This is a genomic window from Candidatus Thiodiazotropha sp. AKIB8 (genome assembly GCF_058244675.1).
Genome location: NZ_JBSYOO010000053.1, coordinates 1 through 57671, shown reverse-complemented (window position 1 = coordinate 57671; position 57671 = coordinate 1). Strand labels below are relative to the sequence as shown.

The following is a 57671-nucleotide window of genomic DNA, read 5'->3' as shown; positions in this document are numbered from 1 at the left end:
CTCTCTAGGTACGCCGGATTTAGCAGGCTCTCTTGTCGGACCTGAATCCCCGGTCTCGCTGGATCAACCGCTACGGCAGGCCAGAGAGGAGTTTGAAAAGGTCTATCTGGAGTATCAGTTGAAGCAGCATGAGGGGAATATATCCCGCATGGCCAAAGAGGTGGGTATGGAGCGTACCCATCTCTATCGTAAGCTCAAGTCGCTGGAGATTGAGTTTAAGGATAAGCGCTAATGCACTGTTTCTATTCTTGGTTTACCGCTCCCTTACCTTTGATAATGGGCACCTCTATTAACTGCTTGTGCCCTTATGTCAATGATAGAGTTCTAACGTCGGTGGTGAAGTTGACTCCCGAGACTTGAAATAGAGTCCATTCGCATTTGATGAGCTGAAGACCAGGGTGACGATCTCTCCCATGCGGGCGTGAATAAAGTCGCTTAGATCGATAGAAAGATCTCCGCTATGGGAGCCGTTAACAGTTGCTATTAAATCTGCAACACCGGGCTGATTACTAAACGTCAGGCCGGTTTCACTCCACTGATTTCCATTGGCTTCATGCAGCAGCTGTAAGCCACTCGATGGGTCAGTTACATCAACCCGCAGAATCGCTGCACCTACCTCGGTTACACCTCGAAGATCAAATTGTATATAGGTGGTTTTCTCCGATTGTCCATCCACCTGCAGGGTGTCACGTAAGCCATAGTTTGAGTTTGGATAGTTCGCCTTTACTGTTGCATCCTGAGTTGGAGTCAAAACCAATGATGGTTGTTTCTCAGGTTCGCTCAGAATCTCGTTTGCACCTGCCTGAACCATCCCATTGGCGCTGTGTCCGACACCCTCAACCTCGACCAATTTCCAGTTGAAAGTCAGACCACGGTTGAGTGCGTCCTTACGGGCATACTCATAGAAGAAGCGGCCACGGTCATAACGGTTTGAACCCTGCATCTCAGCACAACTGCCATGATTCAGCAAAGGGGCATTGGGATCATTGTCTTCGGTACCCAGGGTGATTACCAGATTCCTGGCATAGGCATTTTCTAAATCTATTGCGTGTTTAGAGAAGTTGGCAATTCCGCAGGGATAGTGGTCATTTCTATCGGGTAACAGATACCATCCTGGATTAGCCGTGACCGCAGTCTGAATTCTGAAATTGTCAGTTAGCAAGGCCATGCGCTGTACAAACTGGCCACCTGCGGAATGCCCTTGAATACTGTAGCGTTTTGGCGCTCCGGGAATCAGCCTGATGACCTGATCGAAGATCTCTTCAATGGAAGCATATGTCCAATCAGAAAATGGCTGTAGGTCACCGTTTGAATTCAGCACTTTACCGCGGTTATAGTCAGCTGCCTTGGGATAGTGGAGGCGACTGAATTCCGGAGCAATGATCAAGGCACCATACTGATCTGCAAAGGGCTGCCAGCGTGCTATGGCATTGGTCGCGTCGCGATTCGCACCGTGCATGGCAAATATGACCTGATGTGAACCGGTGGAGTAATTTTCAGGGTAGTAGTACCAGACTCGAACCGGTCGACCACTATTTTCGCCCATATCATGATGTATCCAGCATCCATGGCCTGAAACGAAATTCACATCGTCAGAGAGACAACCTTGATCATCATGCTCAAGGGCTTGAATCGGCGAGAGCGTTAAAAGTGAAAAACCAAAAACGTAAACCATCCAAGACAACAGTGACATCGCTTTGCTATCCATAAATCTCTCCCTTTTCCTTGTTATATCAGTATGGTCATCACTGCTTTAAAGATGTGTAGAGATTGAATGCAGTAACGAATTGCGGACTTCACCCCATGCAACTACCGATTCTGGGTTTAACGTATATAACCATACTTGTTTGCAAGGGGAGGTTTTGCCATAGAGATCAAAAAATTTTGATGTCAGTTTCATCTATAAGCAATTCTGTGATCCATGTTCGAAGCTGTGGAGTGCTCACAGGCCGCTAAATTTCTATGACCACTGATCATCAAGTTGCTATGATGCGGCCTTTTTATGATGTTTTGCAGGAGTTTTCCAGTGTCCCAGGCAGATAATAGTAAGGCCACTGACCGCTATATCAGTTTTGAAGGCATAGATTGCGACGGCAATGCCAAAGCAGTCATGAGTTGCATCGAACGAATAATTGAAATGCCGGGATACAGTAACGCTTTCTGGGACTATTTCATGAAAAAGCGGGCTGGCGGCTCAGGTCCCAAGCCTGATGAGCTGTTTCTTATCCACTCCAATATCAATCAGGTGCGAGAACTGTTTGAGAGCAGTCAGGATGAAGAGGCCATGAATCTGCTGCTGATGCTTGAAGAGGAGTGCTGCTAAACAGTCTATCGGCACACTATTCTGTGTATATCCGCTACCGTCTGGAATAGACTCAAACGTAGGCTGCCGGCCCTGCCGCATCATGCCCTGCTCAACAATTGCCTCTACCCGTCTTCTTTCTGTTCTGCTTCATCCGCTGAGTTCAGGCTCAACCACTGTTCGAACTCATCCGGTAGAGGGGCTGTTTCAACATAGTCTGCATTGGCAGACAACTGCTTACTGAAATCACGAATATTCTGGATGCGATTTTCAGAGAGTGGGTGGGTGCTGAAGAATTCCGGCATGCCCAATGAGCCTTCTGATGCCTGCAGGACTTCGAAAAGCTGATCAGCGCCAGATACGTTGCCATAGATAGAGATTAAGGTCTCAAGTGCAGTCTCATCAGATTTGCGCTCCTGCTCCCGGCTGAAGGTCAGTGCAGTTAGCATGCCGGTGTTACCGACAATCTGGTCAACCATCATATCCCCTAATGAGTTGTTCACCATGGACAGGGCCAACCCGATGGTTATGCCGCGACCCAGGCTGCGGATGGGATGACGGTGTTTGATATGGGCTATCTCATGAGCCAAAACCATAACCAGAGAATTTTCATTAGGTAGCTTTTCAATCAATCCTCGATAGATGAAGATATGGCCGCCCAGGGTAGCAAAAGCGTTCACCGTTTCCTCATCCAGGTAGTGCACGGTAATCGACATTTCGGAAGAAAGATCTTGTGCAGTGATGATCTTCTCTGCAAGGCTTGCAAGATAGTCCTGCATGGGGCCTGGTTCGGAATCTTCTATGAGATCGCTTGAAGCAATCTTTTGCTCCATCTCAAATGGAATATGATGAGCCAGGCGGTCTGCGAACAGGCCCAACACCAGGACTGCAATTGCAATCAAGCCGATAACGCCGCCGGTGAGTAGTATGAACTCTTTTATAGGATGCTGCTTGCTGGTGTTGATCCCTTCCGGAATTTTTGGGTTACTGTATTTCATCCTGAAATCCGCTGTTGGAGAAGTATTTGTGGGTTACCCAATGGACGAGGGTGAAATTCAATAATTGACGCAGCATACTACCTACCTTACGTAAGATGCTGGTGGTCAATTGTGGAGTCTGGGGTCACCATCCGAACCTTAGTTGCGCTTGGTTAGCGCGGTACCATAAGCGAGAACTTCAACAGATCCGATACCGTTTTTTCTGCCTTTGTGAATACTGGAAGTTTCTAATTTTACATTGAAAATAATGTTTGCATTGATACCCTTTGCTTCGGTTTTCATGCGTAATATCGCCTCGCGTCTGGCTCGGTCCACCAGACTCTCATAGGAGGTGACCCGTCCACCTACAAGATTTCTCAGGGCGGAAAGAAAACGTTTGAAATAGTCGACTGATATTACAACACTGCCGCTGACAAGTGCGGCATCGGTAAGGGATTTATTGACTGGGGGAAACCTGGAGGTGATCACTGGAATGCCGCGTAGTTCGTTTTCCCTGGTGATAATCGACTTGTAATGTCTCTTTTCTGCGTAGGTGCCGAAACCATAGCCAACTGCCAATAGGGTGACCAGGATTATCAGATCGATCATGTTGCTACTCCAGGATTACGGCTGTTCCATAGGCAAACAACTCTGCGGCACCGGCAGCCACGCTGGAGGTAGAAAAACGCACGTTAAGAATGGCGTTGGCTCCCACCGCTTCCGCCTGCTCAATCATTCTCTCCATAGCTTCAGTGCGGGACTCCTGAAGTAGCTCCGTATAGCCTTTCAGTTCACCACCGAATATATTTTTCAGACCAGCCATGATGTCCCGTCCCACATGCTTGGCGCGGACTGAGCTACCCTGAACCAGCCCAAGATGTTCCACAATCCGCTTGTCAGGAAGAATCTCAATATTTGTAACGATCATAACCGCTCCTTATTTTATCGATAGGGCATGATGCTCAATGTGATCCAATTGTGCAACCCATACATGTCGGCCTATGTTGAAAGAGCTATAGAGCGCGGGTGAGTGTGATTAATACTGGTTTTTGATTGACGCTTCCTGTTTCTAAAACAGTAAGCCTTCAGTTTCGTAACGGGTGCCCGTATTCATATCAACCATTTGCTCTCTTTCGTGAATAGAGTCGATGTATGAGCTATGGGAGCGATCAGATGCTGCACTGTTATTCATATAGTTGCTATGGGCTCTATCAGATGCCGCACTTCTCTCCATATAGCTATTGTGGCTGCGGTCAAGCGCATCCATATTCGACTGATGTAAGCGTTGCTGATTGGCCATAAAGGCATTGTTTTTGGCTGTCTGGTTATTTAGAAACTGAAGATGCTGTGCATTGGCTGACTGCACCCAGCCACGATCGAATTGATAGGAGCGGGCAAAGCGGATCATCTCACTACGTACACTATTAAAGTCGGAAGAACCGGACATGGAGGCAGTAAAACCAATGATGTCCACATTGGTTACAGGTGCGCCGTTATTGGGGAGAGAGCTGATCACAAAGACAGCTGAGCTTTTTTGATTGGTCTCATTATCTATGAGATCTAATCCGTAAGTAACAACTTGTTCTCCGTTTTTATAGATCAGTTGTGTATCACGGTTCGCCATGTGTTGAGTGATTTCGGGGACTCTGTATTTATTGACGATCTTTGATTCTGGGTTTTCAGTGATAAGTTGCTCCAGAATTGAGGTGAAATATTGTTGCGGATCTACCTGGTGTTGCAGAAAGGCGCCGCTAAGGTGGTAAATGCGGTCTCCGCTGCCGGCGCAGAATGCCGTGGGTAAATCAGGTATCTTTATATTGCATCTGATATCCGCAGGTACTATTCCTCAAAAGTGCTGAGCAGCGACTGCCAGGTTTCGAGCCTGGACGAAATACCAACTGACTGCAGGTAGTCGTGATTCAGTAGTGTGGTTGAGCGGATCTCTCCACCATGTTCATGAACCAGTGCATTGGCAACATGCACCACGCTGAGGGCACTGAATACCTTCTCCGCCTGTATTGCGGGCTGGTTGTGAAGTGCTACTGCCTCAACCACTGGTTCCGGTAATCCCCATAGTCCCAATAGATAGGCGCCCACTGCACCGTGAGTGGCGCCGAAAATATCAATTTCCTTAGCTATTCTGCTCTCCTGGTCAGCTGCCAGCTCCGCTTCAAATTTGTTGTAAGCGTCAGGTAGGTTGAGCGCCAGAATCAATTTGCCGATGTCATGCAGCATGCCTGCAAGCAGGCACTCTTCGATGGAGGTTGACGACATCTTCTCCTCTTTTGCGATCAGTTTGGCAACCGTTCCAACCTGCATGCTGTGAGACCAGAGGGAGTCGAGTGTGAACTCATCTATAGTCAGCGTATCCTTTTCAAACTGCTGGAATATACCAATAGACAAGACCAGGGGAGTTAGAATTTCCATGCCGAGTAGCGAAGCTGCATCCACTGGATTGGAGATTTTGCGACCCAATCCGAAAAAGGCCGAGTTGACCAGTTGAAGTATTTTAACGGTCATCGCCGGGTCTTTGGCTATCAACCTGCCCACCTCAGTTACAGTAGTATTGCTGTCTTGGATAAGTGTGATCAATTCGTTATAGATTGTTGGCAGGCTAGGCAGAGAGCGCATACCGGAGACCAATGATTTAAGCTTACTCCCCGCCAATATATCGCGTAGAGAAAAAGCGCGAATCAAGGCGCCTTTCAGCGTGTCAATTTCACAGGGCTTGCTCAGGTACTGGTGGGCTGGGCCAACACTCTTCATCACCGTCTCCTGGTCAGATTGACCGGAGAGTACGATGCGTACAGCGTGAGGATGACGTTCTGCAATACGATCCAATAGTTGCGCGCCATCCATACCTGGCATACGCATGTCTGTTACTACTGCATCGAAATGCGCTTCATCTGCTTGGGTAAGGGCATCCTGACCATTGCTGGCAAACGTCATCTCCCACACTTTACGTTGTGTGCGCAGACTGCGTTTAAGTCCGGAAAGAATGTTCGGTTCGTCGTCGACAAAAAGAATATGTTTTTTTTCAGCTGGATTGGTCAACTCTGTTCTCCACCGAAAGGTAGTTTGATGATAAAGGTGGTGCCGATCCCTATTTCAGTCTCAAAGTTCAGCTCACCATCGTGCTGGTCAACGATGATCTTATGACTTAATGACAGACCCTGCCCGGTTCCTTTGCCAACCTCTTTGGTGGTAAAGAATGGATCAAAAACATGATTCCTTGCATCTTCCGCAATACCCGAGCCGCTATCCCTGATCCGTATCACAGCCCAGAGGTCTGTGGTTTGAGTGGTAATGGTGATACTGCCCAACTTACCACTCTCGCCAACTTTGTCGGCAATAGCATGAGCGGCATTGATGATGATATTCAGCAACACCTCATTGATTGGTCCAGGAATACAACGAATCTGGGGTAGTTCAGGGTCGAGCTCAAGAGAGACTTCTGCATGATATTTCCAGACATTTCTGGCGACGGTTACAGTACTCTCAATCGCCCTGTTGATGTCGGTCAGGCTCTTCCCTTCAGTGCCGGGATGGGAGAACTCTTTCATCGCCCTGACAATAGTGGCAACTCGATCCACACCATCGAGGGTCTGTTTTATCGACTTGGGTATCTCCTCCTGAAGATACTTCAGATCCACGTCATCGATTTTTTCATCCAGTTGCTCAAGCTGCTCCAGTGCAACGCTATTACTTCTTGCCTGCTCAATGATTTTTTGTTGATCATTAACGATCTCAGAGATCTCCTCAAATGCATCGAACAGGAAGCGGACATTATCACCGACATACTGGATTGGGGTATTGATCTCGTGAGCGATGCCGGCAGCCAGTTGACCTATCGATTGTAATTTCTGTGCCTGCTGCATCTCCGACTCTAGTTGCCGCTTTTCGGTGACATCCTCAGCGATTATAAGATAGTTGCCAGTTTGGCCATTCTTGTCGTTGAATTGTGTGGCATAGAGAGAGAGTAGGCGATGCGAACCACTTGGTTGTCTGAGTCGTGCTTCGATTTGATTTGATTTAAGCGTATCGGTCAGGCTGTCGGTGATTTTGTTCGAGATTTCCTGCCAATCCCAATCGATCGGGCAGTCAGCAATTGGTTGTCCCTGTACCTGATCCGAAGTCAGCTGGAATGTTTCTGATGCTTTGCTGTTCCAGTGGCTGATGCGGCCCTTGTTATCCACGCGGATAAGAATGGTCGTTAAAGAGGAGAGCAATCGACTGTTTTGCTGGTGAACTAGTGCCAGCTGTTCATTGGTATTTGCCCGTTCGATGATACCGGCCAATGTGTCGGCAACACCATGCAGGAATATAATTTCATCTTCACTCTTTTGATGTCCGGCCCTGAGGTAGAGTGCCAGAACACCAAGTGCTTTGCCTTTGGATATGATCGGCACATTGTAGTGACCATGTGGTGGTAATCCTTCCACCCTGTTTTCCCGACACCCCTCGACACAGTCTGAAAACTGTATCTCACCAGTCTCGATGGCACGGCCACAAAGGCATTGACCGAACTCGACTCGTTTACACAATTCAACGATTTTTGGATCGAGATTGGAATGCGCCATCATCTGCAGCTGATGACCGTTTTTGGCCGCCACCAGAATCGCACCCTGGTGCATCATGTCGGTGAGAGGTGCCGAGAGAATAACCTCGAGGCATTCATTCAGCAGCTGATCAAAAGGCACCTCTTTGAGAGAATGGCTGAGCAGGGTGTTTAGTACATGGTGGGTACGGCTCTGTTGATGCAGTTTACTGTAGGTGAGGTATCGCTTGATTGCGTACTCTACCACCCGTTTCAGGGAGGACTCGTCAATATCGCCAATGAACAGGCACTCATCTGCACCCTCTCCAACCCACATCGCGGCCAGTTCTGGATCCTCGTACTTCATGGTTGCAATGATCGGAGCGTAGGAGAAGGCATCCCGCAAGGCACGTATGGCAGATGGTGTGGGCATATCAGCAAGCCCTGTATCGAGTAAAATCAGGTCATAATGGAATTGACTGATTTCGCTAAGGGCATCGGACAATAGCTCGACAGTATTGTGCTCGATCTCCTGTTGAACATCCATTCGTTGCAGCAGCTGAGCAGTCTCTTCTGCATTGTCGGGGTCATCATCCACCAACAGTACGCGAATGTCGTTTTTCTCTCTCTGCTGCGAGATATCGTGGGGCATAGAGATAGATACTCCTGTGCACCGCCACAATATCCGATGTGGCTAAATTTAAATTGTCAGGTACAAGACCGGACAATCATCCCAAGTAAAAACAAATTATTGGTTAATTATCTGACTGGTATTTAGTTTATCGGCTGGTTATCACAACATCTTTAGCTGACTAACCAAGCTCGACTATGTAGCAGAAATGGCACTTAATTAACTATGTTGCGCGTGTGGTAATTTGGTAACTCTCAAATCCCTGCTACTGAGCCAGGGATAGGCGTGCTTGTTTGTGAAAGGTATGGCCTGAAGTATGGATTCTAGAATCGTCAATTAGTATGACGCACCACACAAGATGCGGCAGGGCCGCACCTTGTGGCTTATGTGGCTTGCTGTTACCAGGCCAGTCGCATCTCCCAATGGTACTGGTACTCTTCCGGCAGCACTGGAGCGGTCTGGGGATCTACTTCACTGTAAACATTCACTGCTGGTGTGACATTTGCATCACGACCATGTATGAAATCCTGATCCCGCACAATCACCATATAGGCCTTGTTCAAGGTTAATGCACGTTCCGGGCTTGGGGTGATCAGTTCATAGACATCGGCAGCCGTGACCTTTTGCTCATTGACACTGCCATCCTCGTTGAACCATTTTTCGATAATTTCACCATTCTCCCTGAATTCATTACCCCCACCGGCAAGCTTCAGGTAGTTGAGAATCTCCCCTTCCGTTCCGCCCACATTCGGCGCATCTGCCATGCCTTGCAGGTTGACGTATCCCCAACCAGCAGCGCCAGTGACCTTTCTGGGAAAGGCAAATGTCTGATCGATGGTGCTGCCGATGCTGGTGTGGCAACCCATGCAGAACAGAGTCTCCTCTTCACTCTGTTTGCGCAGATGGCCATCGGCGGCTTCAATAAAGCCTAATACCAACCAACCGAAACCGTTATCCAGACCACTATCACCACGGGAGACATAGTTTGGCAGGTTGCCGTCGAGTTTCTCCTGCTTCTCATTGCCATATTGGGAGAGCAGGGCTTGTGGCGTAAGGAAAGTATGTTTGCGCATATAACGCACCTCTTTCATACGCGCCGGAATGGTGATCGATAGATCTTCGTTCAGGCCCACATAGCGCACTGTGTGCAGAAACTCTACATTCTCTGGATAGAGCATTGGGGTGACACTGATATCAGAGGCATTTCCCACATAGAATTCGGGACGTTGAATCTCTTCGATCACACCCAGTTGGCCATCCCCATTCAGGTCGGCGCAGAAGCTGTTTTCATCCACCGCAGGCAGGCTTATCTGCTGCAGATCCTGTATTGCCGCTTCGACAATGGCCAGATTGGCGATATAGGTATCTCTGGAGTATCCGCTGCCACTACAGCTCTGCTCTCGAAACGCTGCCGGTAGTCGCAGCATCACATCATCGGTCGAACCATTGGTCGGCCAGAATGTACTGGGCAGTGGTTTGTAGTTAAAAGCTACCCAGTGGCTGCCATCAAGCGCAAAACCAAGCTCGTCAAAAGCGTCGGCACCCAAGTGCAGATTTTGAACGGCAGGAACCGGACCCTCCCAGTTCTCACTCTGTAACTGCTCAATCAGGGTTGAATAGTTATCGGTATAGATATAGTCGATAACCTCCTGGTCAGTGATCTGGGAGACGGCCTCTGAACGATCCTCAAACAGGTTTTGCCAATGGTTGGTGACCCCGACCTCTGAGAATGAGTATTCAGCCTGTAACGCGCCATCATCCATGACGTTGGGTCGACTGCCGAAGGTATAGGATTGGTGGCAGGTCATGCAGGGGTTGTGGGTTGCCTCATGCCTGGTATAGCACTGGGGAGGTACGATCGCCTCCGGGTTATAAATCACACCTGTCTCTTGTGGGCGTAGTGTGCCTGCGGTTGATCTCTCATAGCTGGACGGAAAGGTTAGTGACTGGTTTTGTGTATCACTCTGAGTGTCAGAGCTCTCTCCTGAGCCGCCGCATGCAGTGAGCAGTGCAACTGTTACCAAAGGGATAATCGAAAAAATATACTTCATTTTTGATCTCCTAAATGCAAAAGGGGTGGCGCGAGCCACCCCATTTCCATGATTAATCAATCTGGTCCTTAGATTGCTGGATCATCAAATACCCAGACCATGTTGTTCTCATGGCTGCCGGTATCTTCGCCGATGATCACTCGGCCGTCGTCCAGTATCAGCAGATTGTCGGGGTTGGAGATGCTGTTGATATTACACTGGTTGACAGAGCGGTCAGCGTTGTATGGCCCACCAACGATGGCAGGTACCATGGTCTTAACATCAACCTCACCCTGAGCATTGCGCATCAACTTCATGCGGTAGACAACACCACACTTGCCGTTGTCTCCATTCAGTTGAATATCGCCTTCATCATCGCTCATGGTTTTGTCGAAGCTGGACATGGCCATATACATGTAGGCCTGGTCGCCGTCAGCTGCGCCAGCATTCCACCAGGATGATGCGAGACCATAGTTGATGTTGACGCCTTCCATTTTGCGAAACTCACCGGTAGCACCCAGGGCAACCGCAGCTTTACGGCTCTCCAGATAGGCGACGCGATCATCGCTGAAGGGGTTTGCGTCGACAGTGGCGTCTTCATCACAGCTCAGGTCAGCGCCAGTTTTGGACTCGGCCCAATCACAGACCTGCTCATCAGTGATGTAGTTGGCATCAGCAAAGGTGCCATCGAAAGAGTCGATTGCCGCTTCGATTTCTGCTTCGCCCATGCTCGCCAGTTCAACCCACTCAATACCCAGTGCTGCTTCAGCAGGATCATTCACTCCTGCGGCCTGAGTGATACTTGCGGCATACAGAGTGCCTGCGCTCATGTCACCTGCCACATCGGCAACAAACTTGAAGAATACAACGCCGGTACCATCATCACTGAGGAAGACGGTCTTCTGGTCAGGCATGACGACAGAGTTCTCATGAGAGAAGCGCCCCATGGTTTCCAGTTTGTTGACTGTGACATTGGCTACAGCCGCATCAGTAGCATTGCCGATTTCAACAATGTAGCCATAGCGGTAAGGGTTCGGCCAGTCACCACTGCCGTCTGTTGGATAAGCGAAATAGTCTGCAAGTGCTTGGGGATTGCTGAAATACTCAGCAGTAGAATCGAACCAATCAGCAGTATCATCGAAGTAGAGTTCTTCAGATGAGAGGGGGGTATTCCATGGGCTGACGGTACCGAAACAGTTCACCCAGGTTCCACCAACACCTGAGAAGTCAATCATGCCTTCCTGGGTGATGTTAGCGTAGCCTGAATCGGTCAGGCCACTGACATGGATACGGCTCATACTGCCTGGACGGTCTTCCCAGTTGGTGTAGACATAGAAACCTGTGTCACCATCAGAGATGACGCCGTTGAAGTCCGGATCATTGGAGTTCTTGATCTGGGTGGCGCCGTCGGCGGTCATGATGTCGCCCATGGTCAGGCCATCATCCAGAGCATCCCCCTGTTGGGCAAGAACCTGGTATGTGCCAACAGCTGTCGTCACAACCTCTTTTTCTGCGGTTGTTACTGGCAGGTCAAGTGCACCGAAGTTTTCTGGCAGGTTAGAAAAGTCCTGACCGACGATGACGCCTACTGTTCCCTTATCAAAAACTTTGCCAGCAGCGTCGGTGGTAGTGTTACTGCTGCTTGGATGTTGAACATTCAAGAACAGCGTGTTGTCGCTATTGAGATAGAGGCCAGTGAATTCAGCATCAAGCGGAGCAGCAGCAAGACGCTTCAGCCCTATGGGAGTATTACTACTCGTTGTACCATCCGCGCCGTCAGTGCCATCGACACCATCTGTTCCATTCACACCATCAACACCGTCATCACCATCATCGCCGTTGCATCCAGTGAGCAACAGAGATGAACACAGAATGGCTGCCGTGATACCGGCAGGCAAGGCTAACAGACGAAATGATTTCTTTTTCAACATAGAATATGCTCCCCAATTAAGGCGTAATACTTATAAGCCGCGAGCATTCTAGGTATTAGGTATTGCGAAACAGTGTCATATAGGTGTCGCTTTTATGAATGCTATATTTCAAGAATATGGAATTGATAGACCAGCTCGATGCTGTCATGCTGCCGGACTGGAGTGATTTCTCTGCGCAGCGATGTTGAGCAACGACTTTTTCTGATAATTAAGAACACCCGATGAAACAATGAAAATAATTATTCTCGGTGCCGGCCAGGTTGGTCGTTCAGTAGCCAATGCATTGGTGAGTGAAGCCAATGACATTACCGTGGTGGATCAAAATCTGCATCTCCTGAATGAACTGCAGAATCGCCTCGACCTGGGCACAGTCAGAGGGCATGCCGGTCATCCCGACGTGTTGCGCCGAGCTGGGGCGGAGGATGCTGATATGATTCTTGCTGTGACCAACAGTGATGAGACCAATATGGTTGCCTGTCAGGTGGCTTACAGTCTCTTCCACACCCCCACCAAAATCGCCAGAGTCCGGGCACAGGGCTATCTCGACTATCCGAAGCTGTTCAAATCGCCAGCGATCCCTGTTGATGTATTGATCAGTCCGGAGCAGTTGGTTACTGACTACATTCTTAAACTGATCGAATACCCTGGAGCACTGCAGGTACTCGACTTTGCCGGCGGCAGGGTTCGTCTTGTCGCCGTCAAGGCCTACCATGGTGGTCCCCTGGTGGGGAACGAACTGAGCACTCTCTACGAACATATGCCGAATATCGATGCCAGAGTGGCGGCCATCTATCGTGAGGGAGAGGTGATTCAGCCCCAAGGGGATACTGAGATCCAGGCTGAGGATGAGGTGTTCTTTATCGCCGCGACAGAGAACATCCGCTCAGTGATGAGCGAACTGCGCAAGCTTGAAAAGCCCTACAAACGACTGATCCTGGCGGGTGGTGGAAACATTGGTCGTCGTCTTGCCTCATCGTTGGAGCACAAATATCGGGTTAAGTTGATTGAGACAAATCAGGCACGGGCGAAGGAGATTGCTGAGCGTCTCGATATGGCGATCGTACTCCATGGTAATGCCGCAGATGAAGATCTGCTGTTGGAAGAGAATATCGAAAACACGGATGTATTCTGTGCCGTGACCAATGATGATGAAGCGAATATTCTCTCAGCCATGCTGGCTAAGCGACTCGGTGCTGGCCGGGTTATGGCACTGATCAATCGCCCAGCCTATGTCGACTTGGTGCAGAGCGGTGCAGTCGATATCGCCATTTCACCCCAACAAGCCACTATCGGCACCCTGCTGACCCATGTGCGTCGTGGTGATGTAGCCCAAGTGCACTCATTAAGACGTGGTGCTGCTGAGGCGATCGAAGCGGTGGCGCATGGAGATCGAAATTCATCCAAGGTGGTTGGACGTGCCATAGAGGAGATCAAGTTACCAAAAGGAACGACGATAGGTGCAGTGGTTCGTGGTGAAACGGTATTGATCGCCCATCACGACACCATGATAGAGAGTGATGATCATGTAATCCTGTTTCTGGTGGATAAGAGAAAAGTCATTGAGGTTGAAAAGTTGTTCCAGGTAGGAGTGACCTTCTTGTGAGTCTCTGTTTATCAACCCCAGGCATGGCAGGCTGAAGTAACGATGCATCTGCTAGTGGTTCAGCGAATATTGGGTGTGCTGCTGATGGTCTTCAGTCTCACCATGCTGCCCCCCTTGGGGATATCGGTCTGGACCGATGATGGTGCGTTGTTGGGTTTTACCGATGCATTCATTCTTACTTTGGGTCTCGGAGTGGCCTTCTGGGCTCCGGTGCGTAACCAACACCAGGAACTCAGGGTTCGTGACGGATTTCTTGTGGTGGTGATGTTCTGGGTAGTGCTGGGGCTGACCGGATCGCTGCCATTTTTATTTGCTGAAAACTCAAACATGAGTATTACTGATGCAGTGTTTGAGTCGGTCTCTGGGTTGACCACCACCGGAGCGACAGTGATTGTCGGTATCGATGAACTGCCACTTTCGATTCTCTACTATCGCCAACAGCTTCAATGGTTGGGCGGTATGGGTATTATCGTACTGGCGGTTGCCGTGCTTCCCATGCTGGGCATTGGTGGTATGCAGCTCTATCGGGCAGAAACCCCCGGTCCGGTGAAGGACAACAAGCTGACCCCGAGGATTACCGAGACAGCAAAGGCGCTCTGGTTTATCTATCTCGGTCTGACCCTGAGTTGTATGCTGGCCTACTGGCTGGCAGGGATGGAGCCCTTCGATGCCATGGGGCATGCCTTTTCAACGGTGGCGATTGGTGGATTCTCCACCCATGACGAAAGTATTGGTTTCTACGACAGTACTCTGATCGAGATGATTGCTGTGGTTTTTATGTTGCTGTCCGGGGTTAATTTCGCACTCCACTTTCTCGCTTTCCGTAGACGCTCCCTTAGAACCTATTTTGAAGATCCTGAGTTTCGCGGTTATATCACTACACTGTTTATTGTGATTGTGCTGGTATCCATCGCGCTCTATATGATGGGGGTTTATAGCACCTGGGGTGAATCGATTACCCGCGGACTGTTTCAGGCAGTGTCAATCGGCACCACAACGGGATTCACGACAGCCGACTACTCACTCTGGCCCGGATTTATATCGATACTGTTGCTCTTCTCAAGTTTTATCGGCGGCTGTGCCGGGTCAACCGGAGGCGGAATCAAGGTGATTCGGTTTCTGCTGTTGGTCAAGCAGGGGCTTCGAGAGATCAATCGTCTGATTCACCCCAATGCAGAGATCCCGATACGGGTAGGCAGTAAGACCATACCCTGGCGTGTGGTGGATGCGGTGTGGGGATTCTTTGCACTCTATGTTGCCAGTTTCGGTGTGATGTATCTGGCGCTCGCCTCAACAGGCCTGGATCTTATGACCTCTTTTTCAGCAGTAGGGGCAAGTATCAATAATCTTGGCCCCGGGCTTGGCGATGTGGGTGCTCACTACGCAAGCCTAAATGATCCCGCAAAATGGATTCTCTGTTTTGGGATGCTACTCGGGCGGTTGGAGATATTCACTCTGCTGGTATTGCTGACCCCTGCGTTCTGGCGTAAATAGGACGCTACGAGTTAACTATTTTTAGGGTGAATTCAGGGTGAAGGGGCTGACTATCCCCGGATTCCGCTGCGCTTCATCCAGGCTACGAGTTAACTATTTTTAGGGTGAATCCAGGGTAAAGGGGCTGATTATTCCCGGATTCCGCTGTGCTCCATCCAGGCTACGACTAAATGATAATGTCTGATACCCAGATCAGCATTGCATAGCGCAACCCTTTACCGATTCCGATAAACAGAACTGCCAGACTCAACCTGATGCCAATCCAGCCAGCAGCCAGGCAGAGTGGATCACCCACTACAGGCAACCATGAGAGTAACAGCGCAGGGCTGCCAAAGCGGCTGATTCGTTCAGCTGCTCTCTTCTGGCGGTCATGTTTCAGCGCTTGTAGTGGAAAGCGTTTTGCCAGCCACCACCCGATCAGCCAACTGCTCACTCCACCCAGGGTGTTACCCATGGTCGCACTCAGCCAGAGCAGATAGGGTGAATGAGCTGATTGCTGCAAGTTCCATAGCAACAGCGCCTCAGAACCGCCAGGTAGTAGAGTCGAGGCTAGGAAGCTGCCGCTGAAAAGAGTCAGGAGTGTGCTGTCGATATGCCTACCTGTATAACTGTATCACCCTCGTAGCCTGGATGAAGCGCAGCGGAATCCGGGGGAAGGGCAGACTATCCCGGATTCCACTGCGCTCCATTCAGGCCCTAGAGAAAATATTCGTGACCAGTCTATGAGTCACCTGCAGCTGGCAGATTATTTTCGTTGAGGCTTTAACTGATCCTCTACCCAGCCCATTAGCCTGACTGCTCAGTTGCTATATCCCCAGTGCCGTGCGTTTCGTCTTCTTCTTCCGTTGCATCTGCATTGTGATCTTTCGCCATCAATACATAGATCGATGGCAGCACAAACAGGGTGAAGAGGGTACCAACCGCCATTCCGCCAACCAACACCAGGCCAATAGAGTTACGTGCGGCAGCACCAGCCCCGGTGACCAGGGTCAGAGGAAAGTGACCCGCAACGGTGGCGAAGGTGGTCATCAGGATCGGTCGCAGTCGGGTCATCGAGGCTTCCTGTACCGCCTCGGCCTTGCTCAATCCCTGCTCCTGAAGTTTGTTGGCAAACTCGACGATGAGTATGCCATTCTTGGCAATCAACCCCACCAGGGTCACCAGCCCGACCTGAGCATAGATGTTGAGTGTGGTGGTCCAGCCACTGGTCCAGAAGGGCAGGTTGGGGTTGGGCATTTTAAGAAAAGTGAAAAGTAACGCGCCGAACATAGCCAGAGGCACTGAGCCGAAAAGGATGATGCCTGGATCCCTAAAGGAGTTGAATTGTACTGACAGGGCCAGAAAGATCAGCACGATTGCCAGGGCGAAAGCGGGTAAGAATTTATTCCCCTCCTGTCTCAACTGACGGGATTCTCCAGTGTAGTCAATAGAGTAACCCGCCGGGAGTACTTCAGCAGCGGCCTCTTCCAACACCGTCAGGGCTTGGTCGAGGGTGCGGTTGGTCATGCCCGACAGTTTCACCGCATTAAGCTGTTGGAAGCGGTTGAGTGAACGGGGTACCGTGGTATTTTCAATATGAGCGACGGTGCTCAGTGGGATCAGTGTCTCCTCTGGGCCGCTGATATAGATATCAGTCAGTTGATCCGGGTTGAGCCTCTGTGAGCGTTCGATCTGCGGGATGACTTTGTAACTGCGGCCAGCGATGTTGAAGCGATTGACATAGTTACCCCCCAGTGCTGCAGCCATATCCCGACCTACCTGATTCAGGTCCAGTCCGAGGGAGCCGATTTTGTCCCGATCCAGAACAACCTGGGCCTGGGGCTGGTCATATTTGAGATCGATCTGCGGTGGAAACAGGAACATGCCGCTCTCGGTTGCTTTGCCCTGAATCTGCTCAGCAAATTCAAGCAGACGTTTGGCGTCGGCAGTTGAGGTAATCAGGAACTCAATCGGAAAGTTACTGCCACCGGGTAGTGCCGGAGGGGTAGTGGCAAAGATCTGGAAGCCGGGGATGGCCGATACCTTCCCCTGAACCTCCTGCTGAATCTCAAATACGGTGCGTTCTCTGGGATTGTGCCAGGGTTTGACTACCACACCTGAAAAGCCATCGGTATCGAAACGGGCGCCTACTGAGGGAGCAAACAGGATCTGGAAGCTCAGGTCTGCCTCCTCAACCTCCAGGAATGCCTTCTCAACAGCGGCACCATAAAAGCGCTTCTGGTCGGCAGTGGCATTGGCTGCTGCATTGATAATGCCAAAAACGACGCTCTGGTCTTCGCTTGGGGCCAGCTCTTTAGGGGACTGCATGTACATGGGAATGGCTGCTGCAGCCACTACCAGCCAGACCACATAGACATAAGGTCGTGCGTTAAGGGTACGACCAATGAGTCGACCATAGGCCAGTCGCAGGCGATCAAAATGGTGATTAACCCAGCCGGTAAAGCCCCGCTCCTCATCGTCAGCGCTCTTCAGCATATGAGCGGACATCATCGGCGACAGCGTAAGGGCGACGATACCTGAGATTGTGACAGTGCCCGCCAGGGTGAGGGCAAACTCACGAAACAGGGCGCCAGTCAGACCGCCCTGAAGTGCGATGGGTATATAGACCGCTGCAAGTGTAATGGTCATGGCGATAACTGGGCCGAGTAGTTCCCGAGCTCCCAGCAAGGCGGCTTCCCGTTTGCTTCGGCCTTCACGAAGATGGCGTTCAATGTTCTCCACCACAACGATGGCATCGTCCACCACCAAACCAACAGAGAGCACTATTGCCAGCAGGGTAAGCAGATTGAGGGTGAAGCCGAAAATCTGCATCAGGAAGATACTGCCGATCAGTGAAACCGGTATGGCTATGGTAGGTACCATCGCTGATCGTATCGATCCCAGAAACAGAAAAATGACCGCGATTACAATCAACAGGGTGTCACCCAGAGTCTTGGTGACTTCGGTGATCGCATTGGCAATATATTCAGAGGCGTCATAGCCGATATTGACTTCAAGACCGGAAGGCAGATCTTTGGCGATCTTGTCTATTTCATCACGTACCAGCTTGATGACATCGATTGTATTGGCGCTTGGCAGCGGGAAGATGCCCATGAATACCGCTGTCTGGCCGGTATATCGCACCGAGGTATCATAATCTTCGGCGCCGAGTGTGACATCAGCGATATCCTGCAGACGCACAATAGTGTCGCCGCTATGCCGAATCACCAGCTGTTCGAACTCCTCGACTGAGTGAAGATCGGTATTAGCCGTCATGTTAACTTGCACCAATGAGCCCTTGGTGGTGCCTATGGCGGCGAGAAAGTTGTTGGCAGCGAGGGCCTGCTGAACTTGTGATGGACTGATATGCAGGGCGGCCATCTTGTCCGGCTTGAGCCATATACGCATGGCAAAAATACGTGCTCCCAGCACATCAGCACGCTGAACCCCTGCAACTGCGGCAAGTCGAGGTTGTACCACGCGTATAAGGTAGTCGGTGATCTCTGCCTGAGAGAGGATATCAGAGGCAAAACTGAGATAGGCCGAGGCAAATTGTGAATCAGCCGACTGGATCGAGAGTGCGGGTACCTGGGCCTCAGTGGGCAGATCGTTACGTACCTGGTTTACCTTGGCAGTGATCTCAGCCAGAGCCTTGGTTGGGGGATAGTTGAGCTTCAGACGGGCATTGATCATGGAGAAGCCCTGCAGGCTCTTCGACTCGATATATTCAATGCCATCCGCTGAGGCTATAGCCTGTTCCAGCGGAGTAGTGATGAAACCGCGTACCAACTCTGCGTTGGCCCCCACATAGACAGTGGAGATATTGATTGTAGAGTTTTCACTCAGCGGGTATTGGCGAATATTTAGACTGTTCCAAGCCTGCATGCCTGCAATAACAATCAGAAGATTGACCACGATCGCGAGTACGGGGCGCTGAATGAATAGATCGGTGAAGACTTTTATCTTACCCACGGCATTAATATCCCTGTGCAGTATGAAGGGTCAAACCGACCCTCTGGAATTTGTTATTCATTGGGGGGCTGAGGGTCCAGGCGCGCATCGAGTGCTAGGGTGTTATCGATAGTCACAGCCATGTTGGGCCGTAACTTGAATACCCCGCTGGTTACCACGGATTCGCCCTCTTCCAAGCCTGTAGTCACCGCGACATAGTCGCCTCTGGTCTCACCCAGGCGGATGATCTGCTGACGAAGTACTTTTGACTCTTCACCCGTGGTCTCATCTGTTTTCTTATCAATGACGAACACGGTATCGCCATAGGGTGCGTAGAGTACCGCAGTGGCCGGTATCGCAAGGACTTCATTAACCTGAGGCAGAAGTATCTCTATATTGGCGAACATGCCGGGACGCAACAATTCGCCCTCATTGATCAGGGTGGATCTGACCCGCACACTACGGGTGGCCTGGTCGATCTCAGGGTTCACCGCTATGATTTTGCCAGTGAAAGTCTTATCCGGGGCAGCATCGGTGTTGATTTGAACCTCATTGCCGACAGCTATGCTTGAGAAGCGCTGCTGCGGCAGAGAGAAGTCGGCATAGATAGGGTTGATGGTCTGTAGAGTCACCACCGGAGTGCCCTGCTCTATGATCTGTCCCAGGTTGACCTGGCGCAGACCCAGTTGGCCGGAGAAGGGGGCGAGCATGGTTTTCTTGGCGATGGTGGCACGAACATTCTCGACCTGAGCTGTAGTCTGCTTGAAGTTGGCTTCGGCAGTGTCCAGATCAGACTGAGATACGGTTTTATTGGCGCGCAAACCACGATTACGATCGAGGTTGATCTTGGCCAGTTTGGCGGCTGCTTCTGCGGAACGTAGCTGTGCCTCTTCGGCAGTGGTATCGAGGCGCAACAACAGCTCGCCAGCTTCGACCCGGTCGCCTGATTTAAAGTCGATTTCTATGATCTTGCCACCCAGCTCTGCACTCATGGTTACACCCTGTACAGCAACCAGAGATCCGGTAGAGGAGATTGAGTTGGGCCAGCTCTGTTTACTCACCTGATCGGCAGTAACCAATTCAGGCGGCATAACCATCTGCATTTCAGCCATCGCTTGAAATTGCTGCAGTTTTATTACTGTAGGGATACCAATTAGCATACCCAGTCCGATGATCGTCAGGGTCAATCTTTTCAGCATGAGGGCTCCATCTCAGTTGGTTCTGTATCGTTCCGGGGAATGTCTTCGCAAGAAGGCGTATTGGTGATAATTACAATCGTTGGCTGCATAAATACCAACCCCTTATATAATAAGTTGCTATGAGAGTTTAATCTATCATCTACGTCAAGTGCTGGATTGGTCAGACAGCCTGATTCTAGAAATGTGCCCGAAATAACCAGCAACGATAGGGAAGACGACGCTTGAAATCCTCAGGAACAACCTGCTGGGTGATCTCTTCACATCCGGCTTTTTGACTGAGCTTGGGTGAAAGCTTGAAACCTTTACGATTGGTTGAAAAGATCAGTTCGCCACCTGGGTTGAGCAGGTTCATACAAGCGTCTATCAACTGTTCCTGATCGCGCTGAATATCGAGTGTATCGCTCATGCGCTTTGAATTAGAGAAACTTGGCGGGTCAAGTACGATCAGACCGAAACGCCGACGCTCCCTGTTGGCCCGCTCGAGATATTGGAAAGCATCCTCCCTGATCAGTTCATGGTTGTCGTCGTTAAATCCATTTAGCTTAAGATTTCGGCGGGTCCAGTCCTGATAGGTGTTGGATAGATCCACGCTGACTGTGGATAGTGCACCACCTGCGGCTGCATACACAGAAAAACTGCCGGTATAGGCGAACAGGTTAAGCATCCGTTTGCCGGCGCAGCGTTGCCGTACCAGGTTTCGGGTGTTTCTGTGGTCCAGAAACAGTCCTGTGTCTAGGTAGGTATAGAGTTCAACCTCGAAGGCTAATCCTCCCTCCTTGACAACCATCGGTCTTCCGCTTGCACCAGTCTTCTCATATTGATTCAGGCCCCGCTGACGCTGACGTGTCTTTACCGCCAGATGGTGCAGTGGAATCTCCAATGTTTCACTGACGGCCTGAGTGATCTGTTGCTGCTGTTCATCATTAAGCGGTTCAAGACCTTTGCGGGCAAAAATCTGCAGATGGGCCTGGCCGTCATACCAGTCAATCGCCAGGGGGAACTCTGGGATATCCCGATCATAAATACGATAGCAGCTGACTTCCCGACGACGTGCCCACTTACTCCAGTGGCGCTGATTTTTTCGTAACCGGTTTGTAAATGCGTTTAAATCCATCAGCGGCTGGGCAGGCGCCAGGCGCCGATGATCAGTGATAACCACCCGGCCATAAATGCGATGCCGCCAATCGGGGTCAACATAGCCAGGCTGCGAACATCGGTGAGTGTCATTAGATAGAGGCTGCCGGAAAAAAGCAGGATGCCAGCCACGAATAGCCACCCTGACAGCATCAGTGCCCGCACTGGATGGTGGGGTATCAACAGGCCCACCCCAAGCAGAGCCAGGGTATGCAGGCCTTGATATAGAACCGCCTTTTGCCACCAGATCAGGTTTGAGGGGGGAACAGAGTGCTCCAGGGCATGGGCGCCAAAGGCCCCTAAAGCAACCAGCAGAAAGCCACTCATTGCAGCTAAGATTATAAAGCGTCTGGACATGCTACTCTTCCTCTTGCATCCGCTTCAATTCGTCCAGTATGCCCAGCACCATGGACTCTGTGCGGCTATCCATATCCTTGCACAGGATATCTGGATTACGCTCACCATTGATCATTGGCCGAATCACCGCAGCAAGCCGTGCCATAGGGCCGCCAGCCTGACTCATTTGATCTGCCATTTCAGCGATTATCTGCAGAGCCTGTGCGTTACCTGAACCTGCTGCATCAATCATCGAGGCGAGACCTGGCGCAGCCTGGGCCGGATCAGGCTTGGCATTAGGGTCGGGTAGGGTAGAGGGGTCTTGCAGGCCATGTAAGATCGCTTCAGCAATAACCTGATCCTCCTCATCAAGAGGATTGAGAAGTTCTACGTCCCGGCGCCCTTGATGGAATATCTTTCTGATACAGTCTGTCAGCTCATTCCATCCGTTGTTATCAGCCAGCTTTATCAACTGTTCGAAATCATCCTGACGATCGGGCTGTTGGCCGGTTATAACAACCTGATTGATAAATTGGGCATGTACCGCCAATATCTGATCCCGTTTGTTCATTGAGTCTGTTCCACAAAGCAAAGCTGAGAATCTACACTAATTCCAAAGACTCTGCTGCAATCTCCCTGACATCGGGATGGTTATCCTTGAGCAGCTTGGTCAGCGCTGTCCGGGCCTTGGGCGAGTGGCTCATGCCGAGAAAATGTGCTGCATCGGCACGGATGTTCGCATGTTCAGACTGGCTGAGAGTGATCATCGTTGCCATGGCCAGTTCGAGTCGAGGGTCTCCTTCAAGCTGTTCAATCACAACCCCAACACCAATGCGCGCAGCCATCGGTGTCGAATCGATCAGAAGCAGTTCAAGTAGTTGTTTGAGGTTTTCTGGACACCTGTTGAGCCATTTGATCACTTTGTCTGGTCGTTGTGACTCGAGTAACTCGCTGAAATAGTCTGAAATTCCCTCGCCGGATGAGGCTCGGGTGACCCATTCATCCACCTCTTTTGGGGATAGGGCTCCATCCAGTTCGAAATGGCCGATTCGAGTCCATGGCACACCGCGTACATTCAGTTCATCTGCCAGCTCTGGTCTGTTGACGATATTGACAGATTCAAGACGGCCGATTCTGCCCTGTTTAAGGAGCTGATTCAGGCGCTCCAGCACCACCGGACAGTGATGGCAGCCGGTAGCAAGTAGAAAGAGTACGTCTGGTGCTTCCCTCTGGGGCATGGTTTTGGCTCAAAAAAGCGTAACTCTACCCGAAACCCCGCTTCAATTTCATATCAAAATGGCTTTTCAGCATAAATATATGGCTGATATTTAGCTGTAAGGTGGTCATAAATCAAAGGAAAATGGCAGGAATATTCAAAAATAAGCTTTCGCAGAACGTGATTTTGGTCTGATTTATCTATCTCCCATGGGATAGGTGAACGCATGTGGATATATCCAAAAAGAGTTTTCATAGAAAGACCATGATTACGTCATTGGTAATTTTGTTCGTATAAATAGGTAGTTAGTTATCTCAGTAAAATACTAGGTTTTACAGTGAGCTAGGTGAATAAGCGTATTTTATGTGCCCTCATTAAAAAATTGTTTGGCTAAAGCTCCTGCAAGGCATTAATGTTTGTCGCCCGATTCCGGATCGTGCGTGTGCGTGCGAAGGAGTGCCCGACAATGTGGTCTGGCTGAGTCGGGTTCGAATCATGGCCTTAGTCGGAATTAACGCAGGCCAAGAGAGAATTAAAAATGAACTACGCCGGAGATATCCGGTTGTGCTTCGAAGTCGCTGCAAAATGCCGCGGCTGAATCACTGCAGTGAAACCCTTAGGAGATTAACACCATGCCTACATTTGTGCGTACTGAGAAGTGCGATGGCTGTAAAGGCCAGGACAGGACAGCTTGCATGTACATCTGTCCTCATGACCTGATGAAGCTTGATAAAGACGGTTCTGAAACCGGTCATGCCATGAAGTCATTCAACCAGGAGCCTGAGCAGTGCTGGGAGTGCTATTCCTGCATTAAGATCTGTCCTCAGCAGGCTATCGAAGCTCGTCCTTACGCCGACATCGTACCTCTGGGTGCATCTGTACAGCCTCTGCGCGGTACCGACTCTATTATGTGGACCATCAAGTTCCGCAACGGCACTATGAAACGCTTCAAATTCCCAATTCGTACTACTCCTGAGGGTTCTATCGATCCTTACGGTGGTAAGGCTGCTGCGGAAATGGCGAAGATCGGCGAGCCCGGTTTCTTCAACCATAACGAGCAGAACGGCTACCGTGCCGGCGATCCAAGTGAGCTGATCCGCAAATAAGCGGGATTCAGTCTGATTATTTCAGGAATATAGATAATTCGAGGTATATGAAATGGCTGAATTCGGAAATCCGGAAGTCGTCCAAGAAGAGGTAGACATCCTCCTGATCGGCGGTGGCATGGCGTGTAGTGGTGCTGCTTATGAGATTGGTCCTTGGGTGCAAGCTGCTGGCGGCGACATCACAGTTAAACTGGTTGATAAAGCTGCAATGGACCGTTCTGGTGCTGTTGCACAGGGTCTGTCTGCGATCAACACCTACATCGGTTCAGAGCAGGATCCTGCTGACTACGCCCGTATGGTCTCCAACGATCTGATGGGTATCACCCGTGATGATCTGGCTTACGACCTGGGTCGTCATGTTGACGAATCTGTTCATCTGTTCGAAGAGTGGGGTCTGCCTATTTGGAAGACTGATGAGAACGGTGAGCGTCACGATGGTTCCAAAGGCATGCCTTTACTGAAAGACGGCGGCAAGCCCGTACGTTCTGGTAAATGGCAGATCATGATCAACGGTGAGTCCTACAAGTGGATCGTTGCTGAAGCAGCAAAGAAAGCACTGGGCATGGACAACATCGAAGAGCGTATCTTCATCGTTAAGCTGGTTAACGATAAGAATGACCCTAACCGCATCGCTGGTGCTGTTGGTTTCTCTGTTCGTGATCACAAACTGCTTGTCATCAAAGCAAAAGCTATCCTGCTTGCCGCTGGTGGTTGTGTAAACATCTTCCGTCCCCGCTCTGTGGGTGAGGGTCAGGGCCGTGCCTGGTACCCAGTATGGAATGCTGGTTCTACCTATGCGATGGCTGCTGAGGCCGGCGCTGAGCTGACCATGATGGAAAACCGCTTCGTACCTACCCGTTTCAAAGACGGTTACGGTCCTGTTGGCGCATGGTTCCTGCTGTTCAAATCAAAAGCCACCAACGCTTTTGGTGAAGTCTACATGGATCGCAATAAGGAGATGCTCGACGACTATCCTCCTTATGGCCAGGCTGCTGTTCCAGCATCCTGCCTGCGTAACCACTTGATGCTGAAAGAGATGAAGGAAGGTCGTGGTCCTATCTGGATGGACACCGTTACCGCTCTTGCTAACCTGCGTGAGACCCTGTCTCCTCGTGAGGTTAAGCATCTGGAAGCAGAAGCATGGGAAGATTTCCTCGACATGTGTATCGGTCAGTGCGGTATCTGGGCTGGTGAGAACATCGAGCCTGAGAAGAAAAACTCTGAGCTGATGCCTACCGAACCTTACCTGCTGGGCTCTCACTCTGGCTGCTGCGGCATCTGGACCTCTGGTCCTGAAGATGTTGGTGCACCTACTGAAGAGACTGAAGCTGGCGTACCTGAGCATCTGCCTAAAGGCTGGAACTGGGGCTACCGTGGTATGACCACTGTTTCCGGTCTGTTCACCGCTGGTGACGGCGTGGGCGCTTCTGGCCACAAATTCTCTTCCGGTTCACACGCTGAAGGCCGTATGGCTGCTAAAGCGATGGTAAAATACGTCATGGACAACAAGGATTTCACTCCTGAGTTGGACACCGATGTTGATACCCTGATCGAAGAGATCTACCGTCCAGTGCGCAACTACCTTGAGCACAAAGACTACTCAACTGCGATCGATGTTAATCCTAACTACATCACTCCTCGTATGTTGCAGTTCCGTCTGCAGAAGGTTATGGATGAGTATGTTGCCGGTGTTGCTACCTACTACACCACCAACGAGCACATGCTCGACCTGGCTGAGCAGAAGTTGGAAATGCTGAAAGAAGATGCATTGAAGATGCGTGCTAAAGACCTCCACGAACTACTTCGTGCGTGGGAAAACTATCACCGCATCCTGACTGCTGAAGCTCACATGAAACACATTCAGTTCCGTCAAGAGTCTCGTTATCCTGGTTTCTACTACCGCATGGATAAGAACTTTGTCGACGAAGAGAACTGGAAGTGCTTCGTGAACTCTGTCTATGACAAAGAGGCTAAGACCTATAAGTGCTTCAAGCGCGCTCATGTCGACATCGTCGACAAGTCTAAGCTGTTCAAGTAAGACAGCTATAGGCCATAGGGCTTAGAAAAGTCCGGACGTCCTTGCGGCGTTCGGGCTTTTTCTGTCTTAGGACAGTTGCCTGCAAAGCCGGTGAATTCTTGGGGCTTTGCTACTATTTGCAAAATATTGATAAAAAATAGTTGTCAGTATTTACTACGACCGGATTAATACTCCGGATTTGTGTTATTGCCCGCTGTTCCCGGGCTTTTCACAGCTAGACTCGCGCTACTCCCCCGGTGGAGGTAAAACGCGAACCAGCCGATTCCATATCGGAGGCCAATAATGAGTGAAAAATTCGATATTCCCTTTAAAAGCAGTTTTGTTCCGTCGGTTCTTGAGCCAGGTGCAAGTATCAAGTTCAACTGCCACAAGGGGATCTCCTGCTTTAATGCGTGTTGTAAACACGCTGATATTCAGTTGACGCCCTACGATATTTTGCGGCTGAAGGACAATCTGGGCATCAGTGCCACCGAATTCCTGAAAAACAACACAGTTCCCTATGAAATGGACAAAGATGGGGTTCCTGGCGTCAAATTACGTACCGACGATGATGGCGCCTGCAAGTTTGTTACAGAAGAGGGTTGCAGTGTCTACAAAGACCGGCCAACCGCTTGTCGCTACTACCCGATTGGTCATATGGCGATGAAAGAAGCGGGTGCCACTGAAGATGAAGCACGCTACTTCCTGATCAAGGAAGACCACTGCAAAGGCCACGAAGAGGATCGCGAGGTCTCCGTGCATGACTACCGCAAAGAGCAGGAAGTCGAACTCTACGACCAGATCAATCGGGAGTGGCTGCAGCTGATGTTGAAGAAGAAATCGGCCGGTCCTGCTATTGGCCGTCCTTCAGATACCAGCCTGCAGTTCTTTTTCATGTGCTCCTATGATGTCGATCGACTACGCCGGTTTGTACTCGCCGACTCTTTCAAGGCCTCCTATGACATGGAAGATACATTCTATGAAACGGTTGAAAAAGAGGATCTGGCACTGATGCAGTTTGGCGTCAGACTGCTGAAGCAGGTGCTTTTCGGAGATGTGACTATTCCAGTCAAGAATAATGCCACTGAGAAGCGAATCGAAGAGCGTAAAGATATCCTGGAGATGCGCAGAAAAGCGGAAATCGAGCTGCATAAGCAGAAGCAGGAGCAGCAGATGAAGGATGCGCTATCCTGACAGTCAACGTAGGGTGCGGCCCTGCCGCACCTTATATTGTGCCAACGGTGCGAAAGGGCCGTACCAGTAACGCTGAAAGTATATCCCTGCCTCTAAATATCTATGACGAGGTACACTAGATCTTTTCCTGCACTCATTCACCCTGTAGCTGATCTGTTTTCGCTGCCATGATGAAATCATTGCGATGCAGGCCTTTGATCTTGTGTGACCACCAGGTTACTGTGGTTTTCCCCCACTCAGTCAACAGTGCGGGGTGGTGGCCTTCATCTTCGGCCAGTTTTCCAACCTCGTTGGTAAAATCCAAAGCTGCAACGAAGGTTTTGAAAGCATAGCTTTTTTCGAGCTGCATAATGCCGTCCCGAACCTCGATATTCCAATCCGGAATGGCCCGAATTAGCTCAGAGAGCTCCTCATCACTGACTTTTGGTGCATCAGCGCGACACGCCTCACACTTTTGCTGTGTTAAGGTTTCCATCGGAATATTTCCTCTCATGGTTTATGTCGGATATAGTTTAGTTACGAGTCCTAGGTCAAAGCCTCGGGCCGATATAAGGATTATCATGTAGTTCGCTGAAATAGCATACATAGAAACAACAGGGGAAAAGGTTGGCGCCGTGACTGGAACAGCAACTAAAAAAGCGCTCATCGTAGATGACTCGAAAACAGCACGTCAGGTACTTTCGGGTAAACTCAAAAAGTTTGGCATCACCGTAGACACGAGAGAGTCTGCTGCAGCTGCTATCGACTATCTCTACGAAAATGCTCCGGACGCCATATTTATGGATTTTGAGATGCCGGGTATGGATGGATTTCAGGCACTGAAAGTCATTAAATCCAACCCTAATACTGCGGTTATACCGGTAATGATGTATACCTCAAAAGCTGGTGGTCTTGAATTGAGCCAGGCCCGTGCACTTGGCGCTATCGGTGTGCTTCCCAAGCAGCTTGAATCCCAGGATTTTGAAGGTGTGCTTAACTCCCTGCATCTAATGCCAGAGCAGGAATCCCTGGTCCATGGTTTCAAAAATGAAGGCATGGAAACCGTCCGACAAGTATATCGTCCAGACAATGTTCACCCTATTTCAGAGCATGAACGTCACAAGCCAGCCATCGTTGAAACAGTCAGTATGCCGCTGGATGACTTCCAGGAGAGCCTCTCTGCGCAGGAGTCGTTGAAACGATTCTTGCGTAAAGAGCAGAATATGGCCGAAGAGCGATTGCAAACGCAGCTGGATAAGAGATTTGCTGAGTTACGCGGCGAAATGTATGAGCTTGAAGCCTTGCAGGAGGAGCAGAACGCTGGTGGATGGAGAACCTTTGTTATAGGCATGCTTGGTGGTGTCGTTGCTCTGGCAGGTATAACCCTGGGTTACTTCGCCATGGATGGTTCAGAGTCGATAGCTATGGGTAAGGCTCAATCTGAGCAAGAGGGGGAGCTTATGGCAATGCTCTCAGATCAAAATGAGCAGATTGAGCTTTTGACTCAACAGTTGAATGCAACTGCGGAGAACCAGGCAGGCGAGATAGAAACGGCGTTGCCATTGAAACTTATCGAGTGGGCTGCAAATCAGAGCACAGAGTTTAGCTATGGCGAACAGCCTTTCAATGACGAAAAAGCACTCTGGTTGTCAGAACTGGTTGCTCAACTTAAAGATTCAGGATTCAGGGGAACCATTGAGTTGCGGGCAAATCATGGTAATTTTTGTCTGCAAAAGGGAGTCTCGGATGGTCTAAAGTTAGCCGAAAAGGATATGGATATAAATAATTGCCAGTTTGCCGTTGACCACCGAGGTAGCAACGACTGGTTGAACGATCAGTCTGTTGCATTTGCCAACTATATCAATGTTGAGTTAGCCAGAAGTGGCGGTGAGTTAGAGATTATTCTGTTCAGCAATGGTTTTGATGAGCCACTGATGCCCTATCCCTCACTGTATGAGGTCAATAATGCGGGGGATTGGAATGTTGTTGCTGCTCAGAATCAACGTGTGCAGGTAAATCTCTATAGCAATTAGTACATTGTATTTCCGTTTTTTGACTCTGCAGGTATGGCTTGAATAGAGTCCCAATGCTCGACAATTTTTCCAACATCATCAAAGCGAAAGAAGTCCATTGTCACGTATTGCTCTTCACCCGGCCATATCTGAAGGGTATGCAGTGCTACTAAATCACCCTGAGCAATGGCCCTGATAAACTCAATGCTCTTATCAGGATAGTCTCTGGCCATTTCATCAAAATAATCTATGAATGCCTGTTTTCCATCACCAACCAGTGGGTTGTGTTGAATATATTCATCACCAACAAAAAGTTCTACTGCCTTGGCTGGGTTGCCCATATAGGCAGTTCTATAAAAGTTTATAGCATTGCTTTTATTAATCGCTAAATTATTAACCATTGTGTAGTCTGCCGAAAAATATAACGAGGTTAATGTGGTTTTCTAGTAGTGATGAAAAGAGTGGATTAGGGTTATTTTTTTAAATAATAGCCAATTATTAAGCATTGACCATATTTTGATTGAAGTCGGATCTATTGTTAAGTTGATGCCAAATTATTGTTACAAGAGTTTTTTCCACTAAGTTTGCGCGAAACCTCTGAAAATGACCTGCGCAAAAAAAAGGCAAGCCAAAAAGGCCTGCCTTTCTTATAGAAATCAACGGTTGTTAAACCGGTACGATATTCTCGGCCTGAGGTCCCTTTTGGCCCTGAGTTACAGAGAATTCAACAGCCTGTCCTTCAACAAGAGTTTTGAAGCCAGAGCCTGTAATTGCACTGAAATGTGCGAAAACATCTGGGCCAGATTGTTGCTCGATAAAACCGAAACCTTTTGATTCATTGAACCATTTTACGGTGCCAGTAATTGTATTAGACATATAATATTATCCTGTAGAATAAATAAAAGTGTACCTACTTGTAGGTATGTATAGCGGAAATAAAGACTGGAATTTAAAACTGCAGGACGAAGTATTACGAGAATGCATCGGATGGAGATTATAAATAGAGACTTACTTTCTTGCTGTCGACAACGTATAGCAAACGGAGGTTGATGTCAAATCGAAAGAAAATTTAGAGTAAGAGGGATATGTGAGGTATATATAGATTTTAAAGGAACATATTTTATTCGAGGTGGTATATATATTAGACTAGCTAAATTGTTGATTTTAATGATGCTTTTAATGTAGTAAAACCAGCTTTAAAAGATGTGATAAATCCACTTATTCTTCGATAGTTGCTTTTTTAACGCGTATTTTTTGGTCATGTATTTCAGTGGCATTCAGTTTTTTGATTGCTGCTTTAGCTTCTCCAGCACGGGGCATTTCAACAAAACCAAAGCCTTTTGATGCTCCTGTTTTCTTATCCTGTATGATCGTACAGGATTGTACTGAGCCACACTCTTTGAACAAGGGTAGTAGTTCCGCTTCAGTCAGATCCCTTGGTAAATTCCGCACAATGATTTTCATTTTCTATCTATAGCCTAAGGTATTAGTCGAGATTTTTAATCCGAGAGCAGTGGGTGATCTTTGGGTAGCTGCTTTGAGTACCAAATTGCCAATTTGTGTTTCACTGCTTGTTGAGAGACTTGGTCTTCTGGAAGTGCTTGAACGATTTTGTCGTGAACCAGTAATCTATAGATATATAGCATCTTTTCACTTGCTGAATCAGTAGGTTCGAAAACCGCAGCACCACGTTTTTCGGCATATCTTATACCAAAAAGAAGGGCTTCTTTGGCTAATTCAGCTTCATGTTTTAGCTTTTTCATGTTTTGTTCTTCTCTTCAGGGTCTTCCCCTATACATTAACAGCACTACAGATTATTGACCACTTATTGGGCGTTTGAATAGATTATTGATCTCCTCATCTGTAGTGAAATTTATAATAGAATTACTGTCAGTTTGAAAAAATGAGTTGGTAGGCAGAGCTCTCTGATATCGTACTACTGGTGCGAGAGATAAGGCCAGGATCAAGGGAGTGTGATCTCAGATACTATAAAGAACTTCTCGTTGATCGTTTATCTCGTTGTTATCGACATACATTAATTGGTGGTCAATCAAAATTTTATATGCCAGGTTAACCTCTTTTGCAGAGAGGATTTCAAAAGCATTGATTGACTCCGGCCATGACCGTGTCCATCGTAGTGAAGTTTGTCCTGCAGGTTTAAAGGTCGCTATATCAAGTAGGCTTTTTAGCTGTTCCAAGCTTTTCGAACCTAGCCAGTTGAGCAGGGGGGGAAGCATACGCCTTGGTTCATTCTCTATATATCCGAAATCGAAGATAGATACTAATTCAGGATAACGAGCAGCCAACATACGAAACATATGTTGTATCAAAGCAATGGCCAAGATTTTCATCTGCACGCGACGTTGACGACCTGAAGGGAGGCGCTGTATCAATTTATAGGCATGCAGAACTGAACGAAGGTCGTGAGATAGAAAGCGCTGTAGAAACTGGGACTCCATGACAGCTTCACTTTCCAAATCGAGGTAAGGGGTATCTATTCCCTCCCGGAAAAAGAGCTGTTCAGCAAGTATCACCGGATCGCTAACATAGAACAGAGTATGACATTTTAGCTCTCGTATTAAGGCTTCTGTAGCAAGTAAGCCGTGGCTCTCTTTAAGAATGAGTAGAGGGTTACGAGACGTTTTATTCTCCATTAAAATTTCAGTGTAGTTGGTTTCTTTTAGATTCCTTTCAGCATAAATCCGATAGATGCGGTTTAACGGGTGGTCTGTTGATAGTTCTTTCTGATAAGGGATGGCCAGACGGTCACCTTGATTAGATAGGAAAAGTTTGGGTTCAAACTTTTTCAGCGGATGGTGGATTTGCTGACTGTCGGGTAGTGCTTGTGACAAAAGCTGCGTCAAATGATTGATACCAGGACCATTAACACCTGTGATCAAGTTAATGTCTCCACCATTTCCCATGTAGCCTGCATGAGGCATATATTTTTGGTTGATGCGTTTTTTCCACATCAACTGACTGAAAAACATGCGTTTATTTTGTCTGGGAATCTTCTTCATCAGGGATCTCAATGGCTGCCGCATCGTCCCTGAACGTACGAAAATGGAAAATACACTTATAAGTAATAACTTATGGAACAGATAGGTGATGTGAAATTGGTCGCAATTTACCACTGCGCCCATATCATTAGCCAGGTGCTGAAAGGGGACAATCATTGCCTGCACCCCAAGGACACTTCCTGCGGGGCGTGAGCCGTGCCTTGATCAAGTGCAGGCTTGAAACCCTGAAGACGACATACTTAGTCGTCGGGTTAATCGAATGCCCTTGCTCTGTGTTGTGGCTCTTGAGAAGGGAGCAACCTGTTCTGGGAGCCACGCCTCGAGAGACGTTTTTCTGGCACAGCAGCGCGTATTGGGTTAGTGTTAACAGGCTCTAGGCTTTATACATCATGCAGTTTTGCACATGGTTATCAAGCTTTTGATTAAACCAGGCTAAAGTTTCAGTACGCTTGCCTTTGGTGGGGTTTGGGTCATTGATGAATACATTTCCTTTATCGACACCGGTCAAAACGACAATGTGTGGTACTCCATCCCATCGCCCAGCACACCATATCGGACCATTATTTCTAAGAAATATTTCCAGTTGTTGTTCAGTTAGATTGGAAGCTGGTGATTTTATTGAGACCAGACCTTCAACTTGAGCAAGTTTTATAAAGTCATTTAAGTTAACGCCATTATTAGCCTTCCATTTTTCTGGTAGGCCTAAGCGAGGCCCTGCTTCACGATAATAGGCGACCATACAAACAGATGCATACCAGCAAGACATATTTGTTAGCTGCTTGACGAGGGGGACATTGAGTTTTATTCCCATCTGATTTGCTCCAGTGATTAAGTGTGTGCTTTTAGTGATGCGTATAATGTGACTATTCAGATATTGATGGTGTGTTAGGTTTATTAAGATCAAGTCAGGTTATTGTTTTATTCATAGTGCTTATCTAGTTTTAGTCTAACTTAGTATATTTGCAATTTATGTGTACTATTCACGATTGATTATTTAGCCTGCCCCCTTGTCTTTGGATAAAAACAGCAGTTAAATAAACAGTTGATCAGTTAAAACAAATGAGTAGACAAAGCCATGAACAATAAAATGATAGGAATTGATAAATTCACATTAATAGGCGTGATATTAGCTACTTTTCTCTACGGCTGTGGTGGATCGACAGGTGGAACGAAAGCAGAGGACAGTAGTACTAAGCAGGCTGTTACAGTAAGCAAATCAACCAGCACCTCTGCTGTCAGTGTATCCAAACGTATCGCCTATGCTGCAGGCTCCGGTGTGCCAGATAAAGTCAAAGCGGAGTGCGTGATAGACACTCAACTACCTGAATATATAGGATCATTTGCCAGTGCTAGCGACATAACGGTAGTCAAGAAAGATGGTGCTGTCAGTAGTAAGGATAAGGGGCGGGTCTTGGCTTTAGAGATCAGCAATGTGATTGGTTCAGGTGGTGGTGCCTGGAGTGGGTCAAAATCAGTTGCTGTTACTGGAGAGCTTTTTGAGAACGGTAAGAAGATTGGTAGTTTTAATGGTCGCCGCAGTTCTGGAGGTGGGATGTTTGGTGCATACAAGGGAACCTGCTCTATTCTGGATCGTTGTGTGAAGGCTTTGGGTAAAGATATTGCAATTTGGCTTATCGATCCATCAATGGATGACCGTATCGGAGAACTTTAATAACTTTTCCTGGTAATACGGTAAGTACAAAACAGCCCGCCCTGTAGGTGGGCTGTTTTGTTTCAATGATATGACCAATTGCGTATAAGAGCGATTCAAATAGTATATAAAATCACTGCTGTAAGGAACTTGCCGTTACTGCGCAAGCAGCTATAAATGCATCTTTCCTCAACGGGAGAGGGTGCGCGTTAACCATTTGATAGATTGAAAAGTAGTCCGCACTAGCCAATCAATTCTTGCGATTACGATAAATGATGCAAATGAATGCTTCCTCTCCCACAGGAATGTGTTGTAAAAGCAAGCTGTGAATATTTCAAAGCAGACCTTGAGCGCAAGAGAACGCAAGTTTTTGTGTGTTTAAGCCCTTGATGGTGGGGCATGGCCCCACCCTACGGCTGCCCCATTAAATTTGATGATTAATGTGTGCTTTCCTCTGGGTGTTTTAGAGCTGATGGAGCAGCAGTGAAGTATAATTTCTAGTATTCAGGTGAGCTGGAAGTTCGGCCTGTTTACACTAATCCTGTTCTTAATGAGTCGGCGCTTAATTTGACTCATGCCTCGATATCTCATGTGAAGTATCAAGAAGCTCTATTATTGTTAAGGTAAGCAAAGCTTTTTTAGGTCATTACCTGGTATCAGATATCAGTGTCAATCACGGAACCTATTGGTAAAGGCGCCTTTCAAGCGCTGCCCCCAGCTCTTGGGAGGTTGGCGCTCGTTGGTTGTTGATGCTTCATCAGTAGCGGCTACTGTTTCGCTATTTGTCTCCTCGTTAACGACTGCTGCTTTCTCACTATTCGGTATTTTAGCGGCTATTTTGACAGAGTCGTCCGGGGCATGTTTCGCTGGTGTGGAGGAGGTACCTGGAATTCTGTAGTTGTCCTTTAAAATCTCGACTGCACCGGGTAAATCAGCAATCCAGTCGATAAATCGTTTGGATGTTTCACGATCGGGAAAAATGGCCCCATGCTGGGGAACAATTCGCTCTATATCCAGCTCTCTAACCATCTTGGCCCAACACTGATTGGCTTGAGCGGATGGCATATATCGAAGGTGGAAGCCCTCCATGTAGGCAATATGGGCCTCAAAATCTGTTACCACACTATAGTCCAGTCCAATCGATGCGCCTAAATCACCAGAGAAGAGTGTTTTTGATGCAGGATCATAGACTTGAAAATTCCCTGCTGAGTGGAGGAAGTGTGCGGGTAGGATAATCAATTCGGTATTACCTAGCTGCAGGCGCATGCCTTCATCCGGTATGCCGTGCAGGCGAGGTAGCAGCAGCTCATCAATACCAAAGTGAGGAATGAATCGTACCCAGAGTTTGGAGATAAGTGCGTCTGCCTCTGTCAACATCAGCCAGGCATTCGCTGCAGCGATAATGTCAGGATCCTGATGTGAAAAAAACAGGTATTTCAAGTTGCTGATCGGTATCAATGAAGAGACTTCATTAATTACCTCGTAGTGTACCTTGTGTCCACCTGGGTCAAGTAAAATAGCTTCATTACCATTTCTGATAACAACTTGATTAGTTGGTACCATCTCACCCTGTCCAAAGCCTTCCAGCAGGATATAGGAGTGTCCATCTTTATCGAAGAGATTGGTTGAGCCCATGCATCTCTCCCTGATCAGTTTGAGACAAGCGCTACAATTTTCTCAACTGCCTTAGGACCTTCCAGTCGAATTAGACCCAGATTTGCTCTGCGAGGTGCACGTAAAGCTAGTGTGGCGGCATTTCCAGCCATATAGATGACCAGTGTTTCACTACTGCCTTCTATAAGGATGTCGTGCATATCACCAAGATCTGCTGTCTTTGTGATCCGGCTACCTAGCCCTACAGCGGATGCACCCATGGCGGCGATTCGAGCAGCTTCCTCTTCGGGGAAATCCGTCGCTATTGAAAGACCATCTATTGATGAAATCATTACGCCTGTAATATCGGGTACATTTTCTCTTAATTGTTGAATGACTCCCGCAAAATCTTCCTGTTTTCCCATTTAAATTCTTCCTTTTAATATGTATCTTTGATGATCAGTGTGATTATTGTTTGATGTGTCCGGTTTTATAGATTATCTATAAAGTCTACTATTACCCAGGACTTTACTAAGACTGAAGAATTAACTCAATATTGTGAGGACTAGTTCATTTCAGTAATCTGAAATCTATCATATTTGTCATCAGCAGTGACAATTTCATTTTTAATTGGTAGGCTGATAGTGATATGTAGGAAGTAAGTGTCAAGGAGGAGAGGCGCGGTGCGTTTCACATTATGGCTCCATACAGAATAACAGAAGTCGGTTTCGATCAACGCGAAGCGGTTTTTTTACGTACCACTATTGAGATGGCTTCCAGCTACGAAGTCGCAGAGTGGTTATGGGTTGGGGGCAGGGATGCTGATGTCATACTTGTAAATACAGACCGGGAAGAGTTCGCGGCAGAGTTCATTTCTGATAAATCTTCGTCAAGTAATTTTAGAACCATTCTAATTGGCTGTTCCTCTAACGACAAAATGCGAGACTCTTTTTCCTATACCCTGAAAAAGCCAATTTCCTACTCAGTGATTACAACTTTATTACTTGAGCTTGAGATCGAGCTGGCGCTAAGTGCAGTAGAGGAGACATCCTCCCCTATTACTGAAGAGGAAGAGGAGATCGGTCAAGAGGAGGGCGCTACTCTCTCTCTAAATAAGCAGATGTTTATTGGGGAAGGATCGCAACCTGAAATTGGTCATGTTTCGACCTCGCTTCCTATTGGTGATGATCAACTCCAGAGCACTCCTCACATCCCTGTCGATGAGGATAGTGACTATGATGTATATGATCTCTTAATGGATTCGGAATTCGATCATTTCCAGTCAGAAGGTTCAAAAAAACCAAGTAGCACTCCTCAACAAGTTAAAGACAAGCAGAGTGAAAAAACCGGGAAATCCCGCTGGATAGAGGTATACAGGAAAATGAGTCGTCCTCCGAGACGGTTTCATGAAAATAAGTATTTTCTTGGATTAATCAGAAAGCTGGTTTTAGTAGGAGATCCAACTGAAATAAGCCATTTCATTTACCCATCTGTCAGAATATATCCAGACCAACAGATCTTTGCTCATAAATCCTGCTATGGACTATCTCCTGAGTTATTCTCTGCGAGGGCTTTTGGATTTTCGAATCATGAACTTATCAAGCCTGATGAGCAGGTGCCTCCAGAAGGCTGGGATGCTCGACCACTGTGGTTGCTCTTCTATCTTGCAGCACTCTATGGATCTGGGGGAAGGCTGATGGAGAATAACACGACAGAGGATAGACTGAGCCTGACTTCAGAGCCGGATTTTGAGGTTGTTCCCCATGATCTGGACTATAGAAAAATAGCTGAGTACATGATGACCAATGAGTCGCAAGATATCCAGAAAATTGCCGATGGTGCAGGGGTTAACGTCAAGACCGTAATAGATTTCTGTAACGCATGCCAAGAGATAGATTTAATTGACCGCACACCTTCTGCCCATTCTGAAGCTGAACTCTCTACAGAAATCTCAGTAAATGAGACACCGAAAGTCTTAATGTTTGGTAAAGCAGAGGTTGTAAAAAAGGGTATGCTCAATAGTTTTATATCAAAACTAAAAGATGCAGGATAAGACCCGGATAGTTCACTATTACATTATTAAACGGTTTCTAAATTATAGTCAGTGTCAACGGGCTTTATGTATCAACAGATAGTAAGAAAAGTAAGCAATGCGAATTTAGCGGCGGATGATTCACTAGACCAAAGCATGGATCACCTTGTTGAGCCCTCTCTGCTTCCGCAATCAAGCCAACTACTACCGGTTTTTCCCACAGTAGAGGGGGGTAATAGATTTTCTACATACCTTATAAAAAAGGTAAGGAGAAATCCCAGGGATTTACGTGCCCACGTTCAACGGACTCTGCTCTATCTTTCCATGGGCGATTCAGATGCTATATATGCGGCGTTAATTGACCTGTTTCTTATTCTGGGTAATCGCGGTTTGCATATAAGAAAGAACCTGCTTAGACAGGCATTGCCATCACTAAAAGAGAAGCAAGTGCGGTTTCTTTTGGTTCATTTGTCCCGTGGTCTGGATTCAAATATCTCCTTGCCGAAGAATACGGTATCGAGTTTATCCATAGGTCGCTCGGGACTCACTCAAATTGTAAGGCGGACAGCATCAGATTCTGGCGATTCAGATGCCAGCCCACTTGAACAGGCTGTGGAAATCCTCAAACAGAATGACTGGCTCACTGCAATGGTCATTCTTGAAAATGCCTTACATCATGACCCTGGCGATGAGGCTGTTTGCCGTGAACTGCTATCCCTCTATAGACAGCAGCAAACGCGCGAGGCCTTTTATAAAACCTACATGGGGCTTATTGGCAGAAGCCTTGCTTTACCGGAATTGTGGCTTGATACAGAGAAATTCTTTCTCGATTCAATGTCCTTGACTAACTAGGGCCTGTTAACTGGATTAGGTAGTGAACAATAACCATGTCTGAATATGAATTAGTTGAAGAGTTCTATCTGCTACCAACCTCGGCAGGTGCTTTCTATGCGGTTTCAGGCCGCGAGGATGAACCGGTCAGGCGGCTGATGTTAATTTTGTTAAAGCAGGAGCGAAGTCTAAAGGTAAATGCAGAAAGCCTTTGTGAGTGGTTAGAGCTCAGCGATGAACAGGAGGCACTGGCAATCCTGCATCGTGCTCAAACACTCTCAATGGTTCAAGGTTTTAGAGAACCCCAGGAAGTATCAGAGTCTGGTGTCGGTCAGAAATTGACAAATATACTTCCCTGCTTGTCATCAATAGGTAAAGGTCTTCTGGTTGATTGGAATGGCCTTTCACTAGTCCATAGTGGGCTGGATGCAAATGCTGCTGACATACTCTCAGCCCTCAGCGCTGATCTGATCTCAGTGCAAACGCGTCACGCAGAACGGTTGTCTGAAAGCTTTGGGCTGGGTGCCCAGGGATGGGCTGCTGTGGATGCATATGGATCCAGCCGAGTAGGTGCATGGCCGCTATATGTCGGTAATGAACAGTTTTTGCTGGTGCTGCTTGGAGAGCCAAGATTGAACCAGCCTGAATTTATATCACTGGTTTGGATTCTGGTTAATCGATATAGCTAGTGGTTTTACTATCCACTTCATCGATAATTTACAGATGATATTTATACAGTCGATAGATTATTTTATCTCAATAACTCTCTAAGTTAGAATGGTGAGCCTGTTTCTACTGTTTTTTAATTGGGTTGCGGTAAACAGAAAATATTCAGGCCTCCTGGTTTACAACGGTATGCGTCAACGGTGTCGCAAGTGCAATGCCATGCCTGTCTGCTGTCTGCCAGATGATCTCCCGGAAGTGCTGACGAAGTTTGATCAGATTTCGTACATCCTTGGTGTAATAGTAGATCGCCCACTCAATAGCATGGTCAGCGGTATCATTGACCCGAACTTCAAGCTCATACTGCTTCTCAATATTGATGTCAGCGCTTTGTGTTATCTCCTCATAAGCCTCGTCGAACATCTCGCGCACCTTGCCAGCTTCCACGTCGTAACCAATCTTAAAGACCATTTTTTCACGTAACCCCTTGGCCGATGCGAATTTTGAAAGATTGTGGATTGTATAATCCCTAAATTTCGCATTCTTCAGCATAATGCGATGGTTGTTAACCAGGTTGAGGATCTCTGTATGGAACATCTTGGTCTTGTAGACCACGCCGATATAGTGTGTACCTTCAGTAATCTCAATCACATCCCCCTCTTCAGCCATGCCACTGTTGAGGATGATCAGGCCACTGAAAATGTCCGGTGCCCATGCGTTGTGAGTCAGTGCTAGAAAGACACCGATAAAGCCGATCACGCCCCCTGCTTCCAGCAGGCCGTTAAAGCCGAGAATCTGTACCACTGAAATTAATACAATGATGGAGATAAAGATTCCAGATAAGAGGGTCAACAGGCGGCTGTTGTAGGTCTCGACACTCTTTTTGACGCCATTGACCTCCCGTGATTTACCGAATTTGCGGCGTGCAATATAGCCGATGATGTGTGCGAAGAGATAACCCAGATAGATAACCACAAAGACAGATAGCAGTTTCAGGCCAATACCTCTCTCCCCTGTCGGCAGATAGAGGTGGTAGTAGCCGAATGAGAGAATAATCAACAGATTCAAGGCGCGGAAGACATGTACCCGATTGAGGCTGCGGTTTGTGCTGACATTATCGTGATAGATGAGCTCGATGATTCGTCTGGCAAAAATCATCAGCACAATATTAACCGTGATAACAACGAAGTCGAGCAGGCCCAGGCGAGTAAGTAAATCGGCATAGTTACCGATCACACCTCTGAATAGTTCAACCATTGTATCCATAATCAAGCCCAGGAAAGTGAAGAGAGTTCCGCAGGGGGAAGCATAGCTCTAGCCTGCATGATTGTCTCTGGAAAAATGTTGCTCTAAAAGTTTGCTCTGAATATGTGTTGATTGAACAAGAAGCAGGTAGATTGTCATAATAGATTGTATTTAAAGGATATTATGAGTAATGCGAATTCTTGAGTGAGAACAAGAATAGAGGGGAATGTATAAGGATTTACTCTCTCTTGAAATCAGAATACCCAATCCATATATAGCAGAATGGATAGACCTGTTAGATCTGTGAATTACATGAGGAGGTAATAAAATGTTCAGAAATATGAGCAACTATGAAAGCAGCCTGCTTGATGATTTCAGGCGCATGGAGCAGCAGCTCGACCGTATGTTTGGAGATGGTTACCTGCCGAATGGCATCCGTTCTGTGGCGCGAGGCGCCTATCCTCCAATCAATATCGGCATTACGGAGAATCGGGTTGTTGTCTATCTGTTCGCTGCTGGTATCGATCCCCAGTCCTTGGATATATCCATTCAAAAGAATCTATTGACGATTGATGGTGCGCGTCCATCGACTGCCGGTAAAGAGCCTACTGATTACTACCGCAATGAGCGTTTCAGTGGCAATTTTCACCGGGTGCTGACGCTGCCTGACGATGTCGACCCCGATAAGGTGGAGGCAAGCTATAGTGATGGCGTATTGAGGGTTACGATCCATCGACTTGAAGCGACTAAACCGAAGCAGATTGAAGTCAACTAAATATCTGGAGGGTAAGTCAATGACTATCAGTAAAGAGATCACTGAAACAAAACAGAATTCCCGGGAGCAGGAGCCTGCAATTCGTCCCCCTGTCGATATATTTGAGGATGATAACGTCATCACTCTGCTGATGGACATGCCGGGGGTAACCAAAGAGAGACTGAAGATAGAGATTGACAAGGATAATCTTTCCATTGAAGGCGAGGTGGCCATTCAGATGCCTGAAGGAATGGAGGCGCTCTATGCTGATGTCCGCTCCACTCGTTACCAGAGAAGTTTCTCCTTGAGCAATGAACTGGATGGAGAGAATGCGAATGCAAACCTGAAGGATGGCGTGTTGAGCCTGCAGATTCCAAAACGTGCGCAATACCAACCGCGAAAGATAGAAGTGCAGGTACATTGATCCATCCGCCAAGAGGGTGCTCCATTCGTGATGGGGTACCCTCAATCGGCTGAACTTTACTAGAGAAACAGAGTCAATCTGTTCGTTATTTTTAATGGAGAACCACAACATATAACTACAGGAGTCTTCAGATGATTCAAGTTGAAGATTTAATTCGAACCTATGGTGATTTTACTGCGATTGACAAGGTTTCCTTCGAGATCAAGCAGGGAGAGATCGTTGGCTTGCTGGGACACAACGGCGCAGGCAAAACCACCATAATGAAAATGCTCACCGGCTATCTTGAGCCCACAGCAGGCTCCATAGAGATAGATGGCCTGGATATCGCGAACAATCGCCGGGCAGTACAGCGGTGTATCGGTTACTTGCCGGAAAATGATCCCCTTTATCCTGAGATGACGGTTATCGACTATCTCGATTATGCTGCTGAACTTCATGGTGTGGTGGATGATGAACGTCTTGATAGCATATGGAGCGCCATAGAGCGAACCGGTCTTGTCGACAGAGCGGCAGATCGCATCGGAACGCTATCGCGAGGTTATCGTCAGCGGGTAGGGGTGGCCCAGGCGATCATCCATAATCCCCGCCTATTGATATTGGATGAGCCAACGAACGGTCTGGACCCAACCCAGGTACAGCAGATGCGTGAGTTGATCCGCTCACTGGCGGAACATGCCACAGTCATCCTATCCACCCATATCCTGCAGGAGGTCCAGGCGATCTGTGACCGGGTCATCATCATCCGCAACGGGCAAAAGGCGCTGGACGCCACCATGGATGAGTTGCGTGCCGGCAGGCGTTTGTTGATTTCAGTGGATGCGGAACCGGAAAGGGCGGTCAATCTGTTCAGTTCCCTGCAAGGTGTCAAAGCCGTGGAGAGACTCGATGGAACGGGTGTTGAACATCGTTATGCACTCGATCTGGAAAAGCAGGAGGCACTGCAGGAGACAGCCCCGGAAGTTGCCAGTCTGGCAGCGAATGAGGGGATGAAGCTCTATACCCTGCAGCCAGAGAGCCGCAACCTGGAAACCATTTTTGGCGAAATCTCTGCGCAGTAAGGGGAGTAATAGAATGAACAGTATTTTGCGTATCGCCCGCAAGGAGTTCGCTGGTTTCTTCTCCTCTCCTGTGGGTTTTATATTTCTCGGCGCTTTCCTCGCAACGACCTTATTTGTCTTTTTCTGGGTCGAGACCTTCTTCGCACGTAACATCGCTGATGTGCGACCACTGTTCGAGTGGATGCCGCTGCTGCTGATATTTCTGGTGTCCGCCATCACCATGCGGATGTGGTCGGAGGAGCGGCGTGCAGGAACTCTAGAGTTTCTGCTCACCCTGCCGGTGGAGAGTTATCAGCTGGTACTGGGTAAGTTTCTCGGCTGCCTGGGACTGGTTGCGGTAGCCCTTCTCCTGACTCTTTTCCTGCCACTTACTATTAGCCTGTTGGGGCCGTTGGACTGGGGGCCAGTGGTCGCTGGCTATCTGGCTACACTGTTTCTTGCTGCTGCCTACACGGCAATTGGTCTGTTTGTCAGCGCCAGATCTGCAAACCAGATTGTCAGCCTGATAGTCACGGCACTCATCTGTGGTGTTTTCTATCTGCTCGGTTCAGATGCATTGACCGGGCTTTTCGGCAATCGTCCGGCTGAGTTTCTCAAACTGTTGGGAGCGGGTTCTCGCTTCGACGCCATCACCCGTGGCGTGATCGATCTACGTGACATCTATTTCTATCTCAGTGTTGTGGCGGTTTTTCTCGCATTGAATGTCTTTATTCTGGAGTGGTTGCGCTGGAGTGGTAATGCCAGTAATGCCAACCATCGGCGTTGGGGCGTGATCACCGCTCTGTTTGCCGCCAACTTCCTGGCTGTCAATCTCTGGCTGGCCCCAGTGGGCTGGCTGCGTGGGGACATGACCGAAGGCAATATCTACTCCATCTCGGATGCGACCCACGGTTATTTGGCACAACTTAAGGAACCGATGTTGATCCGGGGCTATTTCAGCGCCCAGACACATCCGCTACTGGCGCCTTTAGTGCCACAACTGCGTGATCTGATCAAGGAGTACGCGGTCGCTGGTGAAGGCCGGGTGCGTGTCGAGTTCATCGACCCTCAGCAGCACCCTGAGTTGGAGAAGGAGGCAAATGAGAAATATGCGATCAAGCCGGTACCCTTCCAGTTTGCGAGTAAATATCAGGCTTCAGTGGTCAACTCCTATTTCAATATTCTGATCCAGTATGGCGACCAGCATGAGGTGTTGGGTTTTCGCGATCTCATTGAAGTCAAGGCGCAGAGTGAAATGGATCTGGACGTGGAGCTGCGTAATCCCGAGTACGACATCACCCAGTCGATTAAAAAGGTGCTCTATGCCTACCAGGGAAGTGGTGAGTTATTTGACAATATAAACCATCCGGTCACTTTCACTGGCTATATATCGCCAAACCAGAAACTCCCCGATTTTCTGCAAACCCTGAGGGGCGATCTGGATGGCATATTGGCTGATCTGGCCAAGGCTTCCGATGGCAAGCTGAGTTTCCAGATTCAGGATCCGGATGAGGGTAACGGAACTCTGGCTAAACAGCTTGAGAGTGAGTTTGGTTACCGGCCAATGAGCGCGAGTCTGTTTGATAGTAACAGTTTCTGGTTCTACATGACCCTGCAGGGAGATGGCAGAACCATCCAAGTGCCACTGCCTGAAGACTTTACAAAAGTGGAATTGTCACGAGGCATCGAGGCAGCATTAAAGCGCTTCTCAAAAGGTTTTCTGAAATCGGTGGCGATGCATACATCAACCGCGGCGCCGGCTATGCCCCAATTCGCTATGAACAGTGGCAATCGTTTTGAATGGCTGCGCGACACTTTGAGCGAGGAGCATAACGTAATACAGGCTGAATTGGAGGATGGGCAAGTCGCCGATGAGAGCGATCTTCTGTTGCTGGTTTCACCGCGGCAGCTGGATCAAAAACAACTGTTTGCCGTGGATCAGTTCCTGATGCGGGGTGGTACTGTGATCATGGCCACGTCACCCTTCGATATTGATACAAAAGGTGGCCTAACGGTGAAAAAGCACGAGTCAGGGCTGGAGGATTGGTTGTCCCACCATGGTATAGGCTTTGAAAAGAGTCTGGTGCTCGATCCGCAGAATGCGGCTTTTCCAATACCCGTCAACCGCCAGATCGGTGGGTTTGTAATCCGTGAAACACAGCTGGTGGATTATCCTTACTTTGTTGATATACGAAGCAGCGGTATGGGAGAGGAGAGCAGTATCACATCCGGGTTGGATCAGATCACCATGACCTGGCCATCTCCCTTGACAATCGACCAGGAAAAAAACAGACAGCGACAAGTCAGCACACTGTTACAGAGCTCCGATGGGGCCTGGACTTCCGGTGATTTGAACATACAACCCGACTTCAGTACCTATCCAACACTTGGTTTTCCGCCGGGAGAGAAACCGGGCAAACAGTTGCTGGCTGTTGCAGTAGAAGGGCGTTTTGACTCCTTCTTTCATGGCAAAGACTCTCCACTGGCCGTTGAAGAGTCATCCGAAGAGTCTGGAGATGCAGCTGATACTCAGAAAGCCGAAGGAGAAGCAGAGGAAAAAGCCAAGCCGCAAGTCGATCAATTGATCGAGCACTCAACTGAATCTGCCCGGATAATCCTGTTAGCATCCAACACCTTTCTCAATGATGAGATGCTGGATCTGGCCTCCGCCGGGTTGGGTACCCGTTATCTGAAGCCGGTTGAACTGATCGAGAATGCGGTCGACTGGTCCCTGGAGGATCGCGGTCTATTGGCGATTCGCGGCCGCGCACACTTCTCTCGCAGTCTCGATCCACTCAGCCGTGAGAGTCAGGTTTTTTGGGAATACCTCAATTATGGGATGGCAATATTCGGCCTTCTGTTGGTCTGGTTCATTCGTTATCGATTGACTAAGAAAACAGTATCTCGTTATGCCGTAATTCTTGGTATGGGTGCGCAGGCGGAGGCATGAGCAGATGAAAAAATGGATCACACTTCTTGCAGGACTGCTGGCTGCACAATTGGTTTTAGCAGTTGCTGTCAATCTCAATGACAAGACATATGGCGTTTACGAGGCAAGTCAGAGACTGCTTGTTTTCGATAAACAGAAGATCAATCGTCTGACAATAGAAGATGGTGAGGCGAGTTTGATGTTGCAGAACAGAGATGGTCAATGGTTGTTGCCTGAAGCGGGGGATTTCCCAGCCGCGCAGCAGCAGGTTGAGTCTCTGATCGATAAGCTGGCCGGATTGGAAAAGGGGTGGCCAGTAGCAACAACTTCCAGTGCCAGTCGCCGTTTTAAGGTTTCTGAAGACGACTATGAACGAAAAGTGACACTCTATTCGGATGACGATGTCGTGGCTAGCCTCTTTGTAGGCTCTTCGCCCGGTTTCCGTAAAGTCCATCTGCGACCAGATGGAGAAGCATCAATCTTCATAGCTGAATTCAGTACCTTGGATGCAGACCCACAGAGCGACCATTGGATTGACAAGGCGTTGTTCAAGCTTGATACAGCGAAGATCGAGCAGCTGGATATCGGAGAGGAACTAACCTTGCAGAGGCAGCAGGAGGATCTGCGGCTGGTTGGATTACAAGCAGAAGAACGCACTAATTCGGAAGCGGTGCAAAATCTGGCTGAGAAAATTGGCAAACTGCGTATCCGCTCGCTGCTAACTGATGAAGAGAGCAAGTCCTACCGGCAAAAGGAACCTTCATTCGGAATTCAGGTGAGGCTTAAGGAGGGCAGAGAGTTGAGCTATCAATTCTTCGAGGTGGAAGATGAATCTCACTACGTCCTCAAGCGTTCAGACAGGGATCACTACTTTGAGGTGGCCTCCAATCTGGTCAAGCCGTTACGGGAAGCTTCCAGAGAGAAGCTCGTTATGCGGGTTGAAACAGAGCAGGATACAGCGCCCGAGGTCACCACAAGCCAAAACGAAATCGATTAGTCAGGAGGCAAAGAGATGAAACGTTTACTACCATTGAGTCTTTTGATTCTGCTCTGTCTGGCGACACTAAACCTCTATGCCCAACCGGGTGGAATAGAGTCTCTGCGGCAAACGGGAAAGGCTTTCGCCGCAGTGGCGCAAAAGGTCTCACCATCGGTTGTCTATATTCAGGTAGAGAGTATTCGTGAACAGGCGCCAACTTATCAATATAAATCACCATTCGGCTTTAGCTCCCCTTTTGATGACGATCTGTTTCGGCGTTTCTTTGGCGAGGGTTTCCCGAATGGACCGAAAAAACAGCTGCCACAACGTCGAGAGCGTGCGGTAGGGCAGGGATCGGGGTTTATCTTTGCCCATGGCGAGGGAGTGTTTGCTAAAAAAACCTACATTTTGACCAATAACCATGTGGTACAGGATGCAGATAGAATCCGCATCAAATTCCAGGATGGCAGGGAGTCCATTGCGCAGATCAAAGGAATAGATCCAAAATCCGATATCGCAGTTTTAGAGATTGATAAGATCGATTCACCAGCCCTGGTGTTGGGTGATTCCAGTCAGCTTGACGTGGGTGAGTGGGTATTGGCGATCGGCAATCCATTCGGTCTGAGTCACACCATGACAGCTGGTATTGTGAGCGCCAAGGGTCGCACCAGTCTTGGTATCAGTGATTATGAAGACTTCATTCAAACCGATGCGGCAATCAATCCCGGGAACTCGGGTGGTCCTCTGGTGAATCTGGATGGGGAGGTTGTCGGTATCAATACCGCGATATTCAGTCGCAGTGGCGGTTATATGGGGGTTGGTTTTGCGATACCAATTGATATGGCAAAAGGTATCGCGGATCAGTTACTAGACAAAGGTGAAGTCACGCGGGGCTTTCTCGGTATTGCCATCCAGGCGTTGACACCAGAGCTGGCAAAATCTTTCGCTACACAGGGCCAAAAGGGCATTCTTGTAGCCGAAGTGTCGGAGAACTCACCTGCGGTGAGGGCTGGGCTTAAACAGGGGGATCTGATCATCAGCCTTAATCAGAAACCTGTTACTGATACAGGGAATTTTCGTAATCGGATATCGCTAACCAAACCTGGCGAAAGGGTAACGCTGGAAATAATCCGTGATGGCCTCAGACAAATCACAGAGGTGACGGTTGGCGCATTGGATGATCAGGCTGTCGTGGATATCGGTACCAAGACTGCTGAGGATTTAGGCTTGACGGTTCAGACTCTGAATCCGGATCTGGCCAAGTCGTTAGGCATTAATACTGCCCAGGGTGTGGTTGTCACCAGTGTATCCCGTGGATCGATATCAGCCATGGCTGGAATCGATCCAGGTACAGTAATCACCCAGGTGGATCGTCAACCGGTCAGAAGTGCCTCGGAGTTCAAAAAAATGGTTGATTCGGCGAGTAAGAAAGGACAGGTCTTGCTACTTATCAGTAAAGGTGGAATGTCGAGGTTTATCGCCCTTCGTTGGTAGGCGGGGGCGTGAGAAGAACCAGTTGTACCGAGCCCAAATCAATGACAAACCCCGGTATCTCTACTGGGGTTTGTGTGCGCCCAGTATGGGTATGAAATAATAAAGATAAACATCTTAGTAGACGCCTTATTCGAAGCTGCATATGGGTTGTGGGAGCTGGGGGTTGTCGAACTTATCTAGCGGCCCACTAGTGGGGTGTGGTACTGAAGTGGTGTCTGTTCGGCTTAGATAACTTGCAGATGCCGGGATGTAACTCTTTCGATCCAGCACAATAGATACCCAACGTTAAATATCAGTGACTCGTTAATCGTTATTGTTAGTAATATATTATTCGAACCAGATACATATCATAGTTGATGTGTAGATTAATTTTTAGGAGCCAGAACTGTGCTGAATGGACTCAAGTTTTTCGTTGCTCTGCTGTTCATGAGTGCAAGCAGTACTACCTTCGCGGTCCACTTAAATCACGACCGAACTGGGCAGATCGCCTTGCTGCCCTTCTATACAGTCAATAACAGTTTTATCACAAACTTCACGGTGACCAACACCAGTGAAAAGTTTAAGGCGGTTCGGGTTCGTCTGCTTGAGTCTCGAGTCGGTGCGGACCTGTTAAACATCAATCTCTATCTCTCCCCCTATGATGTCTGGAACGCTACCCTGCGTATGAATCCACAGACGGGGATGCCTAATCTGATAACCGAGGATGAGAGTTGTACCTTTCCCGATAAAATAATGCTACAAGCCGGCCTCGACCTGGAAAATCCATACGATAAATTATTAGATGAAGACATAACGGCAGGCTATGTGGAGATCATCGAGATGGGAGACATTGCGGATGGTGTCGGGCCAGTGGTTGATGGTGGGCTCTATGCTGAGATCGATGTCACTGGAGACGCCGATGGGATAATCAATAGTGCCGCAGGTGACCGCTCGATAACCGCAGGTTTACTGCATGACGCTACAGGTGAGCCGATGGACTGCTCTGTCGTGGCGGATGCCTGGGATGCGGGAGTGGTGAGCGCAAACGTCATCAACGGCTTTGAGCCGGGAAGCATGAGTGTAGACGGGGTGTCGCAAGACAGCGGAGACTCGTCGCTGCCCTATGATCATAGTCACAATGCCGGCCTGGTGGCGCCAAGTGGTGGTATCAACGCCTATGGCATTATGATCAATGCGGCTACGGGTGCAGCCTTTGTAGAGGAGGGTGTGCATACTGATCGATATGCCACGGTAGCGCAGCACTACCTGCCAAATGATTCACTACATTATCGATTGCCTTCACTGGCGTCAGGGGATGTTCAGGTGGCCTACATCACTAATGCTCTGGGTGATGGCAAGAAGAGTCACACCCTACCCCTGACCGAGTACGATACCGGGGCACTGCATGAGATCCCTCCCAAGCCGTCGGTGCCCATGGGCTCGAATCCTCTGCCAATTGCCCTTGTACTCAGTGCCGATGCGGTCTCTGCGCCATATTTCACTGAATCCGGTGTCAATGGGGCAACTGATATCGTCCTGACCTTCCCGATGGTTAAACATGGTATCTACAATCATGCTACTCTGACCAACGTTCTGGATGGTGCTGGATCTCTTGCAGCCTGTGCAGGTAGTTTGAATGATGGTGTCGACGATGGAGGCACCGTCACTCTGGAAGGTTTTGAGGCTGGTTGGTTGAACATCAATGCCGACAGTCAATACGACTATGAAACCAATAGTAGTATTATGGCGATTACGGAGGTAAGCGGTGGCATTGGCTCTGAAAGTGGCACCTGGACAGGTGTTCCGCTTATTGGGTTTTCTGTTATGGCAGCAGATATTGGTTCTGCTCAGGTTGGCGAGACGGTTGAACTTATTCGTAGTGTCAATCGTAATTAGATCGAATAATAAGAACGACCATCTCCTGAGTCATGGACCTGATACAGGTTAAATGCAGGATAAGGATATGCAATATTTCTCAAGATATTTTAAGCCACTCCTATTAAGCATTCTGCTCATCATCGTAGGTTGCGGTGGTGGTAATGATGATGACAGTAATGCCAGTAACGATCCTCCTGTCGATGCACGCCCCTTTCTGATGGGCTCTACGCCTTTCTTTACCAGCCATGATGGAAGTAATGCCACCTTTCCTGATTGGCGGTTTGAGAATCTTAACGACCGGGATCTGATATCTCTGCATGTGGATGATTTTTGGGGCGTGCCCTGGGACTATTGCGATGCAACTTCCTGTGCCAATCTTCCCCAAACCTGGGTCGAACAGTGGCAGCAATTGGCGGACTCAGCTCATGCAACGAGTAAACCCCTCTACCTTACTATCTCACCCTTAGGTGATCGTAAGGTATTGGCGCCTAACGTTCTATCAGATGGTACAACTCACCCCAATTGGAATACCAATATCGACAGTGAAGGATGTTATCAATTCGCCACTGATGATCGTGCCGAGAACTATAAAGCATCTTATATCACCTATCTTAAATATCTTGTCGATCTTGTAAACCCGGACTACATGAGCCCCGCGGTCGAAATGAATATGCCTTTTACCAGTTGTCCGCAACAAAAAGCAGCCTGGATATCCTGGTATAACGATCTCTATTCAGCTTTAAAAGAGGCCTATCCGCAACTGGTCGTTTTCCCAACATTCCAGCTTGATTTCCTCTACGGCAATACAAATGAGCCGAGTGCTGAATGTGCCCCGGGCACCATGGCCGACTGTTTTGATAGACGTCTGCTTGAAGTGTTGGAGATTGCCGGTGACCGCATTGCTTTCTCCACATATCCTTCCGGTTGGGTCTACCATGGAGATTTCAACCACAGCTTTCCTCGGGACACATTGAGCAAGGTTGCTCAAGCAACCTCCCGCAAGATCTGGATTTCAGAGACTGGATGGTTGGCTGAACCTCTACTGAGTAGCTATAAACATAGTACGGATGGTAGTTGTGGTAGTGAAATCTTACCGGCAACGCTTGAGATTCAAGGCCTGGGCACAATCGATGTAGCCAATGAAACTGCTCAGAATGCCTATATGACCTGGTTACTTGAGAGCGCCAAAGAGAATAATCTTGAAGCGGTTGTCTGGTGGCTCAACCGTGATTATCTCGATGATGCGGTGACAGGTGATGGCGCCTGCCCCTGCGCTCCCTCAGGTAATAGTACCTGCCTTCTGCTGGATGATTTTTACGCAGCCGGTGGGGATTACATCGAAGGTCTATTGCGCCTGTTTGGCAATATGGCCCTACGTCGCTACGATGGTACTCCTAGACCAGCTTGGACGACCTGGCAAGCCTACCTTAAAAAAACCTACCAACCCTGATTGGCATGACTGATTCTGGCCAAACACTACTTACACTTGATGCTCTTACACAGTTTGATGCCTTTTTTACGTTGTGCTTATATAACCTTTAGATTGCGTTTCATACGCTTCTGATCAGCAGAACTCTGCCCCTTCTTCAACTTGGCTTTGATTGCCATCTGCTCTTGGTTGAGAGTAAGCAAAAATACAGGGTAGGTTGGGGCTCTTCTATTTAAGGGGACAAGCAATTAATAGATATGTCCTCAAGGCTATGGTCAATTGCCTCCGTGACGATTGTCTGTCTATTTATCATTTTTTGCGACACCTTATTTGAGAATATACATTCGTATGTTTCGTTCGTTTCTATCAAAACGGCATCTAACTTCTTAAATGGTATGTCACTGAATTTCTTTCTGCACCTTATAAGGAATTCTTCAGATAGATCTGATCCGGTGATCTTATAGCTATTTTGAAAATATTGGATATCGTTTCCTGGCCCACTGCCTAATTCCAATAAGCTTGCGTCTTTAGTGAGATGCCTGTTGAGAACCATGTATATTTCTGTGCCATCATATTCATCACACATTTTTTCGTATTCATCGACTTTCGACGGGTCGTTATAGAAATCCACTTATTCCTCCTGGCTATGTTCTAGGATGGTGTAAAGAGTATAGCCAGGTCGAGCAGACGATTCACAAGTCAGGAGAGCAGGCTCTCAGAAAGTTGCGCCTTGATCTTTAGCACCAGGTAAGGTAATTGTTTCCTCACTTTAATCGCCCACTCAAGCAGCAGGATCAGCTAAAGATCAATCGGACTTCCCACTAATGTAATGGTTGTTCTCTTGTTAGGGGTCACCTTGCGGAGCAAGGGTGTTTTGTTGTCCCCACATTCAGCGTGGGAACAACAGTGATCACATGCCTGACGTGCAGTGGGGGAGCCAAACATAGCCGGTTCCCGGTTTGTAGGGAGAGGAGAGATCAACAGTGTCGGTGACAATTGTGCGAGGATACCAACTCAGTACCGAGGTACAGACTCCTTCCTCCCACTCTATTTCGGCGACTGCATCAATAGTCCCATCAATCGCTTCATCTATCTGAGTTGTAATCTTTTGTCCGTTGTCATCATATTGAAATAACCAACCATAGCGATCGCTAAATATGCCCTCAGCAATATTGTTCATGTAGGCTGGTTGGTTGTTTGCAGTATAACCAAACTCATATGTCCTACGATAATCGGGTAGTGAGGGAGAGGTGTCGACAATTGTATTGGGTCGTCCGTTGGTCAGATAAGTATAGGTTTGGTGGGAGACCTGATTGCTGCTGGTCATGGTTTGTTGGTTTGTGATTACATAACCGGAGTCGTCATATCCGATCTCGTATTCCTGCATCGGTGTGACCTCGTTATCGAGTGTCATGGTATGTCTGATCAAGCGTTGTTCAGAGTAGGAGAGTGTATGGCTGTATTGTGAAGTCACCGCACCGGTCTCATCCTCCATCGTGACATCCACCTGTGTGATCAGATTGTCGTCATTGAAGGTATAGATAGATGTGTCACGGCTTTCGCTGGTGACTCCTACCCAGGTCTGCAGACGGCCATCGGCATCATAGGTATAAGTGATTGTTTCATCTATAGGATCAAGCGCGATTGAATTTGATAATGTACCAGCAAGCTCAGTATCTTCAGTTCCATCGTCGATGTAGGAATAGCGCTCCTCGATGATTCTTCCATCGGTGTCGTATGTGTACTCCCTTGTTCCTTCGAATACACCGTTATTGTCGAAGTCGTATCGTATACGAGACACTCTGATGTTGGTTTGACCTGAATCAGTGTCATCAGTCGTTGAGCCGTCATCGGTGTTGTCTGAGCTGTTATCGTCTGTTGGAGTCTCATCACCACCTCCACCTCCGCCGCCACAGGCGGGCAGTATAGTTAAGGGTAAGATGATCATGGCTGAATAGACCAGTTTCAATATGAGTGTATAAAGATGTTTCAACACAAAAAACCTCCTGACTGTATCCAGTGCTATAAATTCCTTTATGTAACTAACGTCCGTCATATGGTTTACATTATAGAAAAGCTAAGCTCACTCTCTTGAAGTGTTACCTAGTCAGAGCTTATGCACAGACGGGAGTCATTTGAAAAAAACTCAAACATTACACATTTTTATTCAGTGCAGATTAAATGGCTGCTGTAAGAGTATAACGCGCTGGATTATAATTTGAATAGTGTAATTAAAAAAGCACCATAACAGCAGTTGGTTTAATGGTTGTAATATTAGAAACTATTATAGTAAATGCCCAGATAATGGTTGTCTTTTCTGAAAGTAATGGTGGACGCTCTGTCTACTCTATAATTCCATTTTGGTCAGATGGTTCTGACGGCATTTTATCCAAAGTTGTACACCACTATGTGGGATATTGTTGGAGCTGAACCGCTCGCTGAGGCACGTCTGAGTGGGAGTGAGCTTGATATCGAACTGAGAGATAAGAGTAATAGAGATGGGATATAGGTTGTCGCAGACAAATTATCGATGTTGAGAATTAGCCTATTTAAGTAGCGGGCAATCAGTGTTTGGATGATGTTGTAGTTTATCCTAATCAATAGCAAGTGGGTGGTCTAGAAAAACTTGCGGATCTTCGCAATAGCAGAATATTACGAAGATCCGCGAAGCATATCGGTTCAACTGGACCAATCACTCACAGGCTACTGTTTGATTTTTATACCCTGATCTGCCGATGATGGATTGTCAGAGTTATCCAGTTTGCAATCACCACGAAAGAAGGCCCAGCTATCGCACTTTTTATTGGTTTTAGGATTGATACATAGATACTTTGTCGGTATGCCGTTTTCTGTAACCGCTACAGCATCAAATCCTGCATCCTTGCAGAACTGAATCGAGCTGTCTGGCATGTTTGATTTCTTATCTGTACCACTGTTCGTTTGGTCTGCCGGGGGTTCCGTGTTTTTTGTCGAACATCCGGCAGTTGCTACTACTATACTCAGAGTCAGGTATAATTTGAAACTACTTCGTGTCATTTTCAGAGTCCTGATCTAAAGGCATTTTTGTGCGGTTTGACTTCGGTGTAATTGCCTGGTCTGCAGATTTTACAACCTTATGATATCTCTTTTCACCGGACATGATGCCAGTCTGTTGCTCCGTGCCAGGTTTATCACTTTCCAAAACTGTCATGGTGCGTGTGCCATCTGCTTGATCAGCAATCCTTACCTTGGCCATGAGTACGTTAGTATCAGGGATGCGGCGTCCATTATAAGAGTGCCGAATATTTTCACCTGTGCCGTCAAAGGCCGTCGCCTGCATATCACTGCTGCTGTCAGAAGCAAGTTTTTTGGTTGCTCCCTGCTGATCCTCTATTAATGGGCGAAAACTGCTATTAGTCAACGTTACTTGAGTGTTGCCAATTGAAAGATTGTTAATCTCATTGGACTCCTCTTCATATCCTTGGTCATCAACCCAGAGTGATATGTTGTAGGTGCCGCTTGGTATTGGATCTCCGTTTACATCGGTGAAAAGGTCAAAACTTGCTGCACTGTCCTCGTCTCTATATACGGACCCCCCTGGTTCCAGGATAAAATTAGCATGCTCGTAAAAGAGATAATATCCGCCTTGGCTGGTATCTTCGCCAATGGTCAGTATCAGATTAATATCCCAGTCGGTGCGGGTGGTTGCTGCATCACCATCGTTGTAGACTGTATACTCCAGCAGGCCGTTACCGGAACTATCCCATGAGGCCCACCAGTAATCGATCGCAATATCGGGCAGTGAGGAGGAGTCGATGTGAACCTGACCGTCACCAAATGATTGATTGTCTAGTTCATCACTCTCCTCGACCTCCTGCAGATCATCAACCCAGGTCGCTATGTAGTAGTCACCTGGTGGCAGGTTTTGCGGCAGTTTAAAATATCTGGGGTTGGATTCATCTCGTGCTGCGCTGCCACCTGGTGTCAATGTCTCTGGAATCTCTTCGTAGACAATATACCAGTCAGAGCTATCGATCTGATTGTCGGTTGATAACATCAGGTTTACGTCCGCACCCATTGGTGCATCGGCGGTGCCACCATTGATAACCTCCCACTGCCAAGTGCCTTGACCACCTGCCTGGGTGTCATAATTGAGTTGCCATTGGACAATTTCCAGATTGGGAAGGTCACCGTCGGTGGGGGGTACAACCGGGTCGACATCATCATCGGTGTTCTCACCAGTATTTGAACCATCGGTTAAAACAAAAGCCTGGGTCATGACACTGCCAATCATGTTATAGGGGAGCCAGAAAAAACCGTTATCGCCCCAACCTGTTCCCCAAGAGTTTATGATCTTGAAGGCCCCGCCATACTGATTATCGTCATATCCGACCAGGGTCACAGCATGGCCACCTGATGGTTCTCCGGTGGTGGAGTTATAAACCGAGTTCGGACCATTTAGACGTTGCAAGTCATCATAGACGATGATTCCAGCGACCACTGGACTTCGGTTTGCCAGGGCTGCTTTCATCTGCTGTGCGCTGGTAATGGCGCGATATTCACTCGCTCGATAGTTGGCTGCTTGAGATATTGCCTGTTGTGTGGGTTGCCTGGTGAAGTTGGTGTTGTCATAGGGCATGTTCTGCCAGGTGGCAGCACCGCGATTGATCATCAGTTCGAAGGCCTGGTCGATACGTGAGCCCCTATCCTCACCACCATTGATCTGATTGTAGACCCAGGCCGGGCTGAAGATGGTTGCCTCGGAGAAGGCCCACTGCTCTTCGACCTTTTCGTGATAGGACTTCAATGCATACCCAGTAGCCCAGCCGACGCAGCTACCCTGTGTGCCCTGGTTTCCCGGTTGCGGAAAGTTTCCAGAGAGATCAATGGATGCTGGCAGGCTCGGGTCATCTCCCAGGGTTGAACCAAATCGTTCGCCATCAAAGAAAGCAAGTTCCAGGCGACCATACTCTTCAGCAGGAATTTCGTTTGCCCCAGTACCATGTCCCTCCAATACCCCAATGGATATGGTGACTTCAGCAACGTTACTGAAAAGCATGCCGTCAGAGACCTTGTATGGTATGACAATGGTATCTGTGCCATCGTTTTTCAGGACGGCATAGAGATCACCAGTGTTGGGGTTCACAAAGGCACGTTCGTACCCTGCGCCTTCACTGGAGGTCTCCATGGAATAGGAGAGAATGTCGTGGTCTGGATCGTTACCGATTAGCTTAATATTGATATAGGGGCTTTCGATATTGCTCGATACCGAGACGTCATCAGCGGTCGGTGCTCTATTTGTAGTTGGTTCCGGATCATCCTCATCATCCCCGCCGCCACAGGCCGAGATGGTCAGTATCAGAGCTAAATAAAATACGAGCGTGTTTAGATGGTTCCATCGATTCATCTTTGCGAACTCCTTTTCTTGATTGTCTGGCAGATGAAATGGGATGAAAACAGGGATAAGCAAAGATATCTAGCTAGGGATTTCCCTAGTGCAGGTGTTCAATTCTGTGGCATGAATGTCGATTATTCAGAGGTAGATACAAGAGCCACTGAAAATACCAATCCGAATTTACTGAATGAGGCGTTTATAATTAAGCGTCTTTCATTGATTTTTTATGCATACTCAAAAGTATGAGGAACCAGAGCCGAATAGCCAAACTGTAGCAGAAATGGGTACAGGTGAAAGAAACATTGAGGGCAGTCACCATTTATTTAATGTAGGACGTAGAATGTGGTGAGGTACGAACCGCATCAATAACAGAATGCAGCGAACACTGCAGTTAAAACATTTGATTGAAGACTGCCGCCATTTGAAAACACCACTATCATGAGGTAAATTCCCGAGACACATGGAGTGAACTTAAGCCAAGGAGCCGGCAATGACGATATCGCGCAAGCAACAGATCTGTCTTGATGAAACCCCCTATTACCACTGCATATCCCGCTGTGTACGTCGCGCCTTCCTGTGCGGAGAGTGGAGGTATAGGGACAGCGAGGTATAGGGACAGCCACCATTTGAAAAGAGCATTCAGGTGCGTTAAAGTCAGGCGATACAAGGAATGTAACTAAGCCAAGGAGCCGGCGATGACGATATCGCGCAAGCAACAGATCTGTCTTGAT

General features: G+C 48.2%; 50 protein-coding genes and 1 pseudogene (1 of these 51 running past the window's edge). 21 read left to right on the top strand and 30 right to left on the bottom strand.

Going from position 1 to position 57671, the window contains the following annotated elements; all coding sequences use genetic code 11:
- Positions 1 to 232: the end of a sigma-54-dependent transcriptional regulator gene (locus tag AC4IFB_RS19890; protein ID WP_490781099.1), read on the top strand. It extends 1139 nt beyond the left edge of the window; only the last 232 of its 1371 coding nucleotides appear in the window; the start codon falls outside the window, past its left edge; it ends in the stop codon at positions 230 to 232.
- 78 nt (positions 233 to 310) lie between these two features.
- Here the strand turns inward: AC4IFB_RS19890 and AC4IFB_RS19885 are convergent, their stop codons facing one another.
- Positions 311 to 1708, bottom strand: a complete 1398-nt coding sequence (locus AC4IFB_RS19885) for a CBM96 family carbohydrate-binding protein (RefSeq protein WP_490781098.1) — start codon at positions 1706 to 1708, stop codon at positions 311 to 313.
- A 318-nt stretch (positions 1709 to 2026) separates the two neighbouring features.
- On the opposite strand from AC4IFB_RS19885, the gene cowN reads away from it, so the two are divergent.
- Positions 2027 to 2323, top strand: coding sequence for a N(2)-fixation sustaining protein CowN (gene cowN, locus AC4IFB_RS19880; protein WP_490778957.1), 297 nt, complete (start codon positions 2027 to 2029; stop codon positions 2321 to 2323).
- A gap of 104 nt (positions 2324 to 2427) precedes the next feature.
- On the opposite strand, the gene AC4IFB_RS19875 is transcribed toward cowN, so the two are convergent.
- The 8 genes from AC4IFB_RS19875 to AC4IFB_RS19840 form a co-directional block, all read right to left on the bottom strand.
- The gene (locus AC4IFB_RS19875) at positions 2428 to 3300 is read right to left on the bottom strand and encodes a M48 family metallopeptidase (protein ID WP_490781097.1); all 873 of its coding nucleotides are present in this window, start codon (positions 3298 to 3300) and stop codon (positions 2428 to 2430) included.
- A 138-nt stretch (positions 3301 to 3438) separates the two neighbouring features.
- Positions 3439 to 3888, bottom strand: coding sequence for a YbjQ family protein (locus AC4IFB_RS19870; RefSeq protein WP_490781096.1), 450 nt, complete (start codon positions 3886 to 3888; stop codon positions 3439 to 3441).
- Between the two features lie 4 nt (positions 3889 to 3892).
- Positions 3893 to 4207: a YbjQ family protein gene (locus tag AC4IFB_RS19865; RefSeq protein ID WP_490778960.1), complete on the bottom strand. Its 315-nt coding sequence runs from the start codon at positions 4205 to 4207 to the stop codon at positions 3893 to 3895.
- A gap of 141 nt (positions 4208 to 4348) precedes the next feature.
- The gene (locus AC4IFB_RS19860) at positions 4349 to 4903 is read right to left on the bottom strand and encodes a hypothetical protein (protein ID WP_490781095.1); all 555 of its coding nucleotides are present in this window, start codon (positions 4901 to 4903) and stop codon (positions 4349 to 4351) included.
- Between the two features lie 215 nt (positions 4904 to 5118).
- Positions 5119 to 6333 (bottom strand): HDOD domain-containing protein, encoded by a 1215-nt coding sequence (locus AC4IFB_RS19855; protein WP_490781094.1) that lies wholly within the window; start codon positions 6331 to 6333, stop codon positions 5119 to 5121.
- Positions 6330 to 8468 carry a GAF domain-containing sensor histidine kinase gene (locus AC4IFB_RS19850; RefSeq protein ID WP_490781093.1) on the bottom strand — a complete coding sequence of 713 codons (2139 nt, stop codon included), beginning with the start codon at positions 8466 to 8468 and terminating at the stop codon, positions 6330 to 6332. The genes AC4IFB_RS19855 and AC4IFB_RS19850 overlap by 4 nt, the downstream gene beginning before the upstream one ends.
- Before the next feature lie 377 nt (positions 8469 to 8845).
- The gene (locus tag AC4IFB_RS19845) at positions 8846 to 10498 is read right to left on the bottom strand and encodes a hypothetical protein (protein ID WP_490778964.1); all 1653 of its coding nucleotides are present in this window, start codon (positions 10496 to 10498) and stop codon (positions 8846 to 8848) included.
- 68 nt (positions 10499 to 10566) lie between these two features.
- On the bottom strand, positions 10567 to 12408 hold the full coding sequence (locus AC4IFB_RS19840) for an alkaline phosphatase PhoX (protein WP_490778965.1): 1842 nt from the start codon (positions 12406 to 12408) through the stop codon (positions 10567 to 10569).
- Positions 12409 to 12637: 229 nt separating this feature from the next.
- Here AC4IFB_RS19840 and trkA point away from each other — a divergent pair, with 229 nt between their 5' ends.
- A complete protein-coding gene (gene trkA, locus AC4IFB_RS19835) occupies positions 12638 to 14011 on the top strand; it encodes a Trk system potassium transporter TrkA (protein WP_490778966.1) in 1374 nt (457 codons plus the stop codon).
- A 42-nt stretch (positions 14012 to 14053) separates the two neighbouring features.
- Positions 14054 to 15505: a TrkH family potassium uptake protein gene (locus AC4IFB_RS19830; protein ID WP_490778967.1), complete on the top strand. Its 1452-nt coding sequence runs from the start codon at positions 14054 to 14056 to the stop codon at positions 15503 to 15505.
- A gap of 166 nt (positions 15506 to 15671) precedes the next feature.
- Here the strand turns inward: AC4IFB_RS19830 and AC4IFB_RS19825 are convergent, their stop codons facing one another.
- The 7 genes from AC4IFB_RS19825 to AC4IFB_RS19795 form a co-directional block, all read right to left on the bottom strand.
- Positions 15672 to 16019 carry a YqaA family protein gene (locus AC4IFB_RS19825; protein WP_490781092.1) on the bottom strand — a complete coding sequence of 116 codons (348 nt, stop codon included), beginning with the start codon at positions 16017 to 16019 and terminating at the stop codon, positions 15672 to 15674.
- A 272-nt stretch (positions 16020 to 16291) separates the two neighbouring features.
- Positions 16292 to 19456 carry an efflux RND transporter permease subunit gene (locus AC4IFB_RS19820; RefSeq protein ID WP_490781091.1) on the bottom strand — a complete coding sequence of 1055 codons (3165 nt, stop codon included), beginning with the start codon at positions 19454 to 19456 and terminating at the stop codon, positions 16292 to 16294.
- Positions 19457 to 19509: 53 nt separating this feature from the next.
- The gene (locus tag AC4IFB_RS19815; protein WP_490781090.1) at positions 19510 to 20634 is read right to left on the bottom strand and encodes an efflux RND transporter periplasmic adaptor subunit; all 1125 of its coding nucleotides are present in this window, start codon (positions 20632 to 20634) and stop codon (positions 19510 to 19512) included.
- A gap of 175 nt (positions 20635 to 20809) precedes the next feature.
- Positions 20810 to 21748: a class I SAM-dependent methyltransferase gene (locus AC4IFB_RS19810; protein WP_490781089.1), complete on the bottom strand. Its 939-nt coding sequence runs from the start codon at positions 21746 to 21748 to the stop codon at positions 20810 to 20812.
- Positions 21748 to 22125, bottom strand: a complete 378-nt coding sequence (locus tag AC4IFB_RS19805; RefSeq protein WP_490781088.1) for a DUF423 domain-containing protein — start codon at positions 22123 to 22125, stop codon at positions 21748 to 21750. The genes AC4IFB_RS19810 and AC4IFB_RS19805 overlap by 1 nt, the downstream gene beginning before the upstream one ends.
- Before the next feature lies 1 nt (position 22126).
- Positions 22127 to 22675 carry a hypothetical protein gene (locus AC4IFB_RS19800; protein ID WP_490781087.1) on the bottom strand — a complete coding sequence of 183 codons (549 nt, stop codon included), beginning with the start codon at positions 22673 to 22675 and terminating at the stop codon, positions 22127 to 22129.
- A gap of 31 nt (positions 22676 to 22706) precedes the next feature.
- A complete protein-coding gene (locus AC4IFB_RS19795; RefSeq protein ID WP_490781086.1) occupies positions 22707 to 23342 on the bottom strand; it encodes a HEAT repeat domain-containing protein in 636 nt (211 codons plus the stop codon).
- Between the two features lie 610 nt (positions 23343 to 23952).
- Between AC4IFB_RS19795 and aprB the strand changes: the two genes are divergently transcribed.
- From aprB to AC4IFB_RS19780, 3 genes are all read left to right on the top strand, one after another.
- Positions 23953 to 24426 (top strand): adenylyl-sulfate reductase subunit beta, encoded by a 474-nt coding sequence (gene aprB, locus AC4IFB_RS19790; protein ID WP_490778975.1) that lies wholly within the window; start codon positions 23953 to 23955, stop codon positions 24424 to 24426.
- Between the two features lie 52 nt (positions 24427 to 24478).
- The gene (aprA, locus tag AC4IFB_RS19785) at positions 24479 to 26464 is read left to right on the top strand and encodes an adenylyl-sulfate reductase subunit alpha (RefSeq protein ID WP_490778976.1); all 1986 of its coding nucleotides are present in this window, start codon (positions 24479 to 24481) and stop codon (positions 26462 to 26464) included.
- Positions 26465 to 26746: 282 nt separating this feature from the next.
- A complete protein-coding gene (locus tag AC4IFB_RS19780) occupies positions 26747 to 27637 on the top strand; it encodes a YkgJ family cysteine cluster protein (protein ID WP_490778977.1) in 891 nt (296 codons plus the stop codon).
- Between the two features lie 133 nt (positions 27638 to 27770).
- Here the strand turns inward: AC4IFB_RS19780 and AC4IFB_RS19775 are convergent, their stop codons facing one another.
- Positions 27771 to 28112, bottom strand: a complete 342-nt coding sequence (locus tag AC4IFB_RS19775; protein WP_490778978.1) for a 4a-hydroxytetrahydrobiopterin dehydratase — start codon at positions 28110 to 28112, stop codon at positions 27771 to 27773.
- Between the two features lie 139 nt (positions 28113 to 28251).
- On the opposite strand from AC4IFB_RS19775, the gene AC4IFB_RS19770 reads away from it, so the two are divergent.
- Positions 28252 to 29649 carry a response regulator gene (locus AC4IFB_RS19770; protein ID WP_490778979.1) on the top strand — a complete coding sequence of 466 codons (1398 nt, stop codon included), beginning with the start codon at positions 28252 to 28254 and terminating at the stop codon, positions 29647 to 29649.
- On the opposite strand, the gene AC4IFB_RS19765 is transcribed toward AC4IFB_RS19770, so the two are convergent.
- The 6 genes from AC4IFB_RS19765 to AC4IFB_RS19740 all read right to left on the bottom strand — a co-directional run bounded on the left by AC4IFB_RS19765 (position 29646) and on the right by AC4IFB_RS19740 (position 33459).
- A complete protein-coding gene (locus tag AC4IFB_RS19765) occupies positions 29646 to 30029 on the bottom strand; it encodes a nuclear transport factor 2 family protein (RefSeq protein WP_490781085.1) in 384 nt (127 codons plus the stop codon). The two genes, AC4IFB_RS19770 and AC4IFB_RS19765, sit on opposite strands and share 4 nt — an antisense overlap.
- Positions 30030 to 30294: 265 nt before the next feature.
- Positions 30295 to 30504 carry a cold-shock protein gene (locus AC4IFB_RS19760; RefSeq protein WP_490778981.1) on the bottom strand — a complete coding sequence of 70 codons (210 nt, stop codon included), beginning with the start codon at positions 30502 to 30504 and terminating at the stop codon, positions 30295 to 30297.
- A 342-nt stretch (positions 30505 to 30846) separates the two neighbouring features.
- Positions 30847 to 31092, bottom strand: coding sequence for an RNA recognition motif domain-containing protein (locus tag AC4IFB_RS19755; protein WP_490778982.1), 246 nt, complete (start codon positions 31090 to 31092; stop codon positions 30847 to 30849).
- Positions 31093 to 31127: 35 nt separating this feature from the next.
- Positions 31128 to 31391 (bottom strand): DUF5062 family protein, encoded by a 264-nt coding sequence (locus AC4IFB_RS19750; protein ID WP_490778983.1) that lies wholly within the window; start codon positions 31389 to 31391, stop codon positions 31128 to 31130.
- A gap of 216 nt (positions 31392 to 31607) precedes the next feature.
- Positions 31608 to 32648: a hypothetical protein gene (locus tag AC4IFB_RS19745; protein ID WP_490781084.1), complete on the bottom strand. Its 1041-nt coding sequence runs from the start codon at positions 32646 to 32648 to the stop codon at positions 31608 to 31610.
- A gap of 373 nt (positions 32649 to 33021) precedes the next feature.
- The gene (locus AC4IFB_RS19740) at positions 33022 to 33459 is read right to left on the bottom strand and encodes a papain-like cysteine protease family protein (RefSeq protein WP_490778985.1); all 438 of its coding nucleotides are present in this window, start codon (positions 33457 to 33459) and stop codon (positions 33022 to 33024) included.
- Between the two features lie 264 nt (positions 33460 to 33723).
- Here AC4IFB_RS19740 and AC4IFB_RS19735 point away from each other — a divergent pair, with 264 nt between their 5' ends.
- Positions 33724 to 34320: a hypothetical protein gene (locus AC4IFB_RS19735; RefSeq protein ID WP_490778986.1), complete on the top strand. Its 597-nt coding sequence runs from the start codon at positions 33724 to 33726 to the stop codon at positions 34318 to 34320.
- Positions 34321 to 34968: 648 nt separating this feature from the next.
- Here AC4IFB_RS19735 and AC4IFB_RS19730 read toward each other — a convergent pair.
- Positions 34969 to 35934 (bottom strand): oxygen-binding di-iron domain-containing protein, encoded by a 966-nt coding sequence (locus AC4IFB_RS19730; protein WP_490778987.1) that lies wholly within the window; start codon positions 35932 to 35934, stop codon positions 34969 to 34971.
- A gap of 14 nt (positions 35935 to 35948) precedes the next feature.
- Complete coding sequence (locus AC4IFB_RS19725; protein WP_490778988.1) at positions 35949 to 36317, bottom strand: roadblock/LC7 domain-containing protein; 369 nt, start codon at positions 36315 to 36317, stop codon at positions 35949 to 35951.
- A 272-nt stretch (positions 36318 to 36589) separates the two neighbouring features.
- Between AC4IFB_RS19725 and AC4IFB_RS19720 the strand changes: the two genes are divergently transcribed.
- The 3 genes from AC4IFB_RS19720 (at position 36590) to AC4IFB_RS19710 (ending at position 39444) form a co-directional block, all read left to right on the top strand.
- The gene (locus tag AC4IFB_RS19720; protein WP_490781083.1) at positions 36590 to 37945 is read left to right on the top strand and encodes a hypothetical protein; all 1356 of its coding nucleotides are present in this window, start codon (positions 36590 to 36592) and stop codon (positions 37943 to 37945) included.
- 135 nt (positions 37946 to 38080) lie between these two features.
- Positions 38081 to 38776 carry a type IV pilus assembly protein FimV gene (locus tag AC4IFB_RS19715; RefSeq protein WP_490778990.1) on the top strand — a complete coding sequence of 232 codons (696 nt, stop codon included), beginning with the start codon at positions 38081 to 38083 and terminating at the stop codon, positions 38774 to 38776.
- 35 nt (positions 38777 to 38811) lie between these two features.
- Positions 38812 to 39444: a hypothetical protein gene (locus AC4IFB_RS19710; RefSeq protein WP_490778991.1), complete on the top strand. Its 633-nt coding sequence runs from the start codon at positions 38812 to 38814 to the stop codon at positions 39442 to 39444.
- Between the two features lie 142 nt (positions 39445 to 39586).
- Here the strand turns inward: AC4IFB_RS19710 and AC4IFB_RS19705 are convergent, their stop codons facing one another.
- A complete protein-coding gene (locus tag AC4IFB_RS19705; RefSeq protein WP_490781082.1) occupies positions 39587 to 40675 on the bottom strand; it encodes a hypothetical protein in 1089 nt (362 codons plus the stop codon).
- A 316-nt stretch (positions 40676 to 40991) separates the two neighbouring features.
- Here AC4IFB_RS19705 and AC4IFB_RS19700 point away from each other — a divergent pair, with 316 nt between their 5' ends.
- The 8 genes from AC4IFB_RS19700 to AC4IFB_RS19665 all read left to right on the top strand — a co-directional run bounded on the left by AC4IFB_RS19700 (position 40992) and on the right by AC4IFB_RS19665 (position 51587).
- Positions 40992 to 41438, top strand: a complete 447-nt coding sequence (locus AC4IFB_RS19700; RefSeq protein ID WP_490781081.1) for an Hsp20/alpha crystallin family protein — start codon at positions 40992 to 40994, stop codon at positions 41436 to 41438.
- A gap of 19 nt (positions 41439 to 41457) precedes the next feature.
- Positions 41458 to 41841 carry an Hsp20/alpha crystallin family protein gene (locus AC4IFB_RS19695; protein ID WP_490781080.1) on the top strand — a complete coding sequence of 128 codons (384 nt, stop codon included), beginning with the start codon at positions 41458 to 41460 and terminating at the stop codon, positions 41839 to 41841.
- Positions 41842 to 41972: 131 nt separating this feature from the next.
- Positions 41973 to 42899 (top strand): ABC transporter ATP-binding protein, encoded by a 927-nt coding sequence (locus AC4IFB_RS19690; protein WP_490781079.1) that lies wholly within the window; start codon positions 41973 to 41975, stop codon positions 42897 to 42899.
- 13 nt (positions 42900 to 42912) lie between these two features.
- Positions 42913 to 45828, top strand: coding sequence for a Gldg family protein (locus AC4IFB_RS19685; RefSeq protein ID WP_490781078.1), 2916 nt, complete (start codon positions 42913 to 42915; stop codon positions 45826 to 45828).
- 4 nt (positions 45829 to 45832) lie between these two features.
- Positions 45833 to 46804, top strand: coding sequence for a DUF4340 domain-containing protein (locus tag AC4IFB_RS19680; protein WP_490781077.1), 972 nt, complete (start codon positions 45833 to 45835; stop codon positions 46802 to 46804).
- Positions 46805 to 46819: 15 nt separating this feature from the next.
- Positions 46820 to 48280, top strand: coding sequence for a DegQ family serine endoprotease (locus tag AC4IFB_RS19675; RefSeq protein WP_490781076.1), 1461 nt, complete (start codon positions 46820 to 46822; stop codon positions 48278 to 48280).
- Between the two features lie 387 nt (positions 48281 to 48667).
- Complete coding sequence (locus AC4IFB_RS19670) at positions 48668 to 50155, top strand: hypothetical protein (RefSeq protein ID WP_490781075.1); 1488 nt, start codon at positions 48668 to 48670, stop codon at positions 50153 to 50155.
- A 67-nt stretch (positions 50156 to 50222) separates the two neighbouring features.
- Positions 50223 to 51587, top strand: a complete 1365-nt coding sequence (locus tag AC4IFB_RS19665) for a hypothetical protein (RefSeq protein ID WP_490781074.1) — start codon at positions 50223 to 50225, stop codon at positions 51585 to 51587.
- Positions 51588 to 51798: 211 nt separating this feature from the next.
- On the opposite strand, the gene AC4IFB_RS19660 is transcribed toward AC4IFB_RS19665, so the two are convergent.
- The 4 genes from AC4IFB_RS19660 to AC4IFB_RS19645 all read right to left on the bottom strand — a co-directional run bounded on the left by AC4IFB_RS19660 (position 51799) and on the right by AC4IFB_RS19645 (position 56952).
- Complete coding sequence (locus AC4IFB_RS19660) at positions 51799 to 52197, bottom strand: class I SAM-dependent methyltransferase (protein ID WP_490781073.1); 399 nt, start codon at positions 52195 to 52197, stop codon at positions 51799 to 51801.
- Positions 52198 to 52476: 279 nt separating this feature from the next.
- Positions 52477 to 53562: a hypothetical protein gene (locus AC4IFB_RS19655; protein WP_490778995.1), complete on the bottom strand. Its 1086-nt coding sequence runs from the start codon at positions 53560 to 53562 to the stop codon at positions 52477 to 52479.
- Between the two features lie 707 nt (positions 53563 to 54269).
- A complete protein-coding gene (locus AC4IFB_RS19650) occupies positions 54270 to 54476 on the bottom strand; it encodes a hypothetical protein (protein WP_490781072.1) in 207 nt (68 codons plus the stop codon).
- Positions 54477 to 54588: 112 nt separating this feature from the next.
- A complete protein-coding gene (locus tag AC4IFB_RS19645; protein WP_490781071.1) occupies positions 54589 to 56952 on the bottom strand; it encodes a C1 family peptidase in 2364 nt (787 codons plus the stop codon).
- 478 nt (positions 56953 to 57430) lie between these two features.
- On the opposite strand from AC4IFB_RS19645, the pseudogene AC4IFB_RS19640 reads away from it, so the two are divergent.
- Positions 57431 to 57535: pseudogene (locus AC4IFB_RS19640) on the top strand (transposase); the annotation flags it as partial.
- Positions 57536 to 57671: the final 136 nt, after the last annotated feature.

What these genes read in the sequence shown, in the direction of transcription:
- AC4IFB_RS19885 (WP_490781098.1), bottom strand. Translation starts at nt 1,708, where the DNA reads ATGGATAGCAAAGCGATGTCACTGTTGTCTTGGATGGTTTACGTTTTT.
- AC4IFB_RS19875 (WP_490781097.1), bottom strand. Translation starts at nt 3,300, where the DNA reads ATGAAATACAGTAACCCAAAAATTCCGGAAGGGATCAACACCAGCAAG.
- AC4IFB_RS19870 (WP_490781096.1), bottom strand. Translation starts at nt 3,888, where the DNA reads ATGATCGATCTGATAATCCTGGTCACCCTATTGGCAGTTGGCTATGGT.
- AC4IFB_RS19865 (WP_490778960.1), bottom strand. Translation starts at nt 4,207, where the DNA reads ATGATCGTTACAAATATTGAGATTCTTCCTGACAAGCGGATTGTGGAA.
- AC4IFB_RS19860 (WP_490781095.1), bottom strand. Translation starts at nt 4,903, where the DNA reads ATGGCGAACCGTGATACACAACTGATCTATAAAAACGGAGAACAAGTT.
- AC4IFB_RS19850 (WP_490781093.1), bottom strand. Translation starts at nt 8,468, where the DNA reads ATGCCCCACGATATCTCGCAGCAGAGAGAGAAAAACGACATTCGCGTA.
- AC4IFB_RS19845 (WP_490778964.1), bottom strand. Translation starts at nt 10,498, where the DNA reads ATGAAGTATATTTTTTCGATTATCCCTTTGGTAACAGTTGCACTGCTC.
- AC4IFB_RS19840 (WP_490778965.1), bottom strand. Translation starts at nt 12,408, where the DNA reads ATGTTGAAAAAGAAATCATTTCGTCTGTTAGCCTTGCCTGCCGGTATC.
- trkA (WP_490778966.1), top strand. Translation starts at nt 12,638, where the DNA reads ATGAAAATAATTATTCTCGGTGCCGGCCAGGTTGGTCGTTCAGTAGCC.
- AC4IFB_RS19830 (WP_490778967.1), top strand. Translation starts at nt 14,054, where the DNA reads ATGCATCTGCTAGTGGTTCAGCGAATATTGGGTGTGCTGCTGATGGTC.
- AC4IFB_RS19815 (WP_490781090.1), bottom strand. Translation starts at nt 20,634, where the DNA reads ATGCTGAAAAGATTGACCCTGACGATCATCGGACTGGGTATGCTAATT.
- AC4IFB_RS19810 (WP_490781089.1), bottom strand. Translation starts at nt 21,748, where the DNA reads ATGGATTTAAACGCATTTACAAACCGGTTACGAAAAAATCAGCGCCAC.
- AC4IFB_RS19805 (WP_490781088.1), bottom strand. Translation starts at nt 22,125, where the DNA reads ATGTCCAGACGCTTTATAATCTTAGCTGCAATGAGTGGCTTTCTGCTG.
- AC4IFB_RS19800 (WP_490781087.1), bottom strand. Translation starts at nt 22,675, where the DNA reads ATGAACAAACGGGATCAGATATTGGCGGTACATGCCCAATTTATCAAT.
- AC4IFB_RS19795 (WP_490781086.1), bottom strand. Translation starts at nt 23,342, where the DNA reads ATGCCCCAGAGGGAAGCACCAGACGTACTCTTTCTACTTGCTACCGGC.
- aprB (WP_490778975.1), top strand. Translation starts at nt 23,953, where the DNA reads ATGCCTACATTTGTGCGTACTGAGAAGTGCGATGGCTGTAAAGGCCAG.
- aprA (WP_490778976.1), top strand. Translation starts at nt 24,479, where the DNA reads ATGGCTGAATTCGGAAATCCGGAAGTCGTCCAAGAAGAGGTAGACATC.
- AC4IFB_RS19780 (WP_490778977.1), top strand. Translation starts at nt 26,747, where the DNA reads ATGAGTGAAAAATTCGATATTCCCTTTAAAAGCAGTTTTGTTCCGTCG.
- AC4IFB_RS19775 (WP_490778978.1), bottom strand. Translation starts at nt 28,112, where the DNA reads ATGGAAACCTTAACACAGCAAAAGTGTGAGGCGTGTCGCGCTGATGCA.
- AC4IFB_RS19765 (WP_490781085.1), bottom strand. Translation starts at nt 30,029, where the DNA reads ATGGTTAATAATTTAGCGATTAATAAAAGCAATGCTATAAACTTTTAT.
- AC4IFB_RS19760 (WP_490778981.1), bottom strand. Translation starts at nt 30,504, where the DNA reads ATGTCTAATACAATTACTGGCACCGTAAAATGGTTCAATGAATCAAAA.
- AC4IFB_RS19755 (WP_490778982.1), bottom strand. Translation starts at nt 31,092, where the DNA reads ATGAAAATCATTGTGCGGAATTTACCAAGGGATCTGACTGAAGCGGAA.
- AC4IFB_RS19750 (WP_490778983.1), bottom strand. Translation starts at nt 31,391, where the DNA reads ATGAAAAAGCTAAAACATGAAGCTGAATTAGCCAAAGAAGCCCTTCTT.
- AC4IFB_RS19745 (WP_490781084.1), bottom strand. Translation starts at nt 32,648, where the DNA reads ATGAAGAAGATTCCCAGACAAAATAAACGCATGTTTTTCAGTCAGTTG.
- AC4IFB_RS19740 (WP_490778985.1), bottom strand. Translation starts at nt 33,459, where the DNA reads ATGGGAATAAAACTCAATGTCCCCCTCGTCAAGCAGCTAACAAATATG.
- AC4IFB_RS19735 (WP_490778986.1), top strand. Translation starts at nt 33,724, where the DNA reads ATGAACAATAAAATGATAGGAATTGATAAATTCACATTAATAGGCGTG.
- AC4IFB_RS19730 (WP_490778987.1), bottom strand. Translation starts at nt 35,934, where the DNA reads ATGGGCTCAACCAATCTCTTCGATAAAGATGGACACTCCTATATCCTG.
- AC4IFB_RS19725 (WP_490778988.1), bottom strand. Translation starts at nt 36,317, where the DNA reads ATGGGAAAACAGGAAGATTTTGCGGGAGTCATTCAACAATTAAGAGAA.
- AC4IFB_RS19720 (WP_490781083.1), top strand. Translation starts at nt 36,590, where the DNA reads ATGGCTCCATACAGAATAACAGAAGTCGGTTTCGATCAACGCGAAGCG.
- AC4IFB_RS19715 (WP_490778990.1), top strand. Translation starts at nt 38,081, where the DNA reads ATGGATCACCTTGTTGAGCCCTCTCTGCTTCCGCAATCAAGCCAACTA.
- AC4IFB_RS19710 (WP_490778991.1), top strand. Translation starts at nt 38,812, where the DNA reads ATGTCTGAATATGAATTAGTTGAAGAGTTCTATCTGCTACCAACCTCG.
- AC4IFB_RS19705 (WP_490781082.1), bottom strand. Translation starts at nt 40,675, where the DNA reads ATGGTTGAACTATTCAGAGGTGTGATCGGTAACTATGCCGATTTACTT.
- AC4IFB_RS19700 (WP_490781081.1), top strand. Translation starts at nt 40,992, where the DNA reads ATGTTCAGAAATATGAGCAACTATGAAAGCAGCCTGCTTGATGATTTC.
- AC4IFB_RS19695 (WP_490781080.1), top strand. Translation starts at nt 41,458, where the DNA reads ATGACTATCAGTAAAGAGATCACTGAAACAAAACAGAATTCCCGGGAG.
- AC4IFB_RS19690 (WP_490781079.1), top strand. Translation starts at nt 41,973, where the DNA reads ATGATTCAAGTTGAAGATTTAATTCGAACCTATGGTGATTTTACTGCG.
- AC4IFB_RS19685 (WP_490781078.1), top strand. Translation starts at nt 42,913, where the DNA reads ATGAACAGTATTTTGCGTATCGCCCGCAAGGAGTTCGCTGGTTTCTTC.
- AC4IFB_RS19680 (WP_490781077.1), top strand. Translation starts at nt 45,833, where the DNA reads ATGAAAAAATGGATCACACTTCTTGCAGGACTGCTGGCTGCACAATTG.
- AC4IFB_RS19675 (WP_490781076.1), top strand. Translation starts at nt 46,820, where the DNA reads ATGAAACGTTTACTACCATTGAGTCTTTTGATTCTGCTCTGTCTGGCG.
- AC4IFB_RS19665 (WP_490781074.1), top strand. Translation starts at nt 50,223, where the DNA reads ATGCAATATTTCTCAAGATATTTTAAGCCACTCCTATTAAGCATTCTG.
- AC4IFB_RS19650 (WP_490781072.1), bottom strand. Translation starts at nt 54,476, where the DNA reads ATGCCAGACAGCTCGATTCAGTTCTGCAAGGATGCAGGATTTGATGCT.
- AC4IFB_RS19645 (WP_490781071.1), bottom strand. Translation starts at nt 56,952, where the DNA reads ATGAATCGATGGAACCATCTAAACACGCTCGTATTTTATTTAGCTCTG.